General features: G+C 68.5%; 54 protein-coding genes. 37 read left to right on the forward strand and 17 right to left on the reverse strand.

Annotation, left to right across the window (positions count from 1 at the left end; all coding sequences use genetic code 11):
• From K313_RS23970 to K313_RS0113775, 12 genes are all read left to right on the forward strand, one after another.
• Positions 1-1,236: hypothetical protein (locus K313_RS23970; RefSeq protein ID WP_029212084.1), on the forward strand; the 1,236-nt coding region annotated here is incomplete at its 5' end.
• A gap of 320 nt (positions 1,237-1,556) precedes the next feature.
• A complete protein-coding gene (locus K313_RS24955; RefSeq protein ID WP_034253249.1) occupies positions 1,557-2,048 on the forward strand; it encodes a DNA-binding domain-containing protein in 492 nt (163 codons plus the stop codon).
• A gap of 33 nt (positions 2,049-2,081) precedes the next feature.
• On the forward strand, positions 2,082-3,260 hold the full coding sequence (locus K313_RS21150) for a Mu transposase C-terminal domain-containing protein (RefSeq protein ID WP_240483986.1): 1,179 nt from the start codon (positions 2,082-2,084) through the stop codon (positions 3,258-3,260).
• A complete protein-coding gene (locus tag K313_RS0113735; protein WP_338021332.1) occupies positions 3,257-4,123 on the forward strand; it encodes a TniB family NTP-binding protein in 867 nt (288 codons plus the stop codon). Before K313_RS21150 ends, K313_RS0113735 begins: the two co-directional genes overlap by 4 nt.
• Before the next feature lie 55 nt (positions 4,124-4,178).
• Positions 4,179-5,864, forward strand: coding sequence for an IS21 family transposase (gene istA / locus K313_RS0113740; protein ID WP_029212086.1), 1,686 nt, complete (start codon positions 4,179-4,181; stop codon positions 5,862-5,864).
• On the forward strand, positions 5,864-6,679 hold the full coding sequence (gene istB / locus K313_RS0113745; RefSeq protein WP_029212087.1) for an IS21-like element helper ATPase IstB: 816 nt from the start codon (positions 5,864-5,866) through the stop codon (positions 6,677-6,679). The genes istA and istB overlap by 1 nt, the downstream gene beginning before the upstream one ends.
• Before the next feature lie 97 nt (positions 6,680-6,776).
• On the forward strand, positions 6,777-7,175 hold the full coding sequence (locus K313_RS0113750) for an ArsR/SmtB family transcription factor (RefSeq protein WP_034253253.1): 399 nt from the start codon (positions 6,777-6,779) through the stop codon (positions 7,173-7,175).
• Entirely contained in the window at positions 7,172-8,071 is a 900-nt protein-coding gene (locus tag K313_RS0113755; RefSeq protein ID WP_029212089.1) for a cation diffusion facilitator family transporter, read from the forward strand. Before K313_RS0113750 ends, K313_RS0113755 begins: the two co-directional genes overlap by 4 nt.
• Entirely contained in the window at positions 8,068-8,862 is a 795-nt protein-coding gene (locus tag K313_RS0113760; RefSeq protein WP_029212090.1) for a cation diffusion facilitator family transporter, read from the forward strand. Before K313_RS0113755 ends, K313_RS0113760 begins: the two co-directional genes overlap by 4 nt.
• A complete protein-coding gene (locus K313_RS0113765; protein WP_240483987.1) occupies positions 8,859-9,206 on the forward strand; it encodes a DUF3703 domain-containing protein in 348 nt (115 codons plus the stop codon). The genes K313_RS0113760 and K313_RS0113765 overlap by 4 nt, the downstream gene beginning before the upstream one ends.
• Positions 9,207-9,302: 96 nt before the next feature.
• Positions 9,303-9,980: a DsbA family protein gene (locus K313_RS0113770; RefSeq protein ID WP_029212092.1), complete on the forward strand. Its 678-nt coding sequence runs from the start codon at positions 9,303-9,305 to the stop codon at positions 9,978-9,980.
• On the forward strand, positions 9,973-10,605 hold the full coding sequence (locus K313_RS0113775) for a vitamin K epoxide reductase family protein (protein WP_029212093.1): 633 nt from the start codon (positions 9,973-9,975) through the stop codon (positions 10,603-10,605). The genes K313_RS0113770 and K313_RS0113775 overlap by 8 nt, the downstream gene beginning before the upstream one ends.
• A gap of 51 nt (positions 10,606-10,656) precedes the next feature.
• On the opposite strand, the gene K313_RS0113780 is transcribed toward K313_RS0113775, so the two are convergent.
• Positions 10,657-10,857, reverse strand: a complete 201-nt coding sequence (locus K313_RS0113780; protein WP_029212094.1) for a hypothetical protein — start codon at positions 10,855-10,857, stop codon at positions 10,657-10,659.
• Positions 10,858-11,104: 247 nt separating this feature from the next.
• Here K313_RS0113780 and K313_RS24535 point away from each other — a divergent pair, with 247 nt between their 5' ends.
• The 4 genes from K313_RS24535 to K313_RS23610 all read left to right on the forward strand — a co-directional run bounded on the left by K313_RS24535 (position 11,105) and on the right by K313_RS23610 (position 13,696).
• Positions 11,105-11,770, forward strand: a complete 666-nt coding sequence (locus K313_RS24535) for a TniQ family protein (RefSeq protein WP_240483988.1) — start codon at positions 11,105-11,107, stop codon at positions 11,768-11,770.
• The gene (locus K313_RS24540) at positions 11,767-12,378 is read left to right on the forward strand and encodes a hypothetical protein (RefSeq protein ID WP_240483989.1); all 612 of its coding nucleotides are present in this window, start codon (positions 11,767-11,769) and stop codon (positions 12,376-12,378) included. Before K313_RS24535 ends, K313_RS24540 begins: the two co-directional genes overlap by 4 nt.
• 96 nt (positions 12,379-12,474) lie before the next feature.
• A complete protein-coding gene (locus K313_RS0113795) occupies positions 12,475-13,089 on the forward strand; it encodes a recombinase family protein (RefSeq protein ID WP_029212095.1) in 615 nt (204 codons plus the stop codon).
• Between the two features lie 460 nt (positions 13,090-13,549).
• Positions 13,550-13,696 carry a hypothetical protein gene (locus K313_RS23610; protein ID WP_156911402.1) on the forward strand — a complete coding sequence of 49 codons (147 nt, stop codon included), beginning with the start codon at positions 13,550-13,552 and terminating at the stop codon, positions 13,694-13,696.
• Positions 13,697-13,863: 167 nt separating this feature from the next.
• On the opposite strand, the gene K313_RS21160 is transcribed toward K313_RS23610, so the two are convergent.
• A complete protein-coding gene (locus tag K313_RS21160) occupies positions 13,864-14,178 on the reverse strand; it encodes a hypothetical protein (RefSeq protein ID WP_034253258.1) in 315 nt (104 codons plus the stop codon).
• 229 nt (positions 14,179-14,407) lie between these two features.
• On the opposite strand from K313_RS21160, the gene K313_RS21165 reads away from it, so the two are divergent.
• From K313_RS21165 to K313_RS0113815, 3 genes are read left to right on the forward strand one after another with little or no spacing between them, the layout of a single operon-like run.
• A complete protein-coding gene (locus K313_RS21165) occupies positions 14,408-14,815 on the forward strand; it encodes a MobC family plasmid mobilization relaxosome protein (protein WP_029212097.1) in 408 nt (135 codons plus the stop codon).
• Complete coding sequence (locus K313_RS0113810; RefSeq protein WP_029212098.1) at positions 14,812-16,494, forward strand: relaxase/mobilization nuclease domain-containing protein; 1,683 nt, start codon at positions 14,812-14,814, stop codon at positions 16,492-16,494. Before K313_RS21165 ends, K313_RS0113810 begins: the two co-directional genes overlap by 4 nt.
• 17 nt (positions 16,495-16,511) lie before the next feature.
• On the forward strand, positions 16,512-17,345 hold the full coding sequence (locus K313_RS0113815; protein ID WP_156911403.1) for a coiled-coil domain-containing protein: 834 nt from the start codon (positions 16,512-16,514) through the stop codon (positions 17,343-17,345).
• A 137-nt stretch (positions 17,346-17,482) separates the two neighbouring features.
• Here the strand turns inward: K313_RS0113815 and K313_RS0113820 are convergent, their stop codons facing one another.
• The 10 genes from K313_RS0113820 to K313_RS24815 form a co-directional block, all read right to left on the reverse strand.
• Entirely contained in the window at positions 17,483-18,268 is a 786-nt protein-coding gene (locus tag K313_RS0113820) for a hypothetical protein (protein WP_205621874.1), read from the reverse strand.
• A gap of 4 nt (positions 18,269-18,272) precedes the next feature.
• On the reverse strand, positions 18,273-19,121 hold the full coding sequence (locus K313_RS0113825; RefSeq protein WP_029212101.1) for a YfbU family protein: 849 nt from the start codon (positions 19,119-19,121) through the stop codon (positions 18,273-18,275).
• Between the two features lie 181 nt (positions 19,122-19,302).
• Complete coding sequence (locus K313_RS0113830; protein WP_029212102.1) at positions 19,303-19,746, reverse strand: DUF4913 domain-containing protein; 444 nt, start codon at positions 19,744-19,746, stop codon at positions 19,303-19,305.
• A complete protein-coding gene (locus tag K313_RS0113835) occupies positions 19,743-21,542 on the reverse strand; it encodes a TraM recognition domain-containing protein (RefSeq protein WP_029212103.1) in 1,800 nt (599 codons plus the stop codon). The genes K313_RS0113830 and K313_RS0113835 overlap by 4 nt, the downstream gene beginning before the upstream one ends.
• Positions 21,543-21,544: 2 nt before the next feature.
• Complete coding sequence (locus K313_RS0113840) at positions 21,545-23,110, reverse strand: ATP/GTP-binding protein (RefSeq protein ID WP_029212104.1); 1,566 nt, start codon at positions 23,108-23,110, stop codon at positions 21,545-21,547.
• On the reverse strand, positions 23,107-24,621 hold the full coding sequence (locus K313_RS0113845) for an SCO6880 family protein (protein ID WP_029212105.1): 1,515 nt from the start codon (positions 24,619-24,621) through the stop codon (positions 23,107-23,109). Before K313_RS0113845 ends, K313_RS0113840 begins: the two co-directional genes overlap by 4 nt.
• A complete protein-coding gene (locus tag K313_RS21170) occupies positions 24,605-26,245 on the reverse strand; it encodes a hypothetical protein (protein ID WP_029212106.1) in 1,641 nt (546 codons plus the stop codon). The genes K313_RS0113845 and K313_RS21170 overlap by 17 nt, the downstream gene beginning before the upstream one ends.
• Before the next feature lies 1 nt (position 26,246).
• On the reverse strand, positions 26,247-26,987 hold the full coding sequence (locus K313_RS0113855; protein WP_029212107.1) for a DUF8175 domain-containg protein: 741 nt from the start codon (positions 26,985-26,987) through the stop codon (positions 26,247-26,249).
• 30 nt (positions 26,988-27,017) lie between these two features.
• On the reverse strand, positions 27,018-27,299 hold the full coding sequence (locus K313_RS0113860; protein ID WP_029212108.1) for a hypothetical protein: 282 nt from the start codon (positions 27,297-27,299) through the stop codon (positions 27,018-27,020).
• Complete coding sequence (locus K313_RS24815) at positions 27,296-27,988, reverse strand: DUF6668 family protein (RefSeq protein WP_338021333.1); 693 nt, start codon at positions 27,986-27,988, stop codon at positions 27,296-27,298. Before K313_RS24815 ends, K313_RS0113860 begins: the two co-directional genes overlap by 4 nt.
• A 179-nt stretch (positions 27,989-28,167) precedes the next feature.
• On the opposite strand from K313_RS24815, the gene K313_RS21175 reads away from it, so the two are divergent.
• The 9 genes from K313_RS21175 (at position 28,168) to K313_RS0113920 (ending at position 36,119) form a co-directional block, all read left to right on the forward strand.
• Positions 28,168-28,425: a helix-turn-helix domain-containing protein gene (locus K313_RS21175; RefSeq protein WP_051274147.1), complete on the forward strand. Its 258-nt coding sequence runs from the start codon at positions 28,168-28,170 to the stop codon at positions 28,423-28,425.
• A gap of 41 nt (positions 28,426-28,466) precedes the next feature.
• Entirely contained in the window at positions 28,467-28,979 is a 513-nt protein-coding gene (locus tag K313_RS0113875; protein ID WP_156911404.1) for a hypothetical protein, read from the forward strand.
• Positions 28,979-30,493, forward strand: coding sequence for a M23 family metallopeptidase (locus tag K313_RS22505; protein WP_029212112.1), 1,515 nt, complete (start codon positions 28,979-28,981; stop codon positions 30,491-30,493). The genes K313_RS0113875 and K313_RS22505 overlap by 1 nt, the downstream gene beginning before the upstream one ends.
• A gap of 12 nt (positions 30,494-30,505) precedes the next feature.
• Positions 30,506-31,759 carry a MinD/ParA family ATP-binding protein gene (locus K313_RS0113885; protein ID WP_029212113.1) on the forward strand — a complete coding sequence of 418 codons (1,254 nt, stop codon included), beginning with the start codon at positions 30,506-30,508 and terminating at the stop codon, positions 31,757-31,759.
• A 595-nt stretch (positions 31,760-32,354) separates the two neighbouring features.
• Positions 32,355-33,407 (forward strand): hypothetical protein, encoded by a 1,053-nt coding sequence (locus tag K313_RS0113895; protein ID WP_029212114.1) that lies wholly within the window; start codon positions 32,355-32,357, stop codon positions 33,405-33,407.
• A 63-nt stretch (positions 33,408-33,470) separates the two neighbouring features.
• Positions 33,471-33,917: a hypothetical protein gene (locus K313_RS0113900; RefSeq protein WP_029212115.1), complete on the forward strand. Its 447-nt coding sequence runs from the start codon at positions 33,471-33,473 to the stop codon at positions 33,915-33,917.
• Positions 33,918-34,344: 427 nt separating this feature from the next.
• On the forward strand, positions 34,345-34,557 hold the full coding sequence (locus K313_RS0113910; RefSeq protein WP_029212117.1) for a hypothetical protein: 213 nt from the start codon (positions 34,345-34,347) through the stop codon (positions 34,555-34,557).
• 111 nt (positions 34,558-34,668) lie between these two features.
• Entirely contained in the window at positions 34,669-35,001 is a 333-nt protein-coding gene (locus tag K313_RS0113915) for a hypothetical protein (RefSeq protein WP_029212118.1), read from the forward strand.
• On the forward strand, positions 35,001-36,119 hold the full coding sequence (locus K313_RS0113920) for a hypothetical protein (protein ID WP_029212119.1): 1,119 nt from the start codon (positions 35,001-35,003) through the stop codon (positions 36,117-36,119). The genes K313_RS0113915 and K313_RS0113920 overlap by 1 nt, the downstream gene beginning before the upstream one ends.
• Here the strand turns inward: K313_RS0113920 and K313_RS0113925 are convergent.
• From K313_RS0113925 to K313_RS0113935, 3 genes are all read right to left on the reverse strand, one after another.
• The gene (locus K313_RS0113925) at positions 36,096-39,062 is read right to left on the reverse strand and encodes a Tn3 family transposase (protein ID WP_029212120.1); all 2,967 of its coding nucleotides are present in this window, start codon (positions 39,060-39,062) and stop codon (positions 36,096-36,098) included. The genes K313_RS0113920 and K313_RS0113925 overlap by 24 nt on opposite strands.
• An 87-nt stretch (positions 39,063-39,149) precedes the next feature.
• The gene (locus K313_RS0113930) at positions 39,150-39,722 is read right to left on the reverse strand and encodes a recombinase family protein (RefSeq protein WP_029212121.1); all 573 of its coding nucleotides are present in this window, start codon (positions 39,720-39,722) and stop codon (positions 39,150-39,152) included.
• Between the two features lie 123 nt (positions 39,723-39,845).
• Positions 39,846-40,751 carry a LysR family transcriptional regulator gene (locus tag K313_RS0113935; protein WP_016996892.1) on the reverse strand — a complete coding sequence of 302 codons (906 nt, stop codon included), beginning with the start codon at positions 40,749-40,751 and terminating at the stop codon, positions 39,846-39,848.
• Positions 40,752-40,838: 87 nt separating this feature from the next.
• On the opposite strand from K313_RS0113935, the gene K313_RS0113940 reads away from it, so the two are divergent.
• The 8 genes from K313_RS0113940 (at position 40,839) to K313_RS0113980 (ending at position 47,080) form a co-directional block, all read left to right on the forward strand.
• Complete coding sequence (locus tag K313_RS0113940; RefSeq protein WP_029212122.1) at positions 40,839-41,900, forward strand: YeiH family protein; 1,062 nt, start codon at positions 40,839-40,841, stop codon at positions 41,898-41,900.
• A gap of 964 nt (positions 41,901-42,864) precedes the next feature.
• Positions 42,865-43,317 (forward strand): E3 binding domain-containing protein, encoded by a 453-nt coding sequence (locus K313_RS24905; protein ID WP_029212123.1) that lies wholly within the window; start codon positions 42,865-42,867, stop codon positions 43,315-43,317.
• Positions 43,318-43,904: 587 nt separating this feature from the next.
• Positions 43,905-44,126, forward strand: coding sequence for a hypothetical protein (locus tag K313_RS0113955; protein WP_029212125.1), 222 nt, complete (start codon positions 43,905-43,907; stop codon positions 44,124-44,126).
• 131 nt (positions 44,127-44,257) lie between these two features.
• Positions 44,258-44,608 (forward strand): hypothetical protein, encoded by a 351-nt coding sequence (locus tag K313_RS0113960; RefSeq protein WP_156911405.1) that lies wholly within the window; start codon positions 44,258-44,260, stop codon positions 44,606-44,608.
• A gap of 103 nt (positions 44,609-44,711) precedes the next feature.
• Positions 44,712-45,191: a single-stranded DNA-binding protein gene (locus K313_RS21195; protein ID WP_029212127.1), complete on the forward strand. Its 480-nt coding sequence runs from the start codon at positions 44,712-44,714 to the stop codon at positions 45,189-45,191.
• A gap of 82 nt (positions 45,192-45,273) precedes the next feature.
• A complete protein-coding gene (locus K313_RS0113970; RefSeq protein ID WP_029212128.1) occupies positions 45,274-46,101 on the forward strand; it encodes a ParA family protein in 828 nt (275 codons plus the stop codon).
• A 32-nt stretch (positions 46,102-46,133) separates the two neighbouring features.
• On the forward strand, positions 46,134-46,736 hold the full coding sequence (locus K313_RS0113975) for a hypothetical protein (protein ID WP_029212129.1): 603 nt from the start codon (positions 46,134-46,136) through the stop codon (positions 46,734-46,736).
• Between the two features lie 50 nt (positions 46,737-46,786).
• On the forward strand, positions 46,787-47,080 hold the full coding sequence (locus K313_RS0113980; protein WP_029212130.1) for a hypothetical protein: 294 nt from the start codon (positions 46,787-46,789) through the stop codon (positions 47,078-47,080).
• Positions 47,081-47,328: 248 nt separating this feature from the next.
• On the opposite strand, the gene K313_RS0113985 is transcribed toward K313_RS0113980, so the two are convergent.
• Both K313_RS0113985 and K313_RS0113990 read right to left on the reverse strand, forming a co-directional pair.
• Positions 47,329-48,267 carry a hypothetical protein gene (locus K313_RS0113985; RefSeq protein ID WP_029212131.1) on the reverse strand — a complete coding sequence of 313 codons (939 nt, stop codon included), beginning with the start codon at positions 48,265-48,267 and terminating at the stop codon, positions 47,329-47,331.
• Positions 48,264-49,973 carry an N-6 DNA methylase gene (locus K313_RS0113990; RefSeq protein ID WP_029212132.1) on the reverse strand — a complete coding sequence of 570 codons (1,710 nt, stop codon included), beginning with the start codon at positions 49,971-49,973 and terminating at the stop codon, positions 48,264-48,266. The genes K313_RS0113985 and K313_RS0113990 overlap by 4 nt, the downstream gene beginning before the upstream one ends.
• 402 nt (positions 49,974-50,375) lie before the next feature.
• Here K313_RS0113990 and K313_RS24275 point away from each other — a divergent pair.
• A partial coding sequence (locus K313_RS24275; protein WP_205621875.1) for a hypothetical protein occupies positions 50,376-50,897 on the forward strand: 522 nt, incomplete at its 3' end.

Genomic DNA, 50,897 nt, shown 5'->3' on the forward strand with positions numbered 1-50,897 from the left:
ATGACCGCCGCGGACCTGACCAACGATTCCGGGCCCGCCCTGCAATTAAGCGCAATGCGAGTCGTTGAGGACCTGATCGCCAGCGACTCGGAGACCGGGCAAATCTTGACGGCTCGAGGGAGCGGGAAGTGGGGCGTGATCCAACTGGCGCATGCCCGCATCGGTGGCCGCCTCGTCCTGACTGGCGCCCAGATCGAGCACACCGCCCCGGTCTCAACTGAGGATGGGGTGGCCGGCCCGGGCCTGAACGCGCCCAGCCTGGTCACGGGGGCAAACATGCTGCTCGACAAGTGCCACATCACCGGCTCCGGGCCCCAGGGCGCGGTCCGGCTGGCCGGCGCTCACATCGGCGGCATGCTCTCCCTGGCTGGCACAAGCGTAGAGAGTGTAAGTGGGCCTGCCTTGTCGGCCCCCCGCATCACCACCGATCGTGGCCTACGACTGGACGGCGCCACTCTCACCTCCCCGCCCGGCATCCCCGCGGAAGGTGACATCAAGGGCACTGAGAGCGAGGAGAAGGGAGCTGACGGAGTGGCCAAGGGCACGGTGCGATTTATCGGTGCCACCATCCGCGGAAACCTGGTCCTGGACCTCGACCTCATCAACGCTGCGATCGATCCCGAGCGTCGTCAATTGTGGGCTGTTGAAGATCTCACCTATACCAACACGCCGACCGGCCCAGCGGGCCTTCCCCTGCACTCACGGCACTGGCTGGGGCTGCTGCGCAAGGGTACGACCGGGTACCGAGCACAGCCCTACCAACACCTCGCCGCCGCGACTAGGGCGGCGGGCCACGACGAGGAAACGCGCACCGTCCTGATCACTCAGCGTGAACACCAGATCGCCGCCGGCGGCCTGACCCGCGGCTCACGCGCGTGGGCCCGGTTCACCGGCCTGACATTGAAATACGGCTACCAGCCCTGGCGAGCCCTCATCTGGGCCAGCGGCGCCACCTTCCTTGCCATACTCCTTGCCCTCACCCTCGGCGGCCAGGGCGGACTCGCTCACACCACCGCGGGTGGCGGCGGACCATGCGGCGCCGCAGAACGCATCAGCTACGCCCTCGACGGCTTCCTCCCCCTCGTCCGCACCGGCGCCCGCGACACCTGCCGACCCGTCCTCGACACCTGGCCAGGAACCATCATCCAATTTGGGGGCTGGACCCTCGGTCTCATCACCTGGGCCTTCATCACCCTCTTCATCGCCGGCTTCACCAACATCATCCGCAAGACCTGACGCACCAGGACGCTCCTGAGACGGGCTCGTGCTTGTCCAGCACCAATAACACGCACCGTCCTGATTCGAAACCCCGGCCCACTGAAACACCTCCTCCAGCAGCCTGTGATAGCGGCCCTCGATTCCGAGCCGCCCCGACGGCGTGTCAACCGCGCCGAAAACGACCGTTTTTGGGAAGGGACTAGCGGTGATTGTTCGGGTGTGAATGTCCGAAGTCGTCTGCACAGGTGACCTGCACGTTCGAGGCAGTGTGCACAGAAGTTTGATCGCCCGGCGTGTCCGTACCCGTGTGCACGATCGGCTTGTTATTCCATAGTGCTGTGCACGACGAAACGGTCGATGAGGACCGAGTTCCTGAGCTTGGTCTACTGACCGTCCCCGAAGAGGTGTGGGCGCTGGCGGTGCGCCGGGCGGAGGTGATCGGCCCGCTGGCCGAGGCCGGGACGGCCGGTGCGGAGGCAATGGAGGCGGCCGTCGAGCAGCTGGGCATCTCGCGTAGGCAGGTCTATGTCTTGCTGCGTCGGTGGCGCGAGGGACAAGGTGTGGTCTCCGATCTGCTCCCGGGTCGCTCCAGCGGTGGCCGCGGCGGTCAGCGGCTGTCGGCCGAGGTCGAGGCGGTCATTCGGGAGGTCCTGCGCAAGCACTACCTGACACGGCAGCGCAAGACGACCGCCGCGGTGCACCGCGAGATCACGCGGGTGTGCCGCACCCGCGGCCTGCCAGTGCCTTCACTCGGCGCGATTACGCGCCGCATCGCGGTCCTTGACCCACACGCCGAGACAACAGCGCGTCGGGGAGCAGGCGCGGCCTGAGCGCTGGAGTCGGCCGGTGGGCAGGTGCCACCGGTGTCCGGGGTGCTGGAGCAGGTACAGATCGATCACACCGTGGTGGACCTGATCGTGGTCGATGAGCACCACCGTTTGCCGATCGGGCGGCCGTACGTGACGGTCGCGATCGACGTCTTCTCCCGGTGCATCGTGGGCCTGGTAATCACCCTGGAGGCACCCTCGGCGCTGTCGGTGGGGTTGTGCCTGGCGCACATGGTCACCGACAAGCGGGCATGGCTGGAGCACCTGGACATCGAGGCGGGCTGGCCGATGGCGGGCAAGCCCGGCGAGTTGTACTTGGACAACGCGGCGGAGTTCAAGAGCGAGGCCCTGCGGCGGGGCTGTGAGCAACACGGGATCACGCTGCGCTACCGGCCACCTGGACGCCCGCACTACGGCGGCATCATCGAGCGGGTCATCGGCACGCTGATGGAGATGGTCCACGAGCTGCCCGGCACGACGTTCTCCAACCCAGCCCAGCGCGGCAGCTACGACTCCGAGGCCAAGGCCGCCTTGACGGTCGCGGAGCTGGAGAAGTGGCTGGCCCTCGCGGTGGCGAGCTACCACGGCAAGATCCACGGCACGATCGCGCAGACGCCACAGGCCCGCTGGGCCGCTGGCACGGCCCAGACGCCTGCGGTGACGGTGGCCAACGAGACCGCCTTCTTGGTGGACTTCCTGCCGGTGATCCGCAGGACGCTGACGCGCACCGGGTTCGTCATCGACCACGTGCGCTATTTCAGCGACGCGCTCAAGCCGTGGATCGCCCGCCGCGGTCAGCTGGACCGGTTCGTGATCCGCCGCGATCCGCGCGACATCAGCCGTATCTGGGTGCTCGACCCCGAGGGCGGGTCCTACCTGACGGTTCCCTACCGCACGCAATCCCATCCGGCGGTGAGTGTGTGGGAGCACCGCGCCGCGGTGGAACGGCTCCGGGCAGAGGGCCGGGCGCAGGTCGATGAGGAGGCGCTGTTCCGGATGGTCGAACAGATGCGCACCATTGCCGACACCGCCAAATCGACCACACGCAAGGCCCGCCGAGACGCTGAACGCCGCAGCAAAGCGGGTGCCGCAGGCCCACGGGACAAGCCCGCCGTGGCGGTCCCGCCCGAGGACATCCCGGCTGGTGACGCCGGCAGGGCCAGTGCCACTGATGCGGGGTCCGTGGCGCCGTTCGAGGTGATCGAGCAGTGGTGAGCCAGGACCGGACAGTCGAGGACGTCGCGGATGGCGACCTTGGTCATCTGCACGCCAGTGCCCGGGCCGTGGCCCGGCTGCCGGCGGATGAGCGGCTGCGGCACGTGCGCGCCGACCGGTGGATCGGCTACTCCCGCGCCACCGCGGCGCTGGAGCGACTGGAGACGCTGTACGCGTGGCCCGGCAACCAGCGCATGCCCAACCTGTTGCTGATCGGCCCGACGAACAACGGTAAGTCGATGATCATCGAGAAGTTCCGCCGCCTCCACCCGGCCACGTCCCACGCCGATCGTGAGCAGATGCCGGTGCTCGCGGTGCAGATGCCTTCAGAGCCCTCGGTGATCCGCTTCTACGTCGCGCTGCTGGCCGCGATGGGAGCACCGCTACGTCCGCGCCAGCGGCTGGCCGAGCTGGAGCAGGTCACCTTGGCGCTCCTGCGCGCGGTCGGGGTGCGGGTCCTGGTCATCGACGAACTGCATAACCTCCTGGCTGGGCGCGGTGAGACTCGGCGCGAGTTCCTCAACCTCATCCGGTTCTTGGGCAACGAGCTGCGCATCCCGCTCGTGGGGGTCGGGACCCGCGAGGCCTATCTGGCGATCCGCTCCGATGATCAGCTGGAGAACCGCTTCGAGCCGTTCACCCTGCCCCGCTGGGAATCGAACGAGGAGACCCGCACGCTGTTGGCCAGCTTCGCTGCGGCCTTCCCGCTACGCCGCCCCTCGACGATCGCCACTGAGGACATGGCCCGCTACCTGGTCTCCCGCAGTGAGGGCACCATTGACTGTGACAGGTTGATCTGGCCCCATCGTGACGGCCTGATCTGGCCCCACTGGCGACTCGCCGGGGTGGTTGTGACGGTTTGATCTGGCCCCACCCCAGCCTTGCTCAAATCAGAGCACTCGAGGGATCGGGGTTGGGATGGGATCACGTGTGGAGTTGTTCGCTGCGATACGTCGGGACGCGCGGGTCGAGGAGATCTCGATCCGCGAACTGGCCCGCCGTCACGGGGTGCACCGGCGCACCGTAAGGCACGCGCTGGCATCAGCGGAGCCGGCACCACGGAAGGCACCGACACGGTCGGCACCGCGGTTGGACCCGTTCAAGGACGCCATCGACGGCATGCTCCGCGCGGATCTGGACGCGCCGAGGAAGCAACGGCATACCGCGACCCGGATCCTCGCTCGCCTCGTCGACGAGCAGGCCGCGACCGGTCTGTCGTACTCGACCGTGCGGGACTACGTGCGGGTCCGGCGGGCACAGATCGACCTCGAGGGCGGACGCCGCCTTGAGGCGTTCATCGCCCAACACCACGGCCCGGGTGGGGAGGCCGAGGTCGACTTCGGTGAGGTCTGGGTCGTCTTGGGCGGGGTGAGGACCAAGTGCTACATGTTCGTCCTGTGGCTCTCCCACTCCGGGAAGGCGATCCACCGTGTGTACCCCACCCAGGCGCAGGAAGCGTTCCTCCAAGGGCATATTGAGGCGTTCGACGCGATCGGCGGGATCCCCACGAAGCACATCAAGTACGACAACCTCACCTCCGCAGTCACGGCCGTCATCCACGGACCGGGCCGTGCCCGCAACGAGAACGACCGGTGGGTGCTGTTCCGGTCGCACTACGGCTTTGACGCGTTCTACTGCCAGTCCGGCATCGAGGGCGCCCATGAGAAGGGCGGCGTCGAGGGCGCGGTCGGGTGGTTCCGCCGCAACCACCTGGTCCCCATGCCTGAGGTCGATTCGCTTGACCAGCTGAACGAGCAGATCAAGGCGTGGGAGGCCGCCGACGAGGACCGGCGGATCAGTGGTCGCCTGAACACGATCGGGCACGACTTCACCGCCGAACAACCCCTGCTCAGGCCGCTGCCGATGGAGGTGTTCGAACCGGGACTGGTGCTGAACCCTCGCGTGGACCGGTCCTCGATGATCAGTGTGCGGATGGTGAAGTACTCCGTCCCGGCGCACCTGATCGGTCGCCGCGTGCGCGTCAGCCTGCGCGCGACCGAGGTGGTCGTGTTCGAGGGCCGCACCGTGGTGGCTATGCACCCACGGGTCGTGGCCCGGGGCACCAGCCGGGTCGTCCTGGATCACTACCTAGAGGTGTTGCGGTTCAAGCCCGGCGCCCTTCCCGGATCTACTGCTCTGGCGCAAGCCCGCGCTGCAGGGGTGTTCACCTCGGCGCATGAGGCGTTCTGGGCGGCCAGCCGGAAGGTCAACGGCGACGCTGACGGCACGCGTGAGCTCGTCGACGTCCTGCTGCTCCACCGCTCCCTCACAGCCGAGCAGGTCACCGCCGGGATCGCCGCCGCCCTGACCGTGGGCGCGGTGTCCGCGGACGTCGTCGCGGTCGAAGCCCGCCGACACACCCCCGACACCACCACGGCGACGGGTGGGGCCAGCTCTGACCGTCATCACGTTGCTCGAGGCGATACGCGCGAGCAACGCGTTGTCAGTCTGACCCAACGCCGCCTGACCGACCCTGCCGCAGTGATCGCCGGTCTCCCACCCGATACCCGGCCGATCCCGTCCGTGGTCGCCTACGACGAACTGCTCCCACGACGACGCACCACCACCCCTCCCACCCCTGATGTGAAAGCGAGCACCAGCTGATGAGCCCGACACCGGTGGCCACCCCGGTCAGTCCAACGTTGCGCCGCCGGCGTGGGATGACCGAAGAGGCCGCGATCGCCGCGGTCGACCAGGCCTGCCGCCGACTTCGGTTACCCACGATCCGGGCCCTGGTCGACGAGGCCCTGTCGGTGGCGAAGAAGGAGCAGCTGACCTACCAAGGCTTCCTGGCCGAGCTGCTGCTGGCCGAGGTCGACGACCGGGACCGACGCTCGTCGGTGCGCCGGGTCAAGGCGGCCGGGTTCCCGCGGGACAAGTGGCTCGGGGACTTCGACTTCGACGCCAACACCGCGATCAACCCCGCGACCGTGCACGAACTCGCCAAGGGCGACTGGATCCGCCGAGGCGACCCGCTGTGCCTGATCGGGGACTCCGGCACCGGCAAGTCCCACTTGCTCATCGCCCTGGGGACGGCGGCCGCCGAGCAGGGGTACCGGGTTCGGTACACACTGGCCACCAAGCTCGTGAACGAGCTCGTCGAAGCCGCCGACGACAAACAGCTCGCCAAGACCATCGCCCGCTATGGCCGGGTCGACCTGCTCATGATCGACGAGCTCGGCTACATGGAACTCGACCGCCGCGGCGCCGAACTTCTCTTCCAGGTCCTCACCGAACGCGAAGAGAAGAACTCCATCGCGATCGCCTCGAACCAGTCGTTCTCCGGGTGGACCGACACCTTCACCGACCCCCGCCTGTGCGCCGCGATCGTGGACCGGCTCACCTACAACGGCACCATCATCGAAACCGGCACCCACTCCTACCGGCTCGCCCACGCCCGGGCCAACGTTGTCGTATGACCGTGCGGCTCTATGGGCGGGCATCGCTCGATGCTTCTCCTCGCGGACTTGACCCTGGCGGCTCATTCCCTATTATCTGATCATGCGCTCAGATGACATGGTTGTTGGGTTGGATGGCTGTTCGGTCCACTGCGTTCACCCGGAGAAGGTCCAGCTCGTGCTGGATGCCACGCTCCCGGCAGATGAGCTGGCGCGGGCGGCGAGCATGTTCAAGCTCCTCGGCGACCCGACCCGGGCGCGGTTGCTGTTCGCGCTTCTCGAGGCCGGTGAGCTGTGCGTGTGCGACCTGGCCGCCGCGACCGGTGTGCAGGAGGCGACGGTGTCGCAGTCGTTGCGGATGCTGCGCGCCTCCGCGGTGGTGACCGGTCGCCGGCAGGGCAGGTTGGTGTTCTACCGGCTCGCGGACGCCCACGTGCGGATGCTGCTGGACCTGACCAGGGAGCACATCGCCCACGACCAAGCAGCCGGCATCGCGTCAGCCCAGGCGATCCGGTGAGCGACGGACACGGCCACGGAAGCGCGGGCGGGGCGCATCGGTGGCGGCTGCGGTTGGCGTTCATCCTCGTCGCCGGCTACTTCGTCGTCGAGCTGGTGGCAGGTCTGCTGTCAGGGTCATTGGCGCTGCTCTCCGATGCCGGGCACATGGCCGCCGACGTGGTCGCGCTCGGTGCGGCGTTGGTGGCCACCCGGATCGCCTCTCGCCCGGACAGCACCGGTCGTCGCACGTTCGGGTCCTACCGTGCCGAGGTGTTCGCCTCCGGCCTGGCTGTCCTGTTGATGCTCGGGGTCTCGGTCTACATCGCGGTGGAGGCCATCGGGCGCATCGGCGCCACGGCGGAGATCGCCTCGGGGCCGATGCTGATCGTCGGCGGCATCGGCCTGGTGGTCAACATCATCGCCCTGCTGCTGTTGCGCGGCGGGGCCAGCGACAGCCTGAACGTCAAGGGCGCCTACCTCGAGGTCGTCGCCGACACCGTCGGCTCTGTTGGCGTCATCGTCGCCGGGGTCATGGTGGCCGCGACCGGAAACGCGTGGTGGGACACCGGCATCGCCTTGGCCATCGCCATCTTCGTCGCCGTCCGCGCGATCATCCTGGGCCGGGAGGTCCTCACGGTCCTGGGGCAGCACGCGCCCGCGGACATGGCACCGGACGACGTCGAAGCCGCCTTGGCAGCCGTCCCGGGTGTGAGCAACGTGCATGACCTGCACGTGTGGACCCTCACCTCGGGGATGAACGTGGCCACCGCCCACCTGATGACCAGTGAGGGCGCGGACGCGCACGCCGTCCTGGACAGCGCCCGAACGGTCATGCTCACCAGCTTCGGCGTCGAGCACGCCACCCTCCAGGTCGAACCCAACACCCACACCGGATGCAAGGAGGTCACCTGGTGACCACATGGACCGCCCTGACCACCCCCGAACGGCGCGCGACCCTGATGCGCCGCGCCCAGCTGCTCGCCGCTGCCTCCGTTGCCTACAACACCGTCGAGGCCGTCATCGCGATCACCGCCGGGAATATCGCCGGCTCCTCCGCGCTGGTCGGGTTCGGCCTGGACTCCCTGGTCGAGGTGTCCTCCGGGCTGGTGATCCTGTGGCAGTTCCGCCACCGCCTGCCAGAGAGCCGGGAACGCGCGGCGCAGCGCCTCATCGCCATCTCGTTCTTCGCCCTGGCCGCCTACCTCACCGTCGAGGCCGGGCACGCCCTGATCACCGGCGCCCGCCCTGACTCCAGCCCCGTCGGGATCGGCCTGGCCCTCGCCTCCCTGGCGGTGATGCCCTTCCTCAGCGTGTGGCAGCGCCGCACCGGTCGCGAGCTTGGCTCGGCCGCTGTCGAGGGCGACGGCACCCAGACCCTGCTGTGCACCTACCTGTCCGCGGTGCTGCTGGTCGGCCTGGTGCTCAACGCCACCCTCGGCTGGTTCTGGGCCGACCCGCTCGCTGCCCTGATCATCGCGGCCGTCGCGGCCCGCGAGGGCTGGCAGAACTGGCAGGGTGACGACTGCTGCGCCCCGGCGGCGCTCTCTGCCATGGGGGCCGGTGCTGACACCGACACCACGACCTCAGCCTCGCAATGCGCCGCGGATGACTGCTGCACCACCTCGACGAGCGGCGTCGACCAGGCAGCGGACCGACAGGCGGCACCCACCCCCGTGACCCTCGCCCGGCGCGAGGACCACTCGTGAGCCGCCGCATGCCAGCCCAGATCCGTGCGGCGTTCGACGCCGAGCTGCGCCACGCCCGCACGGCCACCACGAGCGGGCAACGGTGGGCGGCGCTGGAACGGGCGCACATCCTGTCCCAACCCTGGGCCTGGCCGCACACCCGCGCCCACGCGGTCATGTTCGCTCTGGCGTGGAGCGAGCACGACCGCCGCGAAGCCGCCGGGCAGGTCCTGCGGCTGCTAGTCGCCGCACCCGGATCCGCGCTCGGGCGCTACCCCGAGGGCAACACCGGCCGCGCCACCGTCCCGCTGACCCAGCCGATGCCCGTCCCGCAAGATCTCGCCGAACTCCTCACCCACCGCTGACGCGGCTTCCTCCCACCCCGGGGAACCTGACCGGGCCCCCGACCCGTTCGCCCCACGAGCCCCCTGCCCTTCCTGACTTACCTGGAGCTGACCCCTGTGACACCCGTGAAACGCAACGCCCTCGTCTCCGCCGCCGTCGTCGCCCTGCTCGTGGCCTTCATCGCTGGAGCCCTGGCACTGTCACCCAAGAAGGCCGACCCCGCCGACGCCGCCGGTGCGGCCACCGGAGCCGGGGCGGGGACGGGCAAGCTGGTGCGCGACGACAGCCACCGGCTCGGAGCCGCAGGGACGGGCAAGGTGACGCTGGTCGAGTTCCTCGACTTCGAGTGCGAGTCCTGCCGTGCGGCCTACCCCGTCGTGGAGGAGCTGCGCACCACGTACGCCGGCAAGGTCGACTTCGTCGTGCGCTACTTCCCGATCCCCAGCCACGCCAACGCAGTCAACTCCGCTCTGGCTGTTGAGGCCGCTGCCCAGCAGGGCAAGTTCGAGGACATGTACAAGCGCATGTACGACACGCAGGAGACGTGGGGTGAGCAGCAGGACTCCAAGGCGTCCCTGTTCCGCGGGTTCGCCCAAGAACTCGGTTTGGACATGGCCGCCTACGACAAGGCCGTCGCCGCCAAGGCCACCCAGGAGCGGGTGGAACGGGACCGGCAGGACGGCCTCGACCTCGGCGTGGAAGGCACCCCCACGTTCTTCCTCAACGGCAAGAAGCTGCAGCCGTCCTCGGTCCAGGACTTCCGCGACCAGATCGACGCCGCCCTCAATGGCTGAACCGGCACCAGGCCGAGCAGACGCACCAGCAACGACCCAGCAGGACCGAATCGTGGGTCGGGGCACGGCTTGGGTCCTGACGCTCGCCAGCGTGGTCGGCTTGGTCGCCGCGTTCGTCCTGCTCCTCGAGAAGATCGCCCTGCTCACGGACCCGGCCTACGTGCCCTCCTGCAGCATCAACCCGGTGCTGTCCTGCGGGTCGGTCATGAACACCGACCAGGCCGCCGCGTTCGGGTTCCCCAACCCCATCCTCGGCGTCGCCGGGTTCACGGCCCTGCTGACCATCGGCGTGGTCCTGCTCACCCGGGCGGCACTGCCGGGATGGTTCTGGTGGGGCATCCAGGCCGGCACCACCCTCGGGGTCGTGTTCGTGCACTGGCTGATCCTCCAGAGCCTGTACCGCATCGGCGCCCTGTGCCCCTACTGCATGATCGTCTGGGTCGCGGCCATCACCGCGTTCGTCACGACCACCGCCCAGAACGTCAGAACCGGTCGGATTCCGTTCCCGGCGCGCCTTCGGCAGGTCGCGTCCTACAGTCCCAGCGTGATCACGGTATGGCTCGTGGTCATCGCCGCACTCATCGCTGTCCGGTTCTGGGACTACTGGGTGACGCTCGGCAGCTGAACGCTGCTCGCGGCCTTGGTCGCGATCCGACCGCCATGGTCGCCAGATGCCTCAGATCGGCACCTGGAAGCCCGACACGAGCTCGGCCTGGAGCCATCGGGTGAGGTCTTCCCAGACACCGGTGGGTAGCAGCACGCCCACGACGACGAGCAGCCCGCCCCCGACGAACTGGACGAGGCGATGGCGGTCGCGCACCCAACCCGACACGCGTGCGAAGCGTTCGATCCCGGCCGCCGCGAGGATGAACGGCACCCCCCAGTCCGAGGGCGTGACAAGCCATCACGCCCGTACCACCACCGGCCGGGGCCAGATCAAGCCGTCACCATGGGGCCACTTCGAGTTGACATAGTCACACCATCGGAGAACTCACCCACCTGCTCACCGACGCCGCGGTGGCAGCGATCGAGTCCGGCGAGGAGGCGATCAACCAACGAACCTTGCTCATGGCGCCCTACGTCGGCCCCACCGAACGGCGCCGAATGTTCGAGCGCGAGCTGGCATGACGGGCCGCTGGCCCCTGCACCCACCACCAGGTGAGGGCGAGGCGCTGACGTCCTGGCTCAGCCGGCTGGCCGAGGTCTACGGCTTCAGCGCTGAGGAGCTCATCCGGCACAACCTCGGCCCACCGGGAGGCTTCGGTCTTCCTGAAGACCACACCAGCGCTTTGGACCTAACCCCACCCGCAGGGGTGCTTCCTACGCTGGCCGCCCGCACCGGCGTCCCGCTGGACCAGCTGCGCCACATGACGGTCGCCGGGCAGGCGCCCTGGCTCCTGGACACCCTCGACCCCGAGCCAGTTCCCGGGGCGGCGTTCGATACCTACGTCCACCAGAACTCGGTGCTCCTGACCGCCAAGGAACGACCCCGGCGGCAGGTGCCCGGCTGGCGTGCCTGGTTACCGACCAGCACCAAGCACGGGGCGCTGCGCCGGGCCTGCCCGACCTGCCAGAGCACCGCCGCGGCTGGCACCTTCGGATTCACCCTGATCTCCCAGCTGCCGCTCACGCTCAGCTGCCCGCACCACGGCTGCCACCTCGACCCTGCCTTCGGCGGCCTTGGCGCCTTCGTCGCCTGGGAGAAGCAGGACACCGGCGCCCGCGCGGCACCGGCTGCGGTCGTCGCCATGGACGACGCACCCACCAGGCCCTGCGCACCGGCACGGTGACCTTGCCGCGCCGGTCCGTGCACGTGGGCGTGTGGTGTCGGCTGCTGCGCACCCTCATCGACGAGCTCTGCGCCCCCGTCTCGGCGCTGCGCACCCGCTCCCACCGAAGCGTCCGGCACATCTGGCACGTGGCCGGTCACCCCGTCCGCGCCGGCATGGTCGCTCCCTGGCGTCCCTACGAAGCGTTGCCCTGGCCCAAGCAGCAGATGCTCCTCGAAGCCGCTGCCGCCGCCCTTGACCTCATCGAGACCGGCGAGATCACCGCCCACGGCACCCTCGCGTCTCTGCTGACTCCAGAGCCCCACCGGCCCGTACCCGACGGCACCCCACCAGATCGTCACTACTGGCAGCAGGCCGAGGACGCACTCAGCACGGCAGTAGCCCTTGCCCAGCATGATCCCGCCCCGGCCCGGCAACTGCTGGCAACCCTCACCGCCCTGACTCGCAGCGAGGTGACCTTCCAACGCATTCGCGATGACCTGATCGTCCTCGGCATCCCGGACGACCACCTCCCACGGACGCTGGCAGAGCAGCGTGCACGCCAGACGCCGGCCGGGCCGACAACGACTGTCACATCTTGCGAGTTGGGGACCCTTCGTAGGACATAGAATAGGTGACGGGTTACGTGACAGAGACGCCGTGGGCAGCCGTTCCGCTGCGGACTGTCACGCAAACGGTCGTATACGTGATGAACGGAGAGCGCGATGCTTGTCGGGTACATGCGGGTCTCGAAAGCTGACGGGTCCCAGACCACCGACCTGCAACACGACGCCCTCATCGCCGCCGGCGTCGGTCCCGAACGGGTGTATGAGGATCGGGCATCCGGGAAGAGGGACGACCGCCCCGAGCTGGCCGCGTGTCTGAAGGGGCTGCGCGATGGGGACACTCTGGTGGTGTGGAAGCTGGATCGGCTCGGCCGGGACCTGCGCCACCTGGTCAATATCGTCCACGACCTCACCGAGCACGGGATCGGGTTGAAGGTCCTAACCGGCCAGGGCGCGGCCATCGACACCACCACAGCCTCCGGCAAGCTCATCTTCGGCATCTTCGCCGCCCTGGCCGAGTTCGAACGCGAACTGATCTCCGAACGCACCACCGCCGGCCTGGTCGCCGCCCGTGCCCGCGGTCGCACCGGTGGGCGGCCGTTCAAGATGACGCCCGCCAAGGTTCGCCTCGCCATGGCCTCCATGGGCAAGCCCGACACCCACGTCGGGGACCTCTGTGCCGAGCTCGGCGTCACCCGGCAGACTCTCTACCGCCATGTCTCACCCGCCGGGGAGCTCCGAGACGATGGCAAGAAAGTCCTCTCTCGACGGTAGAACGAACCGAACCCCGTCGGTGCCGTATACCGGCCCCGTCCCGGTGACGAGCACCGGACGGACCTACCGGGACGGCCGCTTCCTCGCAAGCGTAGTAACGGGTGTTGATGCGCATCGTGTCCGTAGCTGGTTCGGCTTGCGGAACGGGTCGCCCTCCCCACGTCGAATGGCCCAGCGGCAACCGGGTCGCTGCCGAGTCGAACCACGAGAGTCGGCACTCGTTTACCGGATCTGGCGATGAGCGAAAGTCCTCTGTCTTGATCAGGCGCGTGTCGTTGGGGAAAGACCCTGCACAGGCCGGCACACTTGCGCCCCGAGGAAACGGGAGTCGACTGTCAGTATCCGTCTTCGTGATGTGTGCCTTTAGCTCGTCGATCTTGGCTCTGAGGTCCCATGAGTTGAGGTCGGGGTCGTAGAACACGGTGTTGACGCTGTTGGTGTCGAAGGGGAGGCGTGTGCCGTGCTCCGCGACGATGACGAGCGGCTTGCCGATGGCTGTTCGGATGCCGGCCTCGAAGAGGACGTTTGGGTTGAGGGTGGAGAAGTCCGCAACAACAAGTTCGCAGTCATGAAGGTGGCCGATGATGGCTGCGTGGATGACGGTTGACCCGGCAGCAGTAGGGGGGACGACCTCGTAGCCGGCTGCGCCGATGGCCGGGGCAAGGAGCTCGTCGTGGACGTGCTGCCAGTGCTCGTCCCTATCACGGTAGTCGTGGTCTTTGGCGGGGCTGATGGGTCGGGCGACGAAGCACCGCGGGCATGGGTGCGCTGCGTTCACTGAGGGTCGCCTTCAGCATAAGACGCGGCGTCCGACGGGCTGGACTGTCGCTGTGTTTGTGGGCGGCGGCGGGTGCGGCGCTTCTTGTCGGGCTCGTCGAGTCCGAGGCGGCGAAGTTCGTCGGCCGACCAGCCATCGGAGAGGGCGTCGCGGTAGGCCTTGAGATCGTCGTCCTCGGCGGCCGCAATCTGCTCGCGCAGGTCGGTCAGTGCCTGACGACTGGCGACGAGCTTGCGCACGGAGCTGATGCGGTTGTCCAGGAGCTCCCGCGCCTTAGCTTCGGTGGTCTGTACGTCGAGTGACTTTGCCATGTTCTCAGCGTATCGGTGAGTGACCGTGTGGGCAGGCTATGCGCGGTGTCGGTGCCCGTCCCGGCCGTTGGAACGAGCCGGCCCTTCGCGTTGCTTCGCCCAACAGGTCTGATCTCTGGACGGAGCAAGCTATATGATCCGGTGCCCGGATCGGCTTTCACCGCTACACTGAGGTGTGGACGATCCCGCAGGAGGCGGGTCGCTGCGCTGGCAGGGAGGTGAGACGCTCATGAGCGATGACGTCGAGCGCGTCGGTGCCGAGCGCAAGCCGTCGCGGCGTCGCCGCGTGGAGGGTGGACGCCAGCACCGCCACGTCGTGCGCGTCACCCCCGAGGAGGAGGCGCAGTTGCTGCGCCTGGCTCTGCGATACCGCGTGAGCGTGCCCAAGCTGCTCGTCGACTCGGCCCTTGCCGGTGGCAGTGAGGCGGCAGCTGAGAGCGCGACGACGCGCGCGGCGCTTCTCACGGAGTTGTTCGGCGTGCACCGTCTGCTCGCCAATATCGCCAACAACGTGAACCAGATCGCCAAGGCCGCGAACTCGACTGGCGACATGCCCACACAGACGCCCGAGGTGCTGGCTGCCGTGCGCCGCGTCGCGGAGCGCATCGACGCCCTGGTGGACAGGCTGTCGTCGTGATCCCCAACATCACCAAGGGCGACCGGATGGCCGGTCTGATGGTCTACCTGACGGGTCCGGGCAAGCGCAATGAGCACACCGAGCCGCACCTCGTCGCGGGCGACCCCGCGATGATGGCGTGGCACGATGACAACGAGCTTGGTCGCAACGACGCCCTGGCGATTGCACGACACCTGGACCGCCCCCGACGCGCCTTCGGCGTCGAGGTCGCGGGCGGCCATGTGTGGCACTGCTCGCTGTCGTTGCGCGCGGAAGAGGGGCAACTCAGCGACGATCGGTGGAGAGAGATCTGCGAGGCGTTCGTGCGCAAGATGGGTCTCGACGACCACGAGGGCACGAAGGCGCCGACGCGATGGGTCGCCGTGCGGCACGGCGTCTCCCAGGCGGGCAACGACCATGTGCACCTCGTCGTGAACCTTGTGCGCGAGGACGGCACCAAGGCGGACGTGTGGGGGGACTACGGCGCGGCTCAGAAGGCGTGCCGCGAGCTGGAGGCCGAGTTCGGGTTGCAGCGCTTGGAGAGCGCGCAGCGCGACCGCGCGAGTCGCGGCTACCACCCCGCCGAGATCGAGGCTGACGCCCGCCGTCGAGCCCGTGGGAAGTTCGAGGCAGCACGCCGCCAGGGCAGCGAGTCGCGCACCTGGTGGAGCCTGCCGAAGGACGAACGCGACGGCCTGGTAGCCGCCCAGCGCACCGCCGACCAGCCCCGGTGGGCGCTCGCCCGGACGGTGCGTGCGTGCGCCACCGCGTCAGCCGACGAGGCCGAGTTCGTGCGCCGGATGCGGCGTCAAGGTGTGCTCGTGCGCGCCCGCTACGCCGAGGGCACGCACGACGTCGTGACCGGCTACAGCGTGGCGGCGAAGCCCGAGCCCGGCCAGCGTCCGATTTGGTACGGCGGCGGCAACCTGGCGCGTGATCTGACGTTGCCGCGTCTGCGCGCCGAGTGGCCGGACACCCCGCAAGGGGCGAGCGCGGCGGCGGCCGAGTGGGGCGCAGCTCGTCGAGGCCGTCGACCCGTCGCTCCAGGCCGCGAGGTGCACGAGCCGGACCCGATGGTGTGGAGCGAGGTCGGTGCCGATTTGGAGCGGCTGCGGGAGCAGCTGCGGTCGATCCCGATCGAGGACCGGGATACGTGGGCGAGGGTCGCCCGTCAGACGTCGGGGGCGTTCGCAGCATGGTCGGCGCGCGTCGAGGGCACGCCCGGGCCGTTGGCGGCGACCGCGGACGCGCTGGCGAAGACGGCGGAGCTGCGCCGGCACCCCGTGCGTCCGGAGCGGGTGCCGAAGGCGTCAGCCGCGGGGGCAGCGATGCTGCTTATCGCAGCGTCGAAGGGCGGGCGTGGGACGGTGGCCCAGGCGGCGATGCTGCGCCAGCTGGCGAACTTGGCCAAGGCAGTCCATGACATGCACCGGGCGGACCAGGACGCGCGGCGGGCAGCGGAGATCGAGCGGGCGATTCGGGGGGAGCTCGCGACGGTCTCGGCGCGGCTGCCCGATCCCGGCCCGGTGGGTCATGCGGCCACGAAGGCGGTCGTGGCCGTGCGTACCGCGCGCCAGGGCCAGGCAGGTCCGCAAACCCCGATGGGGTCGCCGATCCCGAACCGGATCGAGCCGCAGCGCCCGGCTACGGCGGCGACGACGTCGACGAAGCGGGATCCCGATCCCGGTATCAACCGGTAGATGAAGGAGTGGTGAGGATGAGCACGCACGACAGTGACGGCATTGACGAGGCTCTGCAGGGGGTTACCCACCTCGCCCTGTCGACCGCGGCGCGGGTGGGTGAGCAGATGGCCCGCAGGTTGGCGCAGGAGTCTCGCGATGCGCAGGCCCGCAGCGAGCAGGCTGCGCGGGAGAGCGCTGCGCGGCTGCAGGCGGAGCGTGAAGCGGCTCGAGCCGCGCTCGCCCCGGTTCATCACGATCGGTGGTGGGACACGGCCGCGGCCGAGGACGTGACCGAGGCCTACACGACGGCGATGGCCTGGCGAGACCTCGACCCTCTGGCGGCTCGAGCCGCCGAGCGGATCGTGGAGCAGGCCCGGACCCGCCATGGCGTCGACCTCGACGTGCGTCCGGCGGGGTTGACCGAGCTGAGGGCCGAAGCGGACGCCCGCGAGGAGCGGACTCGTGCCGGCGCTGAGCGGGCCGAGGCCGTCGAGCTGCTGGCCGGAGCGGATGCTCTGGACTCCTACGCTGAGCTGGAACGGGAACGCCGGGCCGGCGCCGAAGGGGACCAGGACCCACTAGAGGTCGGCAGCGGCCGCGAGGAGACCGAGGAGCAGACGGCTCGCGAGCAGCGAGCCCAAGCGGGCCTCGCGTACGACAGCGCTAAGCGCCGTGAGGCGCTGGCTCACGACATCGACGGTATCGAGAACCCCGTCGCGGTGGACGCGCGGGTGCGCGCTGATGTGGCCCAGGGACGTCCGGCGACGGACGCGGTCGCTGGCCATCCTGGGCGGGCACCGAAGGCGCGCAGGACCAAGACCAAGTCCCAGGCCGCCCGTGCCGCGGGCCGGGGGGCGCAGAGCCGGTAGCGGGCCTGCGCAGCGGGGCGGGGGCAGGACGGGTTCCTGCTGCGGTAGTAAATCTGATGCGAGGCTAGGCGGCCGCAGGAGGTTGCGCTGACGCGGGGGGTGCGGGATACTAGTAAGTGAGCAGAGACCGGCCCTTCCTAACGGAACAGTCGGCTTACCCCCTGGATATATGCTGCGGCACCCAGGGGGTCGCTCTTTGTTCCGGGCATGTCGATGGTGATGGTCTGGGCGTCTAGTTGGGTGACGAGGTCTTCGCCGTGGGTGATGTAGCGACGATAGATGTGGCTGACTAGGTCGGGTAGCCAGAGAAGGTGCTCGACGGTTGGAGAGACGTGGCGCACCGGATAGTGACGGCCGATCAGCCCCCTCCTGCGGGCCTCCGTGACTGTGTGCAGGTCCCGGGCTGTGTCCTCACGGCGGCGCTGCCTCTCCAGGACCATCATGTGGGTCGCCGGGAGCTTGAGCATTGATGGCTGAGCGCCTATGCGGTGCGGGTCGGCTGTGATCTGGTCGGCGGCCAGTCCACCCAAAGCGGCGAGCAGCGCGGTGAGGCTGGTCGCTCGCATACCGACCGCTTCCTCCTCGTCGTGAGGGGTATGCCGGACAGCGACCACGCACGGGTCGGCGTAGCTGGCCAGGTAGTCCGTCATCTTCTCGATTTGGGCGCGACCCTGGGTACTCTGCTGGAGGTCGACGGTGTGCCAGAAGGTGCCAGCGGCAATGTCGCGCAGGCTGTCGCGGACGGCTTGGTGACTGGTCACAGGCAGCACGATGGCGGCGATTGCGTAGAACGGTTGCTCGCCGGGGCGACAGTCTTTGCGCAGCCGGTAGGACTCGTCGAGGAAGGCCACGTTTGCCTCAACGGGCAGTCCTCGGTAGGTGTCGTTGAGCAGCTTCAGGTCGCCGGCGTTGCGCGGATCCACTGGGTCACCGTTCGAGGGACGGAGATGAAAGCGCCGAGCGCCCAGCAGGGTCACTCTTCCGGGAACCACCACCGCGCGAGCCCGGGTGGGTGGCGGCGTCGGCGATGGCTTGCAGATCGCCCACCTCGAGTCGGTAACGCTCCGGACCAAACCCCGAGCGTGCGCTAATGATGGCGTGGTGCTTGTCGACCATGCGCTGGTAGATGCTAGCCATCGGCATGTGGGAGTTGCCGTGCTCGTGCTCGGCGGAGAAGCGGTCCAGGAGCTCGGCCCAGCGGGCCGGCGTCACCAAGAAGCGGGCGTACTCAGCCAGGGCGCTCTCGCGGTTGTCGTTGAAGTCGAAACCGCTAAAGGTCAGGCGCCCTTCGAGGTCCTCGTCGATCGCGGTGCCCCCCTGGCGCAGTCGACGAATGTGCCAGTTGGCGTACTGAAAGAGGCTGAGCACGTCAACCACGAACCGACAGTCTTCGGCGGACAGCTCGGGGTTGACGCTGGCGAAGACATCGTCGTACTCCGTCACGTACCCGCTCTCCAGGATGCGGGCCTTCCCGCGCTGATGCTCGGGATCACCCTCCACTTGGGCGGCATTCTCGTCGATCGCGTTCAGCTCCTGGTAGGTCGCGGGCATCACGTGCGCAAGGATGCGGTGCTGTAGGGCGAGCATCTGCCGCTCGTAGGCGCTCAGGCTGCGGGGAGCCACGCTGTCCGGGCGGGGCTCCTGCGTGGTCTTGGGTAAGGCCAGGCCTTCCAGCAGGCTGCGGACAAGGACTGAAAGAGATGTGCCCCGAGACCGGGCCAGCTCTTCCAGCTCAGCCCGGGTCTCGTCATCGACACGGACGGTGATGGTCGCCATGTCCTACCTCCATGATCGCAATCTGTGTACGTATACAGTAATCAAAATGTACTCTCGTGCACAAGCGACATTTCAGGCCCCTGCAGCCCCCTGGCAGGCCCACGTCGAAGGGGTCGACCTCACTAGGGTCGACCCCTTTGCCCTTGTTCCTGGGCCGTACTGAAGGGAGTGTGACGAAGGGTTAGCTGTCGCGTACGTCTGGGAACAGGCATGCGGGGGGCGCCTCGTAGGGAAGCGGTTCGTCGGCGCCGGCGGTGTCGCGGGAGAGTGCCCACGGCCCGACTGGGCTCATTAGCACCCCGAGGTGGTGGTCGGCGTGGTCACGCAGCCACACCGACATTCCCGTGGCGGGGTCGAGACGCAGGTGCTCCCACGCCCGCCACATCGCTTCCAACCGGATGATGGCCTCGGCCGATTCCCACCAGCGGGCCGACCAGCGGTAGTCGGCACGGCCCTCCTCACCGACGTTGCGCCGGAAGGTGGGGCAGACGAACTCGCGCACGAACTCGTCGACGGATCCGTAGTAGAGGCGCGGGTCGCCGGGCTCCTCGTCGACGTCAGCAACGGGCGCATCGCCCAGGTCGTAGACCGGCGCGTCGTCGTCCCACTCGCCCAGGCCGCTCATGACTGCACCGGGGGTGGGCAGGCGGCCAGGGACTGCTGGACGGCGGCGAGTTCGCGCTCGGCCTGTCCGATGGTTGCGACCGCGCTCGGATCGTGCGCCGCGATCGACGCCTTGACGGCCTCGGCGTGCGGGCCCGTCATCCAGGGTTGCGTCTCGATCAAGGTGGGCCGGTTGCCAGAGGCCAGGACGACCGCCCGACCCTTGGGCAACGCCTGCAGGTCAGCGACGTCCAGGATCCGCTCACGGGTGAGTTGCTCGCTGACGCTGCGTTGCCCGCGGCTGGTGGAGATCGAGGAGACCTTCTTGTCGTAGTCACCGATCAGCGCTGACAGCATCTCGAGGAACTCTTTCTCCTTGACGCCGCCGCCGTACACGGCGACGTTGCTGGCAGACCAGAGCTTGCGCATCCCCGACTCGCCCCATACGTCGACGCCCTGCGACCACGATTGCAGGATCGTCATCAGGACGATCCCGCGTGACCCGTAGTGGCTGTAGAGGTTCGGTAGCTCCCTCCATCTGCACACGTTGGCGGCCTCGTCGAGGACGCCGAGCATCGGGCGCGCCAGACGGCCGCCAGGAGAGGCAGCCGCCAGAGCTTCGGCCGCCTCGACGACGGCGACGGTCAACGCGGTCACGAGGGGGCCGGCGGTGCCGCGGCCCTCCTTGGACAGCGAGTAGAGCGTGCCGCCGTCCCGGACGAAGGTCACCGGGTCGAACTGCGCGCGGCGATCACCTGCCGAGGCGGGCATCACCCATCGGGCCACCTGCCGGTTCGTCAGGCACGAGGCCATCTGCTGGGCGGTGCCGTAGACGCCGCCGCGCTGCTTCTCGGGAGCGAAGAGGACCCCGGCGACCTGGTCGGCGGTCAGGTCGTAGCCGCTGGCTTGGAGGATGCCTAGCGGCTCCTTGTCCGTGGGGCGGGTGAGCCATCGGTACACGTCCGTGATGGGACGCTCGTCGAGTGCCGCCGCCAGGAGCAACCCGGCGAGCAGGTCTTGCGCGGATGGATCGAAGAACGCGTCGGTGCGGGCGCCGGGGTCACGTGACCCGGACGCGAAGTGCTCGGCCATCTTGGCCGCGCGAACCTCGTCGGTGACGTAGGAGAGCGGATTCCACCACCACTGGGTCGGCTCCTCGCGGGCCACCGACTGCGGGTCGAACACCCACACCGGCCCCGCGGTGGCGCGGGGGTCTCGGGTTGCGTCGAGAACGTCGCGCTTATTCGAGGTGATCAGCACCGCTCCGGGCGCGTCGAGGATCGCGGGCACCGCACGGGCCGTCGTCTTTCCCGTACGGGGACCCCACACGTCGATGTGCATGTCCTCCCACGACCCGTACAACGCTGTTGAGGTGCCCACGGTGCGCCCGATGGGTACCCCTGGCGACCCGTGCACCCCGAGTCGCTGTGCGGTGGCAGCAGCGGCCTTGTGGGTGAGTGACTCGACGTCGCGGCCGCGGCCCATGTACCGAGCCGCCGGGTCGACGCGCGAGGACCGCGCCTGTCGGCGGGCGATCAGCCGCCAGCCGAGGGCGACCAGGACGAGGGCGATCACCAGGATGCCGCTGGCGACCACCGTGGAGGCCGTCGGCCAGGCGACGGTGCCCTTGAAGACGCCGAACAGGACCTCCCAGGGGTCGGCCGGCGCCGGCGGCAGGCCGGCGAGCTGGTGGCCGACCTTCACCGCCAGGTAGACCGTGCCGAGGGCGACCACGACGACGCCGATGAGCACGAACATGGCGATGGTCTCGGTGGTCAGATGCCCAGGCTGGGAGCGACGGTTGTTGGGCGTGCTCATCGTCAACGGCTCCCTTCAGGGTCGACGATGGTTGCGCCGACGCGGCTCTGCTCGTGCCACAGCTTGTTGGTGTCGTTGATGCTCCGTTCGGCGTCGGTGAGGTGCACCTGCACCGGGATGCCGGGGCGGCCTCCGACCTTCACGAGGAACTTTCCCCGCCCTGGCGGGGCGGCCTCTCGGCCGGTGTGTGGGTCCCAGGCTGGTGGGTCCTGCCAGCCGATGAGCATCTGCTGCTCGGCGCGGCTCAGCGGCACCGCGGAGGTGAGCAGCGGCATCTCGGCTCCGGGCAGGCCCCCGCAGATCACCATGCCCGCCCGCTCGACGAACCCCTTGGCCTTCATGCGGTCCTCCTCGGAGGGCAGGGCGAGCAGGTCGCTCATCGTGTGGCTGACCATGGCCATCCCGACGCCTCGCTGGCGGTTGAGCCGGGTCAGAGCGTCCACCCGGTCGACCATGCCGCGCCCGGCACGCAGAGCGCGCCACAGCTCGTCCATGATCACGAAGTAGTGCCGTCGGGGCTCCAAACCTGCGTCGGCGAGAGCGTTGGCGACGTTCACGGCGCCGAACCCGGCGGACCAGCACGCGAGCAGGGTCGCGGCCTGCAGGTCCATCTCGGAGTCGTCGATCGCGGACACGTCGAACACGACGGGCCGGTCCCTGCGCATGGGATTCGACGTGGGGCGCGAAAACGTCTCCCCCAATCGGCCGCCGGTGGTCAGGCCGATCAGGGACGCTTCCAGGTTCTCGGTGATGTCCCGGTAGCGGTTGTCGTCGCCTCGATCCAAGGCCACGATGCGCAGCTCCTCGGGGGCCTCCCGCACGACCTGCAGCAGGTCGCCCAGAACGGGCACCCCGGCGTGCTTGTCGTCGAGGATGCGCAGCGCCCGGTCAAGGATGGTCTCTTCACGGTCCGTGGGCTGCGCGGAACGCAGGATCGTGATCAACGCCGACACCATGGTCAGCCGGCGCCCGTGAGCATCGGCCAAGACCGCTGCTCGGGCCGATCCGGTGAGCCGCTGCGCCGCTGCGGTGGCCTCACCGGGGTCGAGCACGTTCAGGTATCCCCGACCGCGGCCGAGGCGGATCACCTGGCCCCCGAGCGCTTCGACCATGTCGACGTAGTCGGGCTTGAGATCACCCAAGACCAACGGCATCACTCCGAAGCCGGCCAATCCGGTGGCCATCCGGCGGACGCCGGTGGACTTACCCAGCCCCGGCTTGCCGAGGACGAAGGCGCTCGGGTTGGAAATGAGCTTGGCGCGCTGGAACCAGCTGATCGGGTCACAGCACAGCGTGGCTCCGCTGGTGATGTGCCGCCCGAAGGGAACGCCCACCATAGGGGTGCCTGATCCCGCGACCCACGGCCACAGCCCGCACACCTGCATCGTCGTGCCGCGGTACTCCGGCGGAGCGTCGACCAGCACGTCCTCGCCGCGGCCCCGCCCGAGCCAGCCACGCGGGCCGGGCCGGACGGGAACAGTGATAGCCGTGGCACCGCCCTTACCTCGCCGCAAGAGCCGTCCGATTCTGCGGGGGTTGGCGCTCAGCTGCGACGGCTCGACGCTCATAGCCGGTCCTTCAACGACGAGGGAACCTTGAGGTGCTTGGGAAGGACCAGGCCCAGGGGCAGCGCTGCCGCGAACGCGGCCGCCTGCCCGCCGTACACCGGCCGCAACCTCAACCGCGCCGTGGCGGCCAGGTTGTCGACGGCGGCTTTGGCCTCAGCGACCCGGTGCTCGCCCACAGTGGTGGCGGTGACCAGCATGCCGAAGTTCACCAGTCCCGCGCCGGCGGCCTCTTCCTGGGCGGTGGCTGCTGCTGATCTGGTGGCCAGGACCTCACGAGCCGAAGGACGGGTCGTGGACGTAGCCACGAACTGTGCAGCGCGAAGATCCGCCTCGACGATCGCCGCGGCCTTAGCAGCGTCGATCGGGCGGTACAGCAGCGTCACCCGCTTGCGGGCCACGTCCCGGTGCGGGGCCAGCAGCCGCGCCAGGATGGCGGACTGCACGTTCCCGCGGGGCGCAGTCGTCATCGACCACGTGACGCTGTAGGCATCGTCGTGGCGGTAGCCAGCCCACTCGGCCTCGGCCGCGACTGGTCCCACATCGACCCAGTCGAAGTCCGTACGACCCTCCTCGGCGTGTGCCTCGTCGATCAGCGGGGCAATGCCAGGGTTGTAGGCCACCCGCACCACGTCGCACACCTCGCCAGCCGAAAGGGGACGAGCAGCCCCTGCCCCCGTCGACGACAGCCCTCCGGTCAGCCCCGGCAGTCGTGAGGCGAGGTCCCGGCCCATCTCGACGTCGCTGCGCCTCTTGCCGGTCGCCGCGCTCACGGCGGAGAAGGTCAACGTCACGTAGGCCTTGATCACGCTCGAGCCAGCCGGGTAGAGGTCGACCACCTCGCGCAGCATTGCTCGAGCGAAATCGGGGGCGTCTGGATCCACATTGGCCTCGACCTCGCGCCGGAGCCGGTGCCCGGTGTCCGGAGCCGTCTCGATCGTGACCGCACACGCCTCAATACCCGGCTCGTCGGCCAGGTTGGCGAGCCAGTGGCCCCAGTCGGCCACCCACACGTCGACCTGCTCGGGGTCGACGAGGCCAGCCCCGTCCGGCTCCGTCGCGATGACCGCGGTGTACGTGCGCGTCGTCGGGGCATAGATCAGGGCGAACCGACGCCCGTAGGAATCGGTGTGCTCGCTGAGGCGCAACTGCGCGGCGATGCCCGGCAACTGGTGAGTCCCCCACAACGCGAAACCCAACGGGCCCGAGCGATACAGATGCGCGCCCTTGCGGGTCGCGGCCCCCCACGCCACGCGCGCGAGGCCGCGGTCGAGCAGGTTCTTCCCATGGCCATCACGCACGAGGATGGTCGCCAGGCACAGCACCAGCAGCAGGAACGTAACCAGCCCCCGCACCAGGCCACCGACCATCGTCACCAGCACGGTCAAGATCAGACCGACGAGCATGATGCCCGTGCCGAGGGAGCCGAGGCCGAACAGGCCCGACGTCGTCGGCCTGCGCCAATTCCCGTACGTGCGCGGTCCCGCGCTCTGTGCACTACCTGCGGCTGCCATCTGGTCCTCCCGAGCTCTCTTCCGCGGCGGACTCGACAGCCCCGGTCGCCGCCTTAACCGTTCCTGACACTGCCTGCAGGGCCACACCGGCGGCTGCCCCCACGGGACCAGCCGCCGCGCCAGCCGCGGCCGCTGCCCCGGTGCCAGCCGCTGAACCTCCGCTAGTGCCAGCGGTCCCCGCAGCGCTGGCAGAGCCAGCGGGGTCGGCACCGGTCGCGCCGCCCGAGCCCGTTGCGCCCGACGCGCCGTCGGCACCCGCCCGGCCCGACCCGCCGGAAGGTCCGGCGTCGCCGGTGGGCCCAGCACCCGTGGCGCCCCCGGTAGGACCGCCAGCGGCACCGGTCGAGCCGGTCGGTGAGGACCCCCCAGCGTCATGGCCTCCCCCTCCGCCGCCGTGCCCGCCTGCCAGTCGACCTGCGGCGATGGCACCTGACGGCAGCATGGCGGCCCCCGCCATGGCCGCCGTCGTCATCCCCCCGCCCGAGGCGACCGACGAGACCGCCGGCACGATCAGACTCATCAGGGCCGGAAGGGCGACCAGGGCCACCGCCATGAGGGTCAGCCCGACCACCACGCTGATGAGCCCGGAACCGTCGTCCTTAAAGATGTTCGTGCCGGCCAGTTTGAAAGCAGTCGCATAGACGATCGCGGCCGCCGGCTTGTAGAGGATGAACCCGAGCAGCCACCCCACCGTCTTGCGGAACATCGTGCGGCCGGTGTCGGTGTTCGTAGCGGCCGCGGACATGGGGAGTACCCCGGCCAGCACGACGAGCATCCCCGCCCGCACGACCATGAGGAGGATCTGCACGATCGAGCCGATCACCGCCAGCAGGCCCAGGATGATGATCATGATCGCGCCGAGACCGCCGGTGGTTGGGTTGGTCGTCAAGGCCAGGAGCTTGCCCATGTTCCCGCCGAAGCACGTCCCGCCGGTGCCCTCGACTGAGCACCCGAGCGCACCGTCTAGCAGCCACACCGAGAACGCGTCGCCAGCCTTCACCAGCAACGAGACCGTCGTCAGGCCGGCACCGCTGACCACAACCAGGGTCATCAGAGACTGCACCAGCTGCTTGCCGGGCTCAGCGCGCTGCTCCCACGCCATGCGGACGGCCCCGACGATCACGCCCATGACTGCGAACGCGATCATGTACCACCACAACGAGTTCTGGATGAACGCCACCGCCGGCGACCCGATCGATCCTGCGGCAGGGGCGATCGCCGTCACCAAGCCCACCGATGCGGAGATGATGATCGTCGCGATCAAGATGACGCCGAGCCGGTCGACATGCCTGTGACCCTCGTGACGATGACCCAACCCCATCCGAACACCGGCAGCCATCAGCGAGCACACGCAGATTCCGAACGCGATCCACGTCGCCCACCCCAGCACGGTGTCGATCCCCTCAGCGCCCGCGGCATGGCTCCCAGCGGCGACGCCACTGTCACCGCCGCCGCCCGTCAAGGTCGGGGTGCCGATATTTACCCACATCGCGCCCAATGACCCGAGCGCCTTACCCACTGCCTGCAGGACCGCATCAGCCGTCTTGGTCAGAGCATCACCAATGGTCGAGGCAGCGAACTCCTTACTCTTACAGACGGGGTCGTACCACTTGCACCCGGACATCTCAGGCCCCCGACCACATGATGTAGCCCGCCAAGGAAGGCAGCTGCGTCATCGGCGCCGGAAGGTCGCCGGTAGGTGCCAGCTGAATCTTCCAATCGCCGTCTACCCACCTGAGAGTGAGCGCCTGCGCGGCGACGGCCCCGTTGGACGTCCTCATCGCAACGTCGATCTCCGCGGAGAGTCCGTCGTACTTGAGAACGCGATATCCCGCGATTTGGATGCGGACTCCTGACGAGTCTGCCGACGCAGGGGGCTGGTTCAGGGCCGCATCCCGGCCCGGGCCAGGGACAGTCGAGCGTTCAGTCATCTTCTGACCGAGCAAAGCAGCTTGGCTGCCCATGGCTAGAAGATTCGCCGCAGCCACCAGCGCGCCGGTGGGCGTGCGGGCGTAGCAGCTGCGGTAGCCATCCTCGTCGATCTTGCCGGGGCCCTGCCCCTCAATGGCTGGCGCAGCGGTCGTTCCGACGAGCGTCCAGGTCGCGACGGGCGGTGAGGCGACCGTCCCCGACGTTTGCACCTGCTTGAGACCGCACACGCTTCCCGCCGCTGCGGCGGTGGTCGGCGGTGGCGGGGCCGTCGGAGAGGGCGGCGCCGCAGGCGTGTCCGGCTTGCCGCCGAGCATATTCGTGAGGGTGAGTACCAGCCCCAGGATGACGATGGTCGCGATGACCACCGTGGCCCCCAGGACCTTCCTCGAGGGGCCGGACTGTTGGCTGGAGTTCTGGACCGCATTGCTGGTCATCGCGTCGGCTCCTCTCGTCGTCGGTCGGGATCAGGTGGCCAGGAACCCGACGATGGCGAACGCGGCGGAGACGACCAGGACGCCGCCCAGCACCCAACCGATGCCGGCGGCGTGCTCCCCGCCCTCACCGCGGCGGTTGCCGATCGCCATCTTCACGCCAGCGAAGATGAGGGCCATCACCAAGATCCCCAGGGCGATCCACTTGCCCCAGCCCATGATCGTGGTGAAGTTCTGGAAGCCAGGCGGAGCGGAACCGCCACCGGGGTCAGGCACGTCCATGGGGGCCAGCGCCACGATGCTGAACAGGCTCATGACTTCTCCTCAGAGATGGATGGGACAGCGCCGCCGTGCGACGGTGCTGCGAGTGAGCGCAGAGCGCTCACAAGATTGGAGACGGGTCGAGGGACGTGCTCCCCTACGGGAGCACCTAGCCGCCAGGCCTCGACCCACGGCACGTGCCAGACACGGGGCGCGCCACCGCCGACCACCTTGGCCAGGTCGCGGATCGGCGCCGGGAGCTTCCCGGGGGCGTCGGCCACCAGGACCAAACCCAGCAGCTCGACGGAATCACCAGCCCCCGATGCGGCCCACTGCGTCAGGGCGGACCGTGCCGCCAGCAAGCCACGCACGCTGGTGCGGGCGACTATGACGCACGCGGCGGACTGGCCAGGGTCCAGCTCGGGCCAGCTATGCTCGGCGGCTGCCCATCCCTCGTCGAGGTCGGCCAGCGTGGACTCTCCCGCGCCACCGTGCGCGCCGACCACCCACAGTGCGACTGATGCATCCTTGCGGGTGATCGGCAGCGGGTCCTCGGGCATCGAGACATGCGGCTGCGGCGCTAGCGGCCCAGTGGGCCTCTCCGTGGGCACTGGGGCCTCATCGGGCACCGGCGCAGATCCTGCCGGGTCGGACGGCAGCCAGTCGCGCCAGTCCTCGCCAACGCTCGGCTGCTCACGCACGCCACTCGGCGACGCGTCCACCCATGCGTTCCCCTGCGTCATCTCTGCGCCTCCTAGGCCGATAATCAGGTCTCGATCGACCGCTTAGCCCCTTGTGCGCACCACGATACACCACCGTGCACTAGCGACCCTGTTAATCCCACGAAAGGCCTATCCATGTACTTGCGCCCCTCATCGGCTACCATCGCCCCATGTCGAATCGTTCGCGGAGGTGGGTCGCTGTGACCTCGCGCCTCGAGGAACTCTTCGACGACCTTCCGAAGAAGCTCGACGTCCCCCAGGTGGCAGAGCTGCTCGGGATGACCAAGAAGGGGGTCTATCAGTGGATTCACCAAGGCGTGATTCCCGCCTACAAACTAGGCGCGACGTGGATCATTCTCCGAGACGAGCTCCGAGACGCGATCGCCTCGGGCTCGAACGTAACCCATCGCACAGGTCTCGACGCGGCCGAAAGCGGCCATTCAGAGGACGGCGATTAGGTGCTTCTGCGGCAGCCGTTACAAGTGTGACATTGGCTGTCGTGATCTTTCTCTCTTCCTGCAACACCTCGGCTCCGGCCCCCTCTGACGCGCCCTCTACCAGTGCAGACGGCGGCATCGTAGTCCCTATCGGCGTGTCGAGCGCGCGTCCTGGGGTGGAGGTGCAGAACGACGATGGGACGGTCCAGAACCCAGCGACAGAGACGCCGCTGGTTCTGGATCTGGCCGATAAAGACAATGCGGAACAAACTGCGCTTAAGGTCATGCGTTTTTTCGCCCGTCGAAATGTCTCGGCGGAGCAGTGGTGGGCCGACCTGGCGCCATTGATGACGGTTCAGGCTCAGCAGGCGTACCGCGACACCGATCCCCGGAACGTCCCTCCGACCAAGGTCACCGGGGCTGCGAAGGTCACGCCGTCGTCGAGGCCTCAGGTGGCTCGGGTCAGCGTGCCGACCGACGTCGGGTCCTACTTGGTCATCTTGGGTCGCACACCGCAGGACCCGACCTGGCGGGCTGACCGGATCCTGCCCCCTGAGAACATCGAGCAGCAGTGATGAGCGGCGACAGCCGCCAGCACGGTGTCCGCAACCTTCTTCTGGTCCTCGCGCTGGTCCCGTGCTTGTTCCTCGTGGTGCTGCTAGGGACGGTCACGACGAGCGAAACTGTGAACCAGAAGGTTTGCGACCCCACCGGCGCGGCCGTCGCAGTCGACACCACGAGCGTCCCTCAGGGGCCGATCGCGGGGTACCGCCGCGAGCAGCTCGTCAACGCGGCCCACGTCATGGCCGCCGCGCAGAAGCTCGGTCTGACCGTCCGGGACCAGCAGATCGGTGTCATGACCGCCATGGGTGAGTCGTCCCTGGCCGTGCTCGACCGGGGCGACAGCGTGGGTCCTGACTCGCGCGGGCTGTTCCAGCAGCGCGACAACGGCGCCTGGGGAAGCTACTCCGACCGGATGAACCCGTTCATCTCCGCGACGAACTTCTTCAAGAAGGAGATGACCGTCCAGGGTCGGGAGTCCATGGAGCCGACGCTGGTCGCGCACAAGGTCCAATCAAACGCGGACCCCTACCACTACAGCCGGTTCTGGCCAGCGGCCCAAGCCGTCGTGCAAGCCCTCGGCGCGGTGAAGACCGGACCACCTGGCACGGCCGCCGGCGCACCCAGCCAGCCCGCCCAGACCGGCGGCAGCCGGTACAACCTCGGTCCCGTCAAGCCCGGCACGATCACCGTGGCCAACACCGTCGGCCCGAAGTTCGGGATCAAGACCGTGGGCGGCTACCGCCCACCCAGCGCGGAGAAGTACGACCAGTCGGGGCACCCCGCCGGCCTCGCGCTCGACTTCATGACCAACGACATCCCCGATGGCAAAGCCACCGGCGACCGCCTGGCCGCCTATCTGCAGGCAAATGCCGCCGCTCTCGACGTCAAGTACGTCATGTGGTACTCGCGCATCTGGAGCGTCGCCCGCGCCGACGAGGGTTGGCGCACCCTGCCAGATCGCGGGGCCCCCACCCAGAACCACGAGGACCACGTCCACCTGTCCCTCAGTGGCACTGGCGGGTCAGGAGTCCCGACAGATGCGACGACCTCCCCCGCGGGATGCCCGCCTGACGGCGCCGCCGCGGGTCCCGGGCAGGCCGGGCCCGTCGGGTTGAAAGGCTGGGCCGCACCCGCGAAGGGCCCGATCACCAGCCCCTTCGGCATGCGCACCCACCCGGTGACCGGCGTTCACAAACTGCACAGCGGCACCGACTTCGGCGCCCCCTGCAACGCCCCGATCTACGCGGCCAACGCCGGCACCGTCATCCAAGCCGGCCCGGCCCAGGGCTACGGCAACCTACTCGCCATCGACCACGGCCAAGGCGTGGTCTCGCGCTACGCGCACATGCCCAACGACGGTCGCCTCGTGCACATCGGAGACCACGTCACCGCGGGCCAGCACATCGCCAAGGTCGGCACCACGGGCTACTCCACCGGCTGCCACCTGCACTTCGAGATCAAGCAGAACGGTGCATTCGTCGACCCGGGCGGCTTCCTCAAGAAGGTCGGCGTCAACACCAACTAGGGAGGGACCCCCATGCAGAACATCGCGATCGTCAACCGCGACGGCACCGGCACGGTGACCATCGACGGCCAGGAGCCAGTGCACGTCCAGGCCGACAGCGTCGAGAGCGCACGACGCCAGCTGCTGAGTGCGGTCATGTTCCAGGCCCGCCGCGCCGGTCGCCCCATCGACGTGATCGCCCGCGACCCCGAGTCGAAGACGGGGCACGAGCTCCGCGTCCACCCCGACGGCACCGTCCACCCCCTGACGGAAGCACCGGCCGAGCCCGACCACCCGACGCCGCCGACGGAGCTGCCAGCACCGGCCTCGATCGACCCGGCCAGCACCCAGAGGCCACCCATGACCCGACGCGAAGCCCGCGAGCGATCGTTCTTGGCTGAGGCGCGCATGAGCCCCCCGCCCGCCACCGGCTGGAAGGCCTTCCTCGCCCGGCTCGGCTTCACCTCCGGGCCCTCGGCCGAGGAGATCGCCCGCTGGGAAGACGAGCGCGCCATCTCCCAGCACTGGCCCGGGCCGCGCACCATCGCCGTTCTCAACGGCAAGGGCGGCGCCGGCAAGACCCCAGCGACCGCCCTGCTCAGCGCGATGTTCGCTCGAGCCGGTGGCTCCGGCGTCCTCGCCTGGGATAGCAACGTGACCCGAGGCACGCTCGGGTGGCGCACCGAGAGCGGACCTCACGACGCGACCGTGCTCGACCTGCTCCCCCGCACCGACGAGCTGCTCACCCCGGGCGCCCGCGTTGCAGACCTGGCCGCAGCCGTGCACCACCAGACCCTCGATAAGTACGACGTGCTGCGCTCGAACCCTCTCCTGCTCTCCACGGAGCAGAAGCTCACCCCCGACCAGCTCGACGCCGTGCACGCCGTCGCGGCCAAGTACTACCGCCTCATCTTCATGGACTCCGGCAATGACGAGGGCGACGCCCTCTGGTTGAGGATGATCGATCACGCCGACCAAATCGTCGTGGCCACGACCACCCGAGCAGATCACGCCGAAGCCGGCAGGCTGCTGCTCAACGCCCTCGCCGACCGCGACGCCCGCTCCGCCCGGCTCGCCGACCAGGCCGTAGTCCTGGTCTCCCAGGCAGACCGTGAAGAGGCCGACGCGTCCTCGATCGCTCAGGGCTTCGACGCCCTCGCGCGCGCCGTCGTCACCATCCCTTACGACCCCGCCATGCGTCAGCAGTGGCTGCGTGTCGACAACCTTGCCGCCCCGACCCAGCGCGCCTACCTGCGCGCGGCCGCCGCCGTCGCTGCGGGCCTGTGATGACCTCGCTCCGCGACACGCGCGCCACGTGCGAGGTATCTGATACGAGCGTGACTAGGGTGCATGGCATGCCACGCCCAAGCAAAGGTGACCGCGACATCATGGTGACGCGCCCCGCGCGCGCTGTTGGCGACGCCGTTCGCGCACGCGCGGCCGCCAGGGGGGTCAGCATCAGCGAGTACATCGCCGCTGTTCTAGCGAGCGACGCGGGCCTGGCCCACCTCGCTCCCCTCCCTGCCCCCCGAGACGAGTCGGAGCTGCCGATGACGGGCTGATACCCGCGCGGGGGAAGCCCCTGCATGACGAGAGCCGCCGTTGGCGCGGCGGCTCTCGTTGAAGTCAAGGCCAGTGGACAGCTGGCCCCGTTGTGAATCCCTCGGACAAGGGAGGCTTTGTGCTACCCACTTTAACACCCGACGCCTCGACCCCCAAGCCCTCGGCGCGCCCAGAATCACCCACTTGGGCCCAGGACGGGCACCAGCGGCGGGGCCGCGCCCGGCGCCACACGAGCTCGTCGCTGGCCTCGCTACGGCGCGCTACCAGCGCCCACCAGCGCCGGAACGGGCTGTCCGCGCCTCCTCCCCCGCGTGACCTGGTGGCCGCGGTCCCGGTCTGGCACTCGCGCGCCACCATGCAGCGCGTCATCCGGGTTCTGGCCGCACAGCCCTATGTGCAGCGGCTCTGCCGAGCCCAGCACATCGCGGTAGACACCTGGGCCGCGATCGCGCTCAACGACGCCGTCGACGCCGACACGTCCACCGGTCGGGGCATGCGCACCTCACAGACCGTCGCGGCCGCCCGCGTGGGCCGCTCGGAGCGCGTCGTACGCCGCGCTCGAGCGATCAGCGTTCGGCTGGGCATCCTCGTCGAGCTGTACCGCGGCCGCGAGCTGTCCGGCGACGAGCGTCGCCACCTGCTCGCTGACAGCCCTGGCCACACGCAGCGGGGCATCCCCAACCAGTACGCGATGACGGTGTGCCCGCCGCGCCAGCGGGCCCGTGTGAGCATCCCCCGCGCCGGCGAGCATGCACAGGTTCTTCCCCATATAGACGGCTTCGGCCACCTTCCCCCCGAAGGGGGGCTAAGCCTTTCCACTCACCTTCTAGAACTACTCACCTTGGCGGGCGCTGACGCGCCCGATCAGACGGAGCCGCCTCCGGCGGCCCAACAGCGACGACGGAGGTCCCCCGGCCTGGCCCTGGCGGTCGGCATTCACCACCACCCCGCCACCGGATGGCTCACCCACGACACCCGACCCGGACGCCTCGCCGCTCAGCTGACCCCCTACGCTCACGGCGGGTGGAGCAGCCACGACCTCGCCACCGAGCTCCACCACCAGGCCCGGACTGCAGGCATCCCCACCTGGCAGCCACCCCGCTCCCCCTACGGCCTGTTCAAGACCCTCCTGCAGCGCATCGACCCCCACGCAGACGTGCACCTCGGCACCGGCCCCGCCTACCCCAACGCCGCGCCATCGCCGGGAACTCGCGTCGAGCCATGCGGACGCCCCGAGTGCGACGGCCACGGCTGGATCACCCACCACGACCACACCGGCCGCGCGACCAGCGCCGCCCCCTGCCCTCACTGCCCACCCGCTGCCCGCACCGCCCGCGGTGACGAGCTCGTCGACCAGGCGCCGGCCTTTTGACAGCAAGCACCAACGCCCGGCGCCCTTCGACGGTCCCCACCGTGGGCGGTAGCGTCCTGAGCCATGAGCGACACCTCGGCCCTGTGGGCAATGGGCGGCACGGTTCTCGGATTCGCGGGCAACTATCTCGTGGCTCGTCAGACCGCCGAGCGCGCTGAGAAGACTGCTCAACGCGGCCGCGTTCACGCCGCCAAGCATCAGGCCATCGTCACTCTCCTGCATGCCGGTGACGCCCAGAACCGAAAGACAACCGACAGGGAGCTCGCGGATCCTTACGGTGTCCGTCCTGAGGACTACGCCGACCCCTGGGAGAAGGACCTCGGTTTTGTCGACCTGCGCGCTGCGCTAGCTGACGTGGAGCTCACATGCACCAGCGTGACCACTGCGGCCGCCACACGTTGGATATCAGAGGTCATCGAGTACGCCTGGACCGGGGCTGAGCCGAGCAACTCCTGGGAGTCACGCGCCGCCTTCGTCGCCGCTGCCCACATCGAGCTCGGCATCAGCTGACGACAGCGGCCGGTCGTGCCGTCAACGGCCTGAGCTCTCTCCCCCGGACTCCACCCGCCCACCGCACGCCCTTCGGCGCAGCGACGCTGGCGCCGAGGAGCCGGCCTTCTGAGCGCGTATGTCACTGGGGGTGCCTACCGTGGGGAACATGAGCATCGACAACCTCACCACGCACGACGCGGCCATGCTCCTGGATGGCCTGGCCGACGTCTTGGACCTGCTCCCCGCTCGCGGCGGCCACTGAGGCCAGCGAACGCGAGGAGGTCACCCACGCCGCGCGGCGTGCTGCTCAGCTCGTCGCGGCCAGCAGCGATGCCCCGCAGAGCTACGCAGCGGCCAAGGCCTACGGGGGCGAGGAGTGGCGCAACGCGCTGCTGCGCGCCCTCGTGGGATGGGACCAGGCTCACGACATCATGACCACCCGTTAATGGGTGCCCTACCCCGGCGCACCCTCGCGGACTGGCATCCCGCCCTCGAGATGCCGCTCGAGGTCTGGCTCGACGACCTCGGGCAGCAGGGATGGCGGCCGGAGTACACCCACGGGGGCGTGGAGGTGACTATCAACGGCCGCCGCGTCGTGCGGTACGCGCTCATCGAGCACGACCCGGCCGACCTGGCGTTGACTGAGCCCGGCGTGTGACCGCCACCGGTCGTCCACAGGTCACCACGGCGCCTGCATTCGAGTGCTCCTCATCCACAACCCAGGACCCGGCCCGGGAACGCCGATACCAGCGCAGTTAGCCTGCGGATCATGACGACCGAAACTACGCAAGACGTCCTCGACCAAGTCCTGGAACTCATCGATAGCGCCATCGAGCGTGTCGCGGGCGATATCGGCGCTGGCGCCGAGGGTGCCGAGATCTACCTGCTCGCTCTGGGCAAACTGCACGACGTCGGGGGACTCATGCTCCACGCCGGCGCCCGCCCCATGCAGGGGAGGGAGCATGCAGGCTCGCCGCTGGACTGGCTGCGCGAGGCGGAAACCCGCCTCGACGCCATCGACCCGGCCGACCGGCCCGTGGGTCTGGGGCCGGCCCGCGTGGAGCTGCGCTGGGCCGTCGACGAGATGGCCACGGCGCACTGATGGCCGCCCGGGTCGGAGACCTCGTCGACGACGCCCAGGCGCAGGCGTGGGGTCTGATCCAGCCCTTCCCTGAAGACCACAACGCCCGCGGCGCCGCGGCCGAGGCGCAGGCCCACGCCCAGATCGCCGCGTGGCCCGGCCTGGCCAAGGCCTCCATCCTCGCGCTGCGGACCGTGCCGCTAGCCGAGCAGGACAAGCGCGGGCGCCTGGCCGTGCTCGAAGCACTGACCGGGATCGCTCGGCGCGAGGGCGCCGCCTCGCCCGCCGAGCCGGCTCACCCCCGACTGGACCGGATGACCCACATCCTGGGCGCCGTCGCCGACCTCCTGCACGGCGAGACCGAGCAGGTCAGCGACCGGGCCCACGACGCGGTCGCCCTGTTCGACCGCCTCTCGGCGGCCATCGAGACGGCCGCCACCAACACCATCGCGTACTGCGACGTCGCTCACGCCTACGCTGCGACGCCGGAAGCACCGGAGGCGCTGACCTACCTCGCCGCCACCCTGCGCGCGCGCAGGACCACCCCGCCGGCCGAGCGAGTGAGCAGCCTCGACGACGTCGCCCTCACCGGGCCCGGCGACACCGGCCTGGCAGCAGCCGTGGCGGCCTGGCAGCAGCAAGCACGGGCGACGCTCGTCCCCACCGAGGCAGCGCGGTCCAGCGACGCCGTAAGGCGGCTCGCCGGCGACCTGGCACTGCTCAGCCGGACCACTGCGACGACCCTGCAAGCCGGCGCGGCCGCGGGCGTCATCGACAAGGGCGCGGCCGAGGCGGCCGCACGCAGCCTCGCCCAGGCCGTCCAGGCCTGGGCGATCGCCGACACCAGCTGGCGACAGAACCCCCGCGCCGTCTCTGGCGCCGGGCCCTCCCCGGCTCAGGACGTGGCACACCGCGCCCTACACGCGGCCGTCACCGTCGAGTTCCGCGCCGAGGGAGCCTGGCTCACCGTCGACGAGCTCGGCCAGCGACCAAACATCACGCGCATGGCCCAGGACGCGCGCCGTACCGCAAGATCCCTTGCACAGATCGGTGATCAGTACGCGCACACCGTCGCCACACTTGGGGTGGCTTGTGAAAAAGTGAATTATCCGACGCTAAGGTTTCGCTGGGCGCCGTAGCGGCCTGTATTTGCCGGGTTTGATGTGGTTGGCGCGGGGCCAGGTGTAGTCGCCGGTGAGGTTGATGTGTTCCCATCCCAGGGGTGAGAGGTACCGCAGTAGTTCAGGGTCTGTGGTGTTCTCGTCTTTGTTGAGGGTGGTGATGGTGCGGTCGAGGTAGACGGTGTTCCAGAGCACGATGGCGGCGGTGAGGAGGTTCAGCCCGCTGGCGCGGTAGCGCTGCTGCTCGAAGGACCGGTCGCGGATTTCGCCGAGCCGGTTGAAGAAGACGGCCCGGGCGAGGGTGTTCCGGGCTTCGCCTTTGTTCAGGCCGGCGGTGACTTTGCGGCGCAGGTTGGGGTCTTGGAGCCAGTCGAGCAGGAAGAGGGTCCGTTCCAGTCTGCCCAGTTCCCGCAGAGCGGTGGCGAGCCCGTTCTGGCGGGGGTAGGCGCCGAGTTTTCGCATCATCAGGGACGCGGTCACGGTGCCGGTTTTGATGGACGCGGCGAGGCGGAGGATCTCGTCCCAGTGCGCGGTGATCGTTTTGGTGTTGAGGGTCCCGCCGATCAGCGGCGTCAACGTGGCGTGCCCCGGATCGTTGGTGGGTGTGTAGAGGCGGGTATCGCCGATGTTGCGGATTCGGGGTGCGAACCGGTATCCGAGCAGGTGCATGAGAGCGAAGAGGTGATCGGTGTATCCGGCCGTGTCGGTGTAGTGTTCCTGAATCGCGAGGTCGGACTCGTGGTAGAGCAGCCCGTCCAGGACGTAGGTTGCGTCGCGGTCTCCGACGTTGATGAGTTTGCTGTGGAAGGGCGAGTACTGGTCGGAGACGTGCGTGTAGATCAGTCGTCCGGGCTCGGCACCGTATTTGGGGTTCACGTGCCCGGTGGATTCGGCTTTGCTGCCGGCACGGAAGCGCTGCCCGTCCGAGGACGAGGTGGTGCCGTCGCCCCAGTGCGTGGCGAAGGGGTGGACGTGCTGGGTGTTCACCAGCTCCGACAGGGCGGCACTATATGTTTCGTCCCGAATGTATGAGGCTTGGTGGCGGTCCAGTTGGGCGTAGGTGACGCCGGTGCAGGACTCGGCCATCTTCGTCAGGCCCAGGTTGATTCCGTCGGCCAGGATGGCGGTGAGGAGAAGTTGTTTGTCCTTGGACGGCTGGCCGGATTTGAGGTTGGTGAAGTGGCGGGTGAATCCGGTCCAACTATCGACTTCCATCAGCAGATCGGTGATCCGGATGCGTGGGAACATGGCACTGGCCTGGTCGATCAGGGGCTGGGCGTGCGCGGGGACGATCGTTTCCAGCGGGGTGATTCTCACGCCCTTGCCGGTGATCAGCACCCCGGGTAGTTCATCGCGGGAGGCCAGCTTGTTGACTTCCTTCAGTCGTTCCTGAAGGAGGGCCAGCCGGTCCTGGAGGTATCGGGTGTTTCCGTCGGCCGTGACCAGAGGCAGTTTCCCGGTGGTTTTCATGCCGGTGTAGGCGGCGCCGGTGAGAAGGTAGTCATCGAAGTCGCGGAACTGGCGGGATCCGGTGACCCACATGTCTCCGGAGCGCAGCGCGTTCTTCAGTTCCGCGAGGGCACAGAACTCGTAGAAGCCCCGGTCCAGGCCGGTGTGGGTGAAGACCAGCGGTTTCCACCGGGGCCGGATGAACGAGGTGGGCGCATCGTCCGGGATTTTCCTGGCGCCGGTGCTGTTCAGGGTTCGGATGACGTTGATCGCGGCCAGCAGGTCGTGTGCTGCGGGCGCTGCGTGGAGGTCAAGGACGGCAAGAAACGCCGGGGTGTAGCGGCGCAGCGTGGTGAAGTGGGTGCTGACGAGAGCCAAGTGGTCTTCGAGGCCTGGCCGGGTGAGTTCCTTGGCGTGGGCGATGCTTGTTGCCAGGGATTCCCAGCCGATGGCCGTTTCGATCGCGGCGAAGGGATCTTCGCCGTTTTCCTTGGCCTCAAAGAGGGCATCCCCGAGCTTCGAGTGCAGGCGCATCATGGCTGTGACGGTGGAACGGGATGCCAGGGTGGTCTGGTTGTGCTTGTTCTGCGCGGTTCGGATGAGCCGGCCGATGATCCGGTCGTGCAGCTCGATGATTTCGTCGGTGACGGTTGCCATGCTTTCGGTGGCCAGGGCGAAGAGGGTCGCGTATCGGCGTGCGGGTTCGAATTTGGACAGATCGGCCGCGGTCATGGAGGCACCTTCACGGGCAAGCTTGAGCAGCCTGTTCCGGTGCACCAGCCGGCTTGCCGCCCAGGGCAGGTCCAGCGCACGCCAGGTAGTGAGCCGGTCGATGTGCTCATTCATCGACCGTGCGTTCGGTCGTAACGGCGCCTGGCGCAGCCAGCCGATTTCCGTTAGGGAACTGTCGGGGCGGCGGCGCAGCAGCCCGTCGAGCCGTTGCCGGTGGTCCACGGACAGTTGCTCACCCAAGGTGGCGTAGATTCGCCGATTCGCTCTGGTCAGCGCTTGTGCACAGGCCCTTTCAATAATCCCGATCCCGGGCAGCGCGATCTTCTGTGCCTGGAGGAAGTCCATGGCGCTCTTCACCAGGAGCAGGCCCTTGTCCGTGTGTGCGGCCACATCACTGACGTGCTCCACGAGCTGGCGGAAGTCCGCGATGCCGAACGCGGATATGCCCAGATACGCGCGGATCTCGCGTCCGTGTTCCTGCCGCGTTTCCTCACGTGTTCCGTACTCGTCCCACGCCTCAATGGAAACGGCCAGCCGGGAGGCCATCCATGAAATCAGCTCAGGAGCCACCTCAGTGTCCTCGGCCAGCGCGATTCCCGGGTGGCGCAGCAGGCACAGCTGGATGGCAAAGCCCAACCTGTTCGCGTCCCCGCGGCGTTGCCGGATCAGCGACATGTCCCCATCGCTGGGTGTGTAGTGGGCTTCAAGGTCCTCCGTCCCGGTGGGCAGTGCCAGGATCTGGCCGCGCTCGGCCACCGTGAGCAGGGAACGCAAGGCCACCTCAGATTTCCTGTGCCGCTACGTTGCCGCCCCACGGGGACACCATCTCTACCTGCAGCGGATTTACCTGCAGCGCACGGGCACCGCTCATGGTTTCGCCAGATGCCGGTAGATGGTGGGCCGGGTGACGCCGAATTCCTGGGCAATGTGCTCTACCGTGTGGGTCCGTTTCCCATCGGGGCCCTTCTCGTCATACATTTCGCGGGCCAGCCTGACTTGGCGCGGGCCGAGTTTTGGTTTCTGCCCGCCGGTCCGGCCCCGCGCACGGGCCGCGGCCAGCCCGTCACGGGTCCGTTCGGACATCAGAGCGTGTTCGAACTCGGCGATCGAGCCCAGGATCTGGAAGAACATCCGACCGATCGCTGTGGAGGTATCGATGCCCTGGTCCAGGACGACCAAATCCACACCGCGTTCCTGCAGCGTCTTGGACAACTCGATGAGGTTCTCCAGCGACCGGCCGAGCCGGTCGAGCTTGGTGACGACAAGCTGATCCCCTGCCCTGTTGGCCGAGAGCAGGGCCTTGTCCAGTTCGGGCCTGCGTGCCAGTTTCCCTGAGGCCATGTCGAGGAAGATCTGCTCGCAGCCGGCCGCAGTCAGGGCGTCGTGCTGGGCTTCGGGGTGCTGATCGCGGGTGGAGACCCGTCCGTATCCGACTCGCATCACCAAAACGTATCACCAAGGCGGGTTCCCGTTACATTGGCGCGTACACGGGAACCGTTACATATAAGACCCCGGATTTTCGCGCAGCCTCGAACGTCAGTGGGAGTGTCTCGCAAACGATCGTTACCGGTCAGTTCGGGCGATGACATCCAGGAAGTCCCGTACATGAGGCGGCGGAGCCGTCCCCGCCCAGATGGCGGTGAGCGGGCGGGTGATCTGGAGATTGTTGATCCGAACTCGGACGAGTCGGCCGGCACGGGTGTCCTCGGACACTGCGAGGGAGCTCAGCGCGCCGGGGGCGATGCCGGCCATAATCGCGCTGCGAACGCCGAGCGTGGTCGTCAGCACGGCTGCGGGCTCGGCTGCGAGTGGAAAGCCCGCCACGGCGAGGGCGTTCTCGAGCGCTCGTCGGGTGCCGCTGCCGGTCTCGCGGAGCACCAACCCAGTGGCCGCCAGTTCACGAACGGACACCTGGCGGGTCTTCGCCCACCGGTGACCGTGCTGCACAACGACTTCGATGGTGTCGTAAGCAACAGTGACTGACCGGAGGCCGGCGGGAACGACAGGGGTCTCGATGAGCCCGAGGTCTGCGGTTCCCTCGCGTATGGCCTCGACGACCGTGCTGCTGTTGGCGGCTGTGAGCTGAACGACCGGGCCGTCATCGCCGTGAGAGATGCGCCACCGGGCGATCCATTCCGGTAGGAGGTGTTCTGCGATCGTGAGGCTCGCGGCGATGCGCATCATCTTCCCGCGATCCGTGCGGAGCGAATCGACAGCATCCGAGAACTCATCGGCCGCCGTCAGCAGCGTTGTTCCCCAGCCGACAATCAGCTCGCCCGCCGGAGTCAATCGCGAACCCCGTGCAGAACGCACCAGGAGTCGCACGCGCAAATCTTTTTCCAGTTTCCGGATGCGCAGAGACACCGCCTGCTGACTCACGCCCAACTGCGTGCTTGCCGCCGACATGCTGCTTTCCTTCACGACGAGCGCCAAGGCTCGCAGTGCCTCCAAGTCCGGCCCGTTGCGCATCTTCCGCCTCCCAAGCACAAGCATAACTTGTATGGCGGACGGTATCTGCCTCTACTCGCACGAGCGGTCCGAGGAAATGATGGATGCATGACCCATGCCCAGGACGTTGCGACCGCCCGACCGGAACACACGCTGCTTGCCCGAGTCCGCGCGCTGCTGCCCGGGCTTGTCCTCTGCCTCGCCGCGGCCGGAGCATCGTACGGGGTCAGCCTGCTGCTGCCGGGAGTCAGCCCGCTCATTATCGCGATCGTGCTTGGCGTACTCCTGGCCAACGTCGTCCGGCTGCCAGCGGCAGCCTCCGACGGCATAGACTTCTCCGCGAAAAAGCTCCTGCGCGCCGGCATCGTCTTCCTCGGACTCCAACTGGTACTGACAGACATCCTCGAACTCGGAGCCCCGATGCTGGTCGTCATCGTGTGCATTGTCGCCGGCGGACTGTTCGGCACCGTTCTCCTGGGGAAGCTGCTACGGGTTCCATCCGGGCTCTCGCTGCTAATCGCCTGCGGATTCTCCATCTGCGGCGCGGCAGCCGTGGCGGGCGCGGCAGGGGTCACCGATCCGGACGACGAGGCCGAGGAAGACACCATCACCGCGGTCGCCCTCGTGGTGATCTTCGGAACGCTGATGATTCCCCTCGTCCCACTGATCACGGACCTGCTTGGCCTGGGCTCCGAGACGGCCGGGATGTGGGCAGGGGGTTCCATCCATGAAATCGCGCAAGTCGTCGCCGCTGGAGGCATCATCGGTGGCGGAGCGCTCACGGTCGCGGTCATCGTCAAACTCGCCCGAGTGCTGCTGCTCGCCCCTGTCGTGGCCATCCTTAGCATCCGGCAGCGCCGTCTCAGCCGTACGGCAGGCGAACCCGGTCAACAGATGTCGCATTCGAAGCTGCCGCCCGTCGTCCCGCTGTTCATCATCGGGTTCATCGCGATGGTGTTCGTGCGTTCCTTCATCCCTCTGCCGGGCACCGTGCTGATGGCCGGTGGGCTGCTGCAGACAGGACTGCTGGCTGCAGCGATGTTCGGACTCGGCTGCGGCGTCAAGGTTCGGAACCTCGTCAAGGTGGGCCTCAAGCCCTTCGCCCTAGCCGCACTCTCCACCGTTCTCGTCGCAACGATCGCCTACTGCGGAGTCACCTTCGCAGGCTGAACATGGCCAGCACCAGGGCGTCATTATCACCCCTGGGATGGGAACACATCAACCTCACCGGTGACTACACCTGGCCCCGCGCCAACCACATCAAACCCGGCAAATACAGGCCGCTACGGCGCCAGGCAAAACCTTAGCGTCGGATAATTCACTTTTTCACAAGCCACCCCCACTTGTGCGCTCCGAAGTCCTTCTCACCCCCGCGCGGGGCCTCGCCAGCGAGCTCGAGCAAACACCGGCCCCACTTTTGCGCGCCATCAGCCAGGGACGCTGGGTCCCCCTACCAGCCAACGCGCCCGGCGCCCATCGACTCGTCTCGACTGCGGCCGACGCCGGCCGAGCGAGTGCTGCGGCAGCCAGACTGGCTGACGTGGCCGTCCGACCTCCTCACACCGCCGTGGGCGTGACGCACGAACACGCACGCGGCACGTCGAGGCACCCCGGCCGCCCGGGCCATGATCGTCGCGTAGGCCACGAACGGTGAATGCGCCCGCGTGCACGCTCACGCGGGCAGTCACGGGGGGAGGGGGGGCGACCGGATCTGACAGTCCCGCGGGATGTGCCAAAAGCAGCCCCGTAGCCCTCGACTCATCGAATCGGCTCACCTCACGCCCTCCCCCTGACGTCCCACTCTGCGGCCACGGGCCCCCACGTCAAGCGGCTCCGCCGCCGGCTCCTCCAAGGACTTTCGGCACGCGCTCCGGTCGTACCTCCCTGCGCTTATTTCGCACCGAAACTCCTCTCCCCCACCGCCCTTCGGGTTGACGTGGGGACCCTTGTGCGGCCGCGACGGGGACAAACGTCAGGGGGCGGGACGAAACAGTGGTCAGCGGCCAAGGCCCAGAACACAGGGACAGTTAGTCCCTTCGACCTAGGGTGACTAAACAGACTATTCAGACTGTCCAGCAATGGGAGACATCATGACCACCACAACCCGAACCCACGGCCGCTGCGCCGTCGACGAGTGCACGAACCCGAGGTCGAGGTCGCCGACGGCGCGGGATCCCGTCCTGGCAAGGCGCTCGCCAAGCCCCCGGTCCGCAAGTACGCCAAGGACAAGGGCGTGGACCTCACGGCCGTCACGGGCACGGGTGACGGCGGCGTGGTCACGCGCGCCGACGTCGACGCCTACCTCGCGGGAAGCCACCGGGCCCTGATCAGGGCAGACGCCGGACGCTGGCACCTTGTGCACGGACAGATCTACTCCCAGGAGCGCCAAACGTTCGTCGTCGCCTCTTGGGCCGAGGCCTGCAACGAGCACCGCGACACCGTCGCCGCTGCGGTGTGCGCCGACGTCGACGACTGGCGCGACCGCTGGGAGGTCCAGATAGCGACCTATGACTACGCCTCCCCCGAGGCCGGCGGGACCACCCGGACCGCCCACGGAGCCGGCACCTTCCAAGACCGGCTGTTCTGACGCGCACCCGACAGGCCACACCGCATCGAAAAGGAGGCCACGACCGTGATGCAGCACGAGCAGCAGCGGGAGGCCGCCGCAAGGCGGAACCGGACCGACGCTGCCGACGAGCTCGAGCAGGCCCTGCGGCAGGAGCGCGATCTCGGCCTGGACGTCAACGGCATCCATGACGCGGCCCGAGCCGCCCCCCCCCTCAGCAGTCCTCGCGCGGCTAGACCGCATGGACCAACTACACACCATTGACATGGTCGCGGCGCTTGCCCAATCGCCGGAGGCCAAGCCACCGGCCATACCGACCGTAGCCGGCTGGGGAAAGACGGGCTGGTGAGGACGGGGGGTGGAGTGCCCTCCCGCGCGGGCGTCAAGCCCCCCAGGCGTCACCAGCGAACCGGGAGACCCCCCGAAAAGGGCTGCGGGCGGGGGCGCCCGTAGCCGGTCCGGTCACGCGTCGCGACTACTCACCAACTCACACGATCGACGAAAAGAACCATCTAGACATGCTAGACCATTTTGACTAACTAGACATACTAGCAGTATCAACACGACAGACTACTCGGGCTAACCACCCGACCAGTGGAGGGAGCGCCATGTGCAGGATTCAGGACTCGATGGGGCAGGCCGAGCGGGAGTTGCATGCCGCTCAGGAACTTGTGCGCGGCGGAGACACGCTGCGGGGCCACGACGCCCTCGTGCGAGCCGCGGAGGCCGCGACGGACGCCGCGCAGTTGCTGGGGGAGAAGGTGCTACGCGGGGGGCCGGGCTTCGAGCACCGCACCGGCTCGAGCCGGCCGCCGAGGCGGCTCGCCTGACACACGCCACCGCCCCTCGGCGCACGGGCTGCGCCGAGGGGCGGTGATCAACACGACGACCGGTAACCAGCCGGATCCGCCACCACAAGGATATCGATGCCGAGAGTATCGAGGGGGAACGAGCCATGACCATGACGACTGAGGATGCGCTGACGCTGGCGCTCCTGGCCCTCGATGCGTGCGTGCGCCCGGAGGCCGCCGACCAGGTGCCCGCGAGGATGAAGCCGCGACAGGCCAGTGAGGCGATGTACCGGCTGAGCGAAGCCCGGCGCACCCTGCGGCGGTCCCACCCGCCCCGATGCGCGTCCTGCGGGGACCCGTTAGCTGCCGTCCACGGCCCGGCCTACTGCGCAGACGAGCTCGAGGGATCGCTGCACCGGATCGCGGACCTGGCCACCTGCTCAGACTGCCCGGGCGTACTCTCCCGCGGAGCGATCGCCCTCGCGCGCTCCCGAGGATGGACCTACGCCGCAGCGGAGTGACGCTAAAAGACCTGCACAGACCTGCTAGACCTTATTGACCAACTAGACCATACTGAATCCATCAACACGACAGACCACACCCTCACATCACCAGGAGGTAACCATGAGCACGATCGTCTTCGCCGGCAACCTCGCCGCAGACCCCGACCTTCGCGTCACCTCGAGCGGGCGTCCCGTCGCCCGGTTCACCGTCATTGAGAACCGGCGCCGCCGCACCGAAGGCGGCGACGGGTGGGAGGACGCCGAGCCCAACGTCTACCGCGTCCAGGCCTGGGGTGGATTCGCCGAGAACATCGTCGAGTCCTGCGGCAAGGGCGACCGCGTGCACGTCACGGGCAGCATCGTCACGGATCGGTGGACCGACAAGGAGACCGGTGAGGACCGGATCGCTCAGCACGTCAAGGCCGACGAGGTGGCGTTCAGCCTGCGCTACCACACCGTGCGCGCCACCAAGGCGACCCGGGCCAGCGAGGCGTCGGACGGATCGCACCCGACGTGCCGCATCTGCGGCCAGACGGACGTGGAGGACGCCGGAGCGCACGCGGAGGAAACCGGGCACTGGCCGAAGGCCGTCGAGGCCTGAAACAGTCACCGGACCGGGGGAGTCGCGCGCAGCGGCCCCCCGGTCGTCGCGCAAGACCGCACACCTAAGGAGATTGACCGAGATGACTGTGTACGCGGTCGCCCTGTCCAAAGGCGGCTCGACGAAGACCACGACGGCCGCTGAGCTGGTCGCAGCGCTGGCACGGCGCGGCCGCCGAGTGCTGGCCGTCGACCTGGACCAGCAGGGCAACTTCACGACCCGGCTGGGCGTGACCGAGGACACCGAGGTGTCTGCGGTAGCGGTGGACGTGCTCACCGCGGAGGCGTCGGCGCCCGAGGCTGCGGTGGCGGCTCCAAGTGTGCCGGGAGCCAGCGTGCTTGCGGGAACGCACGACCTCGCCGACCTGGACCACCGGCCCGAGGTGATCACGGCACTCCGCGATCACCTGCCTGAGGTGGCGGGGGAGTGGGACGACGTGGTGATCGACACACCGCCGGCGCTCGGGCTGGTCACCCTGGCCGCCCTCGCGGCCGCGGACGTGGTGGTGGCCGCCGTGGCGTGCGAGACCGAGGCCTACGACCAGCTGGATCGGCTCGTGCAGGTCATCGCCCAGCGGATCGCACCCCGGATGAAACCAGGCCAGCAAGTGCACTGGATCGTCCCTACACGCTATGACGCGCGTCGTCTGCTCGACCGGGACGTGGTCGACCTGCTCAGCGAGCAGCACCCCGGCCGCGTGACCTCACCGGTGCGCGAGGCGGTCGCGGCCCGCGACGCCTACACGTCCGCAATGCCGGTCAGCGTGTACGCCCCAGCTTCGGGGATCGCTGATGACTACGAGGCGGCGCTGAGGCCCATCATCGGCGGCGATGTGCTGACTACCGCAGACGCCCAACGGACGCGCCAGGAGTACGCCGAGCCGGTGCACGCCGCACGCGAGCAGCGATAGAACGCACAGACTAACTAGACGTAGGAGGCACCATGGCCACTCGCCGCAGCTTGCGCGACCGCAACCGCGCAGCCATCGCACACGATCCCGGCGCGACCAACACCGATCCGCCCACACCCCCTCGCGACTCGTTGCCGGCCGCCGACGAAAGCAAGCTGGCGACCGCGGGCGCACGAAAGGAGCCGCCGGCGGCCAAGAGCCCGGCCACGCGCGCCGCGGCTGCCGGAGAAACCGTGCGCCTGGGCATCTACCTCACACCCGACGAGTTCAACCAGGCGAAGGCCGGCTATCTGGCTGACTGGACCAACGGCGGCCAGGCCGACTCGTTCGCACGGTGGATCGCCGCTGCGATCAGCGCCTACGCAGCCAAGACCCCCGAGCAGCGGGCCGAGCACGCGACGCCCAAGGGGCGAGCCCAGGAGCGCACGGGCGCCGCCCGGTCCTTCAGCATCCCCACGGCCACGGTGGAACGAATGCGCGCCGCTATCACCGCCGACCGCCAGGCCGGCCGTTGGCCCTCCGATAGCGCCTGGTGCGGCGAAGCGCTGCAGGAGGCGGTCGCGGCCGCACTTAGCAGGAACGGCGGCACGCTGCCCACACCCCCTCCGCGCCTGCCCAACCGACTCGTGCGTTGACTTGATAGACCATATAGGCAGCATTGACCAATGATGAAGGGGGGCAGGCTATGGGCGGCGTCGATCCTCAGCGCCAGGCGGTGCGGGAAACGGCTCAGCGGCTGCACGCGACGCGTCGCGGGGGCCGAAGCAACGGAAGGCAGGCGGCCTACCTCGAGGACGTGGGCGGCCTGGTGCGCGAGGTGGCCTTTATCCTGGGCCAGTCCGGCATCAGCTGGGGCGACGTCGCCCGGCAAGTCGACCAGGCCGACGACGTCATGGCGCGGCTACTGCTGATGGACCCGGCAGGGACGCTCGAATACGCCTTGTGCTCCGCCGTCGAGGAAGCCCGTAGGCGGTTCTAGACGTACCGGCTGCGAATAGCCCCGTCATCCACCACAAGTAGTCGCGACGTGTGGCCGGGCCGGCTACGGGTGTCCCCGCCCTGGCTTCTTTCGGTGGTCTCTCGGGTCGGTGGTGACGCCTGGGGGCTTGACGCCCTGGCGGTAGGGCGCTCCACCCCCGTCCTCACCAGCCCGTCTTTCCTCAGCCGGCTACGGCCGGTGTGGCTGTCAGGAACGCGCCTGTGGGCTGACGCGGGTGGGCCAGGGGCCTAAGAGTCTGATGGGGGGTTGGTGTTGTCCGGAGTGTCATCGGTGGTGCCCGGGGGGGTGGGTAGCGGAAGGTGACGGCGTTCGCGAAGCTGGCGGACGTCGACGTGCTGGGTGACGGGGGTGACGTCGAGGACTTGGTGAATCATGGCGTCGAGGAACTGGTCTGGTCGCAGTGATGGGGGAACGTCGTCGACGTTCACGATGACCTCCTGCTCGGAGAGGGGGAGGTCATCGTCCCAGTGGACGAGCGCGAGCCCGGTAGCGGTGTAGCCGCCCCGGCCGTCGGTGTCACGGAGCTTGCTCATCATGTCTTTGGTGCGTTCCCAGGCTTCTTTCTCCGTGGTCAGGATGGTGTCGCGTTGGAGGAAGAAGAAACCGGTAGCGGCTAGGGGGTATCGGCCGCGCAGGTTCGCGGCGTCGCCGTAGGCCTCCTCGAACCTGTTGGGCAGGTTCTTGCCGAAAGAGGAGACTTGCGCCTTGGTACTCAGCAGCAGCTCGGGCCCGCGGTCCCAGCGGGCGATGCAGACGTCGATCTGCTTGTAGTAGGCCCGCCCCAGCACGCGGGCGTCAGCCGGTGCAACGGAGGTGACGCGTTCCAGGTGGGGTCGTACCTGGTCGGCGAGGCGCCGGGGGAGCTTGTCGATGAAGAGGACGACGTCGCGGGGTAGGACCCGGGGGCGGGTAGCTCGAGGCCAGACTTCGTCGGCGAGGAAGCCGCCGCGGCGGAGCTCGTGGGCGAGCCAGGCGTCGATGCCCTTGGCGAAGCGTCCTGACTCGGACACGCTGCCGCTGCGAATCGGGTAGGTCAGGAGCCGGCCGAGCAGGTCATAGTCCGGCCCGTACCGGGGTGGTTCGCCTTCTTGGTGCAGCCATGGGTCATTGGCAGGGGTGGCGGCGAGTTCCGCGTCGAAGGCGGTGAGTGCGTCTTCCTTGCTCACGCGTCACCCTGTCCGCGTCCGGCTACGACCATTGCGTGCGGGGAGATGCGGTCCTTGGCGTTGGTGCCGCGGGCCCGGCGACGTGCGGCGAGCATCGCGTAGGCCTGCTCGAGGTCGCTGACGTTGGCGGCCGGCATCGACAGGCCCTCGCGCAAGACTGCCTGGTCGACGAGGCGGACCGCGTCGAGGAGGTGGCCTCCCCGTAGGTGGTCGCGGACACGGGGCCGGATCGCGCGAAGATCCTCGGCGCACCTGATGACGCCGGCGGGCGCGGGCACCGGGAGGTCGTCCGCCTCGCGCGGCTCGAGTTTAAGCATCCCGCCGCCGTAGGCACGTCCGACGATCTCGGCGCCGACGAGTGTGACCGAGTTCAGGGAGGCCAGGGGCAGGAGCTCACGACCGAGTTCGCGGTGTTCTTCGGTGAGGTAGACCCCGTGGACGCTGTTGAGGTGGCGTGCGCCAGCGGCGTTCGTGGTCAGTCGCGGGGTGTCGGCGTTCATGTACGTCAGGAGAAGATCGGCGGGAGCGACGAGCGGCACCCGCCACCAGGGCGTACGTACGCGGCACTTATAGGCGTTGGGGACGCCCTGCTTCTCGCCTTCTCGAATGTAGGCCTGGGCGGCGGGGCTTGGATCACCACTCGGTCGGAACAGCAGTGTGGCGGAGCCGGTGCGGCCGAGCTCGGCGCGCATCTGTGTGGTGAACGACAGGCCGCGCAGGTGGCGGCTACCGGGCGGGCTCAGGGGTAGCAGCTCTTCAGTAGTGAGGCCACGCGCGGCGGCCTGCTCGGGGGAGAGGGTGAAGAACTTGTTGGCGCCGGTGACCATGCCCAGTGTGGTCTCGCCCCAGGTGTGCAAAGTCGTGGTGTCCGCGCTGGCCAGCGCGGATGCGTACGCGCTGGCGCTGGCTGTCGGAAGCAGGGCGGAGGTCCATTTCCCGCTGGCCGTGGTCGGGGTCCAGAGGGCTGCGGTATCGGGGTCGAGCTGGTCGAGTGCATCAGCGTCCTGGACCTGTAGCAGCTCGCAGTGGTCGGTGCCTCCGGTGCCTTCGGCGAGGAGCAGCACAACGTCTTCGAGGACGCCGGGGAAGACGCGCTCGTTGAACAGGACGAGGCGGACGCGGGCGAAGCGTCGCATCAAGAACTCACGTACTTGTGCGGCGTAGTTGACCGACAGCAGTTCGGCGGGAAGCACGAGCCCGAGCCGGCCCCCGGGCTTGAGGAACAAGGCGGAGTGCACGGTGAACGCTGCCCACGAGGAGGCCAGGTTGGTCAGAGCCACGCCGGCCCGCAGCGCGGCTTGACGTGAGGCCGTACGGCCGGGGCCGGCGAAGTCCTGGTAGCGGACGTACGGCGGGTTGCCGATCACCGCGTCATAGGAGGGCGTCGGCTCGACCGCGAAGAAATCGTTGACGCGGACCCGTGCCTGCGCGCCGGCCTGACGCAGGATCGTGCGGGCGGCCCGGGCGGATGCGTCGTGCAGCTCGACGCCATCGAGGGTTCCCTCCCCATCGTCGGTGGGCAGGGCCGTGAGCCGCTGGTGGGCGGCGAGCAGGAACGCCGCCTCGCCACATGACGGCTCGAGTACCCGGTCGGTGCTCGCGCGCACAGCCCACCGCGCGACGTAGTCCGCGACTGTAGGGGGGGTAAAGAAGGCCCCTCGGGCCTTCCTCAATGCGGCGGTGTCGATCTGCTCAGCGGCGTTCACCGTCCCAGTTTGGCCTATGCAACGACAGGGCGATGACGTAGCGGCCCGCGCGGGTCGCCTCGGTTACTCGGCCGGAGGGAACGCTCAGGACCCGAGATAGCGACCTCGAACATCTTTAGGACGTAGTGTTCTTCGAGGGGGCGACCTTCTCGGGCGGCAGAGTGACCGTCGACTTGGCGACGTTCTCGGAGGGCCTGGCGCCCTTCTTCAACGCGGTGTTCTCGATGGGCGAAGTCACTTGCGGCGGAGAGCAGTTCCGTGGCTGGCCACCTCCACCCGCTCGGTGAGGATCGGATGTGGATCGCTTCTCTCCCGTTGTGGAGTGTCCACAAATTCCTTGGACCTCCCCGCTTGGGCCGGGCGTCGACGCCGTCGCGGCGCATGGGATGCCATGATCCTTGGGTGGAGGAGGTCGAGACACGGCATGCCTGGGTCGAGCAGCTTCGAGCAGCCCTGAGCGACGGCAGCGAGGTCGATGTCACGTCATGGGTCGCTGCTGGTTCAGTTCGCCTCGGCTCGGTCCAGGACGGCCCAGGTCGAGCCCTCGTGCCGGCCTCGGCTGTTCGTGAGGTTCTACTTCGACCACCCGAGAACACGGATCCCCGTGGCCTCGTAGTCGTCGGGGCACGGATTGCGGGGCCTCTCGACTTGGAGTACGTCCAGGTGGGCATCCCGGTGACCTTTCGCAGATGTCATTTTCCCGATGGCATCTATGCGAAGGGTTGCTCTCTCGTTCAGCTCACCCTTTCCGATAGCGCGCTCGCACACTTGGACTTGGATAAATCTCACGTTCGTCTCGACGTCTCCCTAACCGGCACGGAAGTGGCCGCTCAGGTCCGTATCATTCGGGCGCACATCGGCGGTCAGCTGGCCATGAACCGGGCGAGCGTGACCAACGACTCCGGGCCCGCCCTGCACGCCGAC

Origin of the sequence: Arsenicicoccus bolidensis DSM 15745 (genome assembly GCF_000426385.1) — a bacterium.
In the GTDB taxonomy this organism is placed as follows: domain Bacteria; phylum Actinomycetota; class Actinomycetes; order Actinomycetales; family Dermatophilaceae; genus Arsenicicoccus; species Arsenicicoccus bolidensis.

What these genes read in the sequence shown, in the direction of transcription:
- K313_RS0113840 (WP_029212104.1), bottom strand. Translation starts at nt 23,110, where the DNA reads ATGAGCGTCGAGCCGTCGCAGCTGAGCGCCAACCCCCGCAGAATCGGA.
- K313_RS0113935 (WP_016996892.1), bottom strand. Translation starts at nt 40,751, where the DNA reads ATGCGCAACGGGCCGGACTTGGAGGCACTGCGAGCCTTGGCGCTCGTC.
- K313_RS0113920 (WP_029212119.1), top strand. Translation starts at nt 35,001, where the DNA reads ATGGCCGCCCGGGTCGGAGACCTCGTCGACGACGCCCAGGCGCAGGCG.
- K313_RS0113750 (WP_034253253.1), top strand. Translation starts at nt 6,777, where the DNA reads ATGGTTGTTGGGTTGGATGGCTGTTCGGTCCACTGCGTTCACCCGGAG.
- K313_RS0113855 (WP_029212107.1), bottom strand. Translation starts at nt 26,987, where the DNA reads ATGACCAGCAATGCGGTCCAGAACTCCAGCCAACAGTCCGGCCCCTCG.
- K313_RS24535 (WP_240483988.1), top strand. Translation starts at nt 11,105, where the DNA reads ATGACGGGCCGCTGGCCCCTGCACCCACCACCAGGTGAGGGCGAGGCG.
- K313_RS0113835 (WP_029212103.1), bottom strand. Translation starts at nt 21,542, where the DNA reads ATGAGCACGCCCAACAACCGTCGCTCCCAGCCTGGGCATCTGACCACC.
- K313_RS0113795 (WP_029212095.1), top strand. Translation starts at nt 12,475, where the DNA reads ATGCTTGTCGGGTACATGCGGGTCTCGAAAGCTGACGGGTCCCAGACC.
- istA (WP_029212086.1), top strand. Translation starts at nt 4,179, where the DNA reads ATGGGATCACGTGTGGAGTTGTTCGCTGCGATACGTCGGGACGCGCGG.
- K313_RS0113775 (WP_029212093.1), top strand. Translation starts at nt 9,973, where the DNA reads ATGGCTGAACCGGCACCAGGCCGAGCAGACGCACCAGCAACGACCCAG.
- K313_RS21170 (WP_029212106.1), bottom strand. Translation starts at nt 26,245, where the DNA reads ATGTCCGGGTGCAAGTGGTACGACCCCGTCTGTAAGAGTAAGGAGTTC.
- K313_RS0113960 (WP_156911405.1), top strand. Translation starts at nt 44,258, where the DNA reads ATGACGACTGAGGATGCGCTGACGCTGGCGCTCCTGGCCCTCGATGCG.
- K313_RS0113825 (WP_029212101.1), bottom strand. Translation starts at nt 19,121, where the DNA reads ATGGCGACCATCACCGTCCGTGTCGATGACGAGACCCGGGCTGAGCTG.
- istB (WP_029212087.1), top strand. Translation starts at nt 5,864, where the DNA reads ATGAGCCCGACACCGGTGGCCACCCCGGTCAGTCCAACGTTGCGCCGC.
- K313_RS21195 (WP_029212127.1), top strand. Translation starts at nt 44,712, where the DNA reads ATGAGCACGATCGTCTTCGCCGGCAACCTCGCCGCAGACCCCGACCTT.
- K313_RS22505 (WP_029212112.1), top strand. Translation starts at nt 28,979, where the DNA reads ATGAGCGGCGACAGCCGCCAGCACGGTGTCCGCAACCTTCTTCTGGTC.
- K313_RS0113860 (WP_029212108.1), bottom strand. Translation starts at nt 27,299, where the DNA reads ATGAGCCTGTTCAGCATCGTGGCGCTGGCCCCCATGGACGTGCCTGAC.
- K313_RS0113815 (WP_156911403.1), top strand. Translation starts at nt 16,512, where the DNA reads ATGAGCACGCACGACAGTGACGGCATTGACGAGGCTCTGCAGGGGGTT.
- K313_RS0113915 (WP_029212118.1), top strand. Translation starts at nt 34,669, where the DNA reads ATGACGACCGAAACTACGCAAGACGTCCTCGACCAAGTCCTGGAACTC.
- K313_RS0113970 (WP_029212128.1), top strand. Translation starts at nt 45,274, where the DNA reads ATGACTGTGTACGCGGTCGCCCTGTCCAAAGGCGGCTCGACGAAGACC.
- K313_RS24815 (WP_338021333.1), bottom strand. Translation starts at nt 27,988, where the DNA reads ATGACGCAGGGGAACGCATGGGTGGACGCGTCGCCGAGTGGCGTGCGT.
- K313_RS21160 (WP_034253258.1), bottom strand. Translation starts at nt 14,178, where the DNA reads ATGGCAAAGTCACTCGACGTACAGACCACCGAAGCTAAGGCGCGGGAG.
- K313_RS0113830 (WP_029212102.1), bottom strand. Translation starts at nt 19,746, where the DNA reads ATGAGCGGCCTGGGCGAGTGGGACGACGACGCGCCGGTCTACGACCTG.
- K313_RS0113910 (WP_029212117.1), top strand. Translation starts at nt 34,345, where the DNA reads ATGGGTGCCCTACCCCGGCGCACCCTCGCGGACTGGCATCCCGCCCTC.
- K313_RS0113930 (WP_029212121.1), bottom strand. Translation starts at nt 39,722, where the DNA reads ATGCGAGTCGGATACGGACGGGTCTCCACCCGCGATCAGCACCCCGAA.
- K313_RS0113940 (WP_029212122.1), top strand. Translation starts at nt 40,839, where the DNA reads ATGACCCATGCCCAGGACGTTGCGACCGCCCGACCGGAACACACGCTG.
- K313_RS0113845 (WP_029212105.1), bottom strand. Translation starts at nt 24,621, where the DNA reads ATGGCAGCCGCAGGTAGTGCACAGAGCGCGGGACCGCGCACGTACGGG.
- K313_RS0113980 (WP_029212130.1), top strand. Translation starts at nt 46,787, where the DNA reads ATGGGCGGCGTCGATCCTCAGCGCCAGGCGGTGCGGGAAACGGCTCAG.
- K313_RS21165 (WP_029212097.1), top strand. Translation starts at nt 14,408, where the DNA reads ATGAGCGATGACGTCGAGCGCGTCGGTGCCGAGCGCAAGCCGTCGCGG.
- K313_RS0113955 (WP_029212125.1), top strand. Translation starts at nt 43,905, where the DNA reads ATGTGCAGGATTCAGGACTCGATGGGGCAGGCCGAGCGGGAGTTGCAT.
- K313_RS0113975 (WP_029212129.1), top strand. Translation starts at nt 46,134, where the DNA reads ATGGCCACTCGCCGCAGCTTGCGCGACCGCAACCGCGCAGCCATCGCA.
- K313_RS0113885 (WP_029212113.1), top strand. Translation starts at nt 30,506, where the DNA reads ATGCAGAACATCGCGATCGTCAACCGCGACGGCACCGGCACGGTGACC.
- K313_RS0113900 (WP_029212115.1), top strand. Translation starts at nt 33,471, where the DNA reads ATGAGCGACACCTCGGCCCTGTGGGCAATGGGCGGCACGGTTCTCGGA.